Origin of the sequence: Streptomyces sp. BE303, from assembly GCF_036290945.1 — a bacterium.
Taxonomy (GTDB): Bacteria; Actinomycetota; Actinomycetes; order Streptomycetales; family Streptomycetaceae; genus Kitasatospora.
In genome coordinates, this window is the sequence record NZ_JAQYWZ010000637.1 from 1 (window position 1) to 56,528 (window position 56,528).

Below are 56,528 nucleotides of genomic sequence, written 5' to 3' on the forward strand. Positions count from 1 at the left end.
CCACCCGGAGGTGGCCCCGAAGGGCGACCGCCGCAAGGCCGTCCAGGACCTGCTGGACGTGGTGGGCCTGAACCCGGAGTACATCAACCGGTACCCGCACCAGTTCTCCGGCGGCCAGCGCCAGCGCATCGGCATCGCCCGGGGGCTGGCGCTCAAGCCGGAGCTCATCATCTGCGACGAGCCGGTCTCCGCGCTGGACGTCTCGGTGCAGGCGCAGGTGATCAACCTGCTGGAGCAGCTCCAGAGCGAGTTCGAGCTCTCGTACATGTTCATCGCGCACGACCTCTCGATCGTCCGGCACATCTCCGACCGGGTCGGCGTGATGTACCTCGGCAAGATGGTCGAGATCGGGACGGAGGAGCAGATCTACTCCCACCCGACGCACCCGTACACCCAGGCGCTGCTCTCCGCCGTCCCGGTGCCCGATCCGACCGGGCGCGAGTCCCGCGAGCGGATCCTGCTCAGCGGGGACATCCCCTCACCGGCCAACCCGCCGTCGGGCTGCCGGTTCCGCACCCGCTGCTGGAAGGCGGAGGAGCGCTGCTCCACCGAGATCCCGCTGCTGGCGGTGCCGTCGACCCTGGAGGGGCCGGCCGCGCACGAGTCGGCCTGCCACTTCGCGGAGGTGCGGGACGTGATCGGCGCGGGCTGAGCACGGCCGCCGAAGGGCCCCGGAGTCGCGCGGACTCCGGGGCCCCGTGCGTGCGGGACGCGCCACCGGAGGGCGCGCCCGGGCGTCACTTCTGGAAGCCGACGTTCTCCCAGACGATGTCCGAGAGGCCCTGGGCGCCGATGTTGGCCAGGTCGACGCGGGCGCCGTACAGCTGCGGGCGCTGGTAGAGGGGCAGCACGCCGGCCACCTTCCACAGCTCCGCGTCGGCCTGGTTGATCGCCTCGAAGGCGACGGCCGCGTCGCCCGCGGCGGCGGCCCGGTCGAGCGCGCCGTCGACCGCCTGGCTGCCGGCCTGGGAGTGGTTGGTGCCGCCGTTCTGGACGAAGTTGGCCCGGTTGCCGCTGGCCGGGAACGGCGTGCCGAGCAGCGAGTAGGCGGCGATGTCGAAGTCCCGCCGGTTGACGTACTTGTCGAAGAACTCGTTGGCGTTGGCGGTGACGGTGGTGACCTTGACCCCGACGTCCTTGAGCATCCGGGTGGTGACCGCGGCCTCGTTCTGGGCCTGGGTGACGCCGGCCGGGATGACCATCCGCAGGTTGAGCTCCTTGCCCTCCTTCCTGCGGACGTCGCCGTCCAGCTTCCACCCGGCGGCGTCGAGCTTGCGGACCGCCTCGGCCGGGTCGTACCGGCTGAGGCCGAGCGAGTTGTCCCGGTAGGCGTTCTGGTTGGCCACCAGCAGGTGGTTGTTGAGGACGACGGTGGGCCAGTCGAGGCCGGCGAGGTCGGTCCGGGCGATGGTGTCACGGTTGATCGCCTGGAACAGGGCCTGGCGGACCGACGGGTCGGAGAGGGCGGGACTCCTGCTGTTCAGCGTGAACTGGCGGAAGTCGGGCCCGCCGGCGCGCCGGACGGCGGCGCCCCGGATGCCCCGGATCAGCTGGTAGCCGGCCACGTCCGGGCCGTTGCTGAAGAAGTCGATCTCGCCCTTGGCGAAGGCGGCGGCCATGGTGTTGGGGAGCATGGCGTGGAAGACGATCCGGTCCAGCAGCGGCTTCTCGCCCCACCAGGCGGGGTCGGCGACCACGGTGACGGTCTGGGCCGCCCGGTCCAGCTTCTCCACCTTGAACGGGCCCGCGGTGACCGGGATCGCGTCCAGGTAGGCGGTGTTGAACAGGTCGGGCGTGCCGGTCCGGCTGGCCGGGAGGAGCGGTGCGTTGGCGGCGCCGTTGAACATCGACTGCCACTCGGAGAACGGCCGCTCGAAGGTCATCACGGCCTGGTACTCGTCCTTGCCCCGCTCGACGGCGGAGACCAGCTCGAATCCGGTGCTGCTGGCGGACTTGTAGGCCTGGTCCCGGCCGTTCAGCGCCCGCCAGTTGGCCTCGATGTCGCGCCAGGTGATCGGCGTGCCGTCGGACCAGCGGGCCTTGGGATTGAGCGTCCAGACGACGACCTGGCGGCCGTCCCGCTGCTCGGCGTGCGCGTCCTGGAGGTAGGCCGGGTTGGGAGTCTGGGTGCCGGCCGCGTCGGAGCGGAAGAAGGTCGGCAGCAGGGGCTTGGTGACCGTGATGGTGGAGGACTCGCTGCCGTCGGTCTGGATCGGCGACCACTGGGTGGAGTACTGGGCCACCGCGACGTGCAGGGTGCCGCCCTGGCGGAGTTCGGCGCGTTCGTGCGGGTTGATGTCGACGGCGGTGAGCTTGGGGGTCTCGACCGAGCTCGGTACGGCCAGGGCGCCGCCGGAGCCGGAGCTGCACGAACAGAGCGTCAGCGAGAGCGAGACGGCGGTGAGGCCGGCGAGCAGGGCCGTGCGGTGGGGCAGGGGGCGGCCCATGGTGGTTCTCCCGGGGCGGATGCGGCGGACGGTACGGCGTCACATCTTGCTGACCCGGGAGCGGAGTTGGGGGGGGGGGGGGCGGGGCGCCGGGGGGGGGCCCGGGGGGGGGGCGGGGGGGGGGGGGGGCCGGCGCCCGCGCGCCCGGGGGGGGGGGGGGCGGGGGCCCGCCGCCACACACTCGGGGGCGCGGGGGGGGGGGGGGGGGGGGGGGGCGCGCCACACTTTGGGCCCGCGGGGGGGGGGTGGGGGGGGGGGGGCGCCCCGGCCGGGGCCCCCCCCCCCCCACAACTCCGCGGTCAGACGGTGAACTTGACCGTGCGGTCCCGCTCGCCGGTCTTGTCCAGCACCGAGGTGACCGCGTCGGCGACGTCCTGCGGGGTGATCTGGACCAGCTGGCCGTTCTTCTTCATCTTGACCTTGTCGAAGGCCCCGGCCAGCTGGCCGTTGAGCGCGTCGAGGTCCCACTTGGGCACGATCTTGCCGTTGGCGTCCGGCACCAGGGTGAGGGTCTTGGCGGCGATCTTCGGGGTGAAGTCCCACTTCTTGGCGCCGGCCTGGATGCGGACGATGCCGTTCACCGCGGACTTGCCGAGGGTGTCGGCGGCGCCCTGCAGGGCCTGCGGGGAGTTCTTCGGCTGGGCGGCCGTCACGGACAGCGCGACCGGCTGGTCGGTCCGGCCGGCGGCGCGGTCGCGGTAGGCCGCGTCGACCAGCTCCACGGCGGAGGCGGAGTCCACGGCCTGGCCGGCCTTGCCCGGGACCACCACGACCTCGCCGTTGTCGCCGAACTTGACGTAGCCCTCCTGCAGGCCCTGGCCGGAGCCGGTGGCCAGGGCGTCCAGGGCGGCCTTGAGCTTGGCCCGGTCCACCTTGACCTCCGGCGGGACGGCCTTCTCGTCGCCCTTGAGCGACTTGAGGACGTCGGCCGGGTTGTAGGAGTGCTGGGTGAGCTTGTCGACGGTGGCGGTGGTGTCGAAGCTCAGCCCGGCGGCGGTCGGGTCGAGGTCCAGCGTCTGCTCGCCGACCTTCAGCTTGACCGGCTGCTGGCCGGCCTTGCCGACGGTCTCGTCGAGCTGGCGGATGGCCTGGTCGCGGTTGCTCCCGCCGATGTCGGTGCCGAGCACGACGGTGCCCTTGGGGATGTCGGACTGGTTCATCATCAGACCGGTGCCGTACGCGGCGGCGCCGAGGAAGAGCACGCCGATGACGGCGTAGGTGCCGAGCTTGACCAGCTTCTTGGCGGCGCTGGGCTTGCGCTTGGCGGTGCCGGAGGCGGGCTTGGGGGCGGCCGGCTGCGGGGCGGGTGCCGGGGTGGGCACGGGGGCCGGGCCGGGGGCGGGTACGCCGGTGCCCGGGCCGTCGTACTGCGGCAGGCCGGGGGCGGCGCGGAACGGGTCGGCGGGTGCGGCGTCGAAGGCTCCACCGGGGCCACCGGGGCCACCGCCGGCACCCGGGCCGCCCGGCTCGCCCTGGCGGAGGGGTGCGCCGGGGAAGAGGCCGGCGGGCGGCGGTGTGCCGTTCGGCCCGGCGGCCGGCGGGCGCTGGGCGGCGAACGGGTCGGCGCCGGCCGGGGCGGAGGCGAACAGGCCGGGCTGCGGGGCGCCGTTGGGGGCGCCGGCGCCACCGGGCACGCCGGGTATGGCGGCGGGCGGGGCGTCGTCGCGGATCGGTGCGAAGCCGTCGACCGAGGTGTCCTCGGGTCCGCCGGGCAGCGGGCGGCCGGGGCCCTGGGGGGCCCGGCCGGGTGCACCGGCGCCGGGGGCGAACGGGTCGGCGGCGGGGCCCGGGGCGAACGGGTCGGCCGGGGCGTCCGCGTAGACGCCGGCCTCCTCGGCGGGGAGTTCCGGGCCGGTGCCGTAGGGCGAGGCGGGTGCGCCGGTCGGGCGAGGCGCGGGGGCCTGCGCCTGGGCGGGCACCGGGCGGCCGTTCGGGCGGCCGGCGTCGGGGCGGCTGCCGTTCGGCCGGGTGCCGTTGCGCCGGGGTCCGGCGTCGGGAGCGGCCTGGGCCGGCTGGGCGGCGGTGGCCTGGGCACCCGGGGCGCCGACCGGGGCCGAGGCCGCGACGGGAGCCGGGGCGTCGGCGGCCTTCTTCTGCCGCGGCCGGAACCACGCGCCGGTCGACTCGGACTCGGAGGTGGCCGGCGGGATCTGCCACTCCGGGGGCAGGTTCGGCGGGGTGGCCGCGCGCGCGCCGCCGCCGTCCATCACACCGAGCACCGGTGAGGAGGGCGCGGCGGAACGGTGCCGGGGCCCGGCCGGTTCGGCCGGGGCGGGCGCCGGGGCGTCCTCGCCGGGGCCGTCCTCGTTCTTGACCGCGCTGCGGACCACCACCGGCGGGATCGGGCGCGAGCCGGGGATGTTGATCCGGACGCGGGTGGTGACGGTGGTCTCGGTCTTCGGGGACTCGTCGTCGCCCTCCGGAGCCGAGCCCCCGGCGGTGCCGGCACCCGTGCGGTCGCCGCCGGGGAAGCCCGGTGTGCCGTAGGGCGGGGTGCCCGACGGGTAGGCGTCCGGGCCCGTGCGCCGAGGCGTCGGGTGGGCGTTCTCAGATTCGCGGCTGCTCAATGCTGCTCTGCTCCGGGTTCGCGGGCCGGGCCGTGCGGCGCGACCGCGGTCGTCGGCGCCGGACCTGGCGGGCGGCGTCGGGTACGGCGTTCTGCGGCACCACCATACTGGGAAGAACTGAGCGGTGAACCGGTTCGGTTAGAACCCGATACGTCCGGTTCTTCCGGTATGAGAGTACGACCGGGTGGTCCTGACTGCTCGTCGTACCGGCCACCGTACGCGGTTCGGCGGGTCGATCAGCGCGGCGGACCGGGTACTCCGGGAAACCAGCTGGTCCGGGTCGGCAGGGTGGCGCAGATCACGCCCAGAATCGATCCGACGAACAGCCAGGCGAGCGACGTGGCATTGGTCCAGAGGACGTTGTCGCCCTCCGGCCGGGGCACCATCAGCAGCAGCAGGGCGAGGAACCAGCCGGCCGCCGGCGCGGCCGCGCCGAGCCGGGTCCCGGTGACCCGCAGGCCGGCGTAGAAGGTCGCGGCGGTGGCGGCGAGTGCGAGCAGGACTCCCACGGGTGGCCACAAGGCCTGCACAAACGCTCCGCACACCGATACCGCGATGCCCAGCAGGAAGAACAGGACATAAGCCGCGATCCGTGCGATGCGGGGTGGCTGGGACTCGTTCAGCCGTTCGTCCCGGGTGCCGAGGACGGTCGCCGGGATCGAGCGGCGCTGCGGCCGGGCGTCGGCGGGCGCGGTCATCGGGCATCCTCCTGGGAGATCTGGTCCGCGGCCGTGCCGAGGCCCGCGAAGAGGTCGTCCTCCGGCAACCGGGGACCGGCCTGGCCGCGCACCAACTGGTAGTACTCGGTGGCGATCAGCGGCTGACCGAGGTCGTTGGAGAGCGCGAAGAAGTCGCCCGCCACGGTGATCTGGGTGGCGTGCGCCGCCATCGCGGCGGCCTTGCGGTCGGCGTACGCGGCGCCGTCCAGCACGGTGGTGACCGCCTCGTCGGCGACCACCCCCGGAACGTCCCCCGGCTTCGCCACGCCCGGGAACGGCGACCCGGCCGCGGTCGCGGCGAGACCCCGCTCGATCACCGACCGGGGCATCCGGTTCCAGTACACCTTGGCGATCCGCCAGGCCGGCCCCAGTTCGGGCCGGTACGCCCCGTCGGCGGCCAGCTCGTGGGCGCGCATCGCGACCCGGTGCGTCTGGATGTGGTCCGGGTGCCCGTAGCCGCCGTCCTCGTCGTAGGTGACCAGGACCTGCGGACGCACCTCGCGGACGACCGCGACCAGCCGGCCGGCGGCCTCGTCCACGTCGGCCCGCCAGAAGCAGTCCGGCGCGTCGTTGTCGGGCACGCCCGACATCCCGGAGTCGCGGTAGCGCCCCGGGCCGCCCAGGAAGCGGAAGTCGGTGACCCCGAGCGCGCGCATCGCCTCGGACAGCTCGCCGATCCGGTGCGCGCCGAGGGTGTCCTCCCGATCGGCCGTCAGGTGGGCCAGCTCCGGGGGGATCACCTCACCGCCCTCGCCGAGGGTGCAGGTCACCAGGGTGACGCGGGCGCCCTCGGCGACGTACCTGGCCATCGTGGCGCCGTTGCCGATCGACTCGTCGTCGGGATGGGCGTGCACCAGGAGCAGGCTGCGGCCGGTAGTGGCGGTCATGGGAGCAGCCTAACGACCGGCCGCACGGGGTCAGAGCTTCAGGCCGTTGATCATCCCGGCGAGGTTGCTGGTGACCTGACTGATCGAGGGGGCGATGGAACTGGAGGCCAGGTAGAAGCCGAGCAGCGCGCAGACGACGGCGTGCGCGAGCTTCAGGCCGGAGCGGCGGATCAGCACCACCACGATGACCAGCATCAGTAGGGCTGCGGAGACGGACAAAGCCATGGCGGCTCACACCCCTTCTCGGGTGCGCCGCCCCCGGCGGAGGGCGGCGGTCGGGACCGTGCGGGACTTGCGGTCGGGCGGCCGGGGCCGGGACGAGGCCTGACGATCACCCGTTGGACCAGTCATACCCGATGGGTGAGCGGATCATTACGTTCGGTGAGTCCGCGCACCCCGGGGCACGGGGGCACCACCGGGGCGCATGGGCCGGTCGGAGGGGGTGCGGGCCCCTTCCGGGCGTACTTGCGCCGGATGCTCCGAACGAGTGATCACCACCGGCCGGAGGGTGGCACCTCCAGGTCGTAGGGTCAGGTGCCATGACCACCCACACCCCAGCGGACACCTTCCCGAGGCAGTACGCGCGCACCCTGCGCTACACCGTCGGCGCGCCCCGGTCGTTCTCCGTCGCACCCGACGGCTCCCGGGTCGTCTTCCTTCGCTCGCGGTCCGGCAGCGACCGCGCCAACCTGCTCTGGACCCTCGACACGGCCACGGGGGAGGAGCGGGTCGCCGCCGACCCGGTCGCCCTGCTCGGCGGCGGCGAGGAGGACCTCTCCCCGGCCGAGAAGGCCCGCCGTGAGCGCAGCCGGGAGGGCTCGGCCGGCGTCGTCGGCTACGGCCTGGACGGCAGCGGCCGGATCGCCGCCTTCGCGCTCTCCGGCCGCCTCTTCACCGCCGACCTGGTCGACGGCACCACGGCCGAGCTGCCCGCCGAGGGACCGCTGCTCGACCCGCGGCCCTCCCCGGACGGCCTCCACGTCGCGTACGCGAACACCGCCGGCGAGCTGCGGCTCACCCGTACCGACGGGACGGCCGACCGGGCCCTCGTCCGGCCCGACGGACCCAACGTGACCTGGGGTCAGGCCGAGTTCATCGCCCAGGAGGAGATGCACCGGGACCGCGGCTACTGGTGGTCCCCGGACGGCGACCGGCTGTTGGTCGAGCGCGCCGACGACACCCCGGTGCGCCGCTGGTGGATCGCGGACCCGGCGAACCCGGACCGCGAGCCCGCCGAGGTCGCGTACCCGGCCGCCGGCACCGCCGACGCCGAGGTCGGCCTCTGGGTGCTCGACCTGGACGGCGCCCGCACCGAGGTGCTCTGGGACCGCGGGGCCTTCCCGTACCTGGCCCGGGTGCACTGGTCGCAGGGCGGCGTCCCGCTGCTGCTCGTCCAGGCCCGCGACCAGCGCAGCCAGCGGATCCTCGGGGTGGACGTCGAGACCGGCGCGACCGAGCTGCTGCACGAGGAGCGGGACGACGCCTGGCTGGAGCTGTTCCCCGGCGTGCCCGCCTGGACGCCGGACGGCAAGCTGGTCCGCATCTCCGACGAGTCGGGCGCCCGGACGCTGGTGGTCGGCGACCTGAACGTCACCGGCGCCGACCTGCACCTGCGGTCGGTGCTCGCCGTCACCGCCGACGAGGTCTTCTTCACCGCCTCCGGCGGCGCGGGCGAGAGCGACCCCGAGCCGGGCTGGATCGCCGCAGGCCGGATCAGCCACGACGGCAAGCGGCTCTCCTGGGAGGCCGCCAACGGCCGGCCGTTCACCTCCGTCACCACCGCCGTGCACGCGGCCGGCATCACCGTGCGGGCCACCGCGGAGCCGGACCTGCCCGGCACGCTGGTGCAGGTCGCCCGGGACCTGCCGGAGGGCCTGGTGGTGGACGACATCGCCACCATCGCCTCCTACGCCGAGGCCCCGGTGATCACCGCCCGCCCGGTCTTCCGCTTCGCGGGCGAGCGCCGCATCCCCGCGGCCGTCTTCCTGCCCACCGGCTACGACCGCGAGCGGGACGGCCTGCTGCCGGTCCTGATGGACCCGTACGGCGGCCCGCACGGCCAGCGCGTCGTCCAGGCGCACAACCCGCACCTCAACTCGCAGTGGTTCGCCGACCAGGGCTTCGCGGTGGTCGTCGCCGACGGGCGCGGCACCCCCGGGCGCACGCCGGCCTGGGAGAAGTCGATCGCCTTCGACTTCGCCGGCGCCACCCTGGACGACCAGGCCGACGCGCTGCGGGCGCTCGCCGGGGAGTTCCCGCTGGACCTCGACCGGGTCGCCATCCGCGGCTGGTCGTACGGCGGCTACCTCGCCGCGCTCGCCGTGCTGCGCCGTCCGGACGTCTTCCACGCGGCCGTCGCGGGCGCCCCGGTCACCGACTGGGAGCTGTACGACACCCACTACACCGAGCGCTACCTCGGCCACCCCGCCGAGCGGCCGGAGGTGTACGCGGCCAACTCGCTGAGCGGCTACGCGGCGGGCCTGGAGCGGCCGCTGATGATCATTCACGGTCTGGCCGACGACAACGTGGTGGCCGCGCACACCCTGCGGCTCTCCTCGGCGCTGCTGGCGGCCGGCCGGCCGCACGTGGTGCTGCCGCTGTCGGGGGTCACCCACATGACGCCGCAGGAGGAGGTGGCGGAGAACCTGCTGCTGCTCCAGGTCGACTTCGTGAAGAAGTCGCTCGGAATCTAGACCCGGCGACTGGACGGTCCGGGACGGTCGGGGGCGGGCGGTGTGAGGGGGAGCGGGGCCGGAACAGGGCGCCGGGCCCGCGGACGAGCGGTGCCGGGAGCCCATGCCGCTCCCCCTTGGCCGAGGGCGCCCGCGCGGGGCGATCCGTCCGGCCTCCGGGGAGGACGGTAGCCCCCGCCTCCGACAACCGCCCCGGTGAACGCCCCGGACCGGCTCCGGTCTGCGGCTCCGGTGGCCGCTCCGCCCGGTACGGGGACCGGCCCCCGGTCGGCACCCCGTCCGCGGGCGGTTGCCCCGGGCGGTTGCTGCGGGCGGAGGAACTCTCCGTGCCGAAGGATCGGCCGGGCCGCTGTCGGGCGCGGGCGGCGGGCACCATGACGGGCATGTCGAAGCCTGCCGTGTCGGTGCTCGCCGCCCTGCTCGTGGCCCTGGTCCCCTGCGCCGCGCTCACCCCGGCCGGAGGTCCGGACCGGGGGGCGTGCACCGTCGGCTTCTTCGCCGGGGATCCGCTCGTGACCGCACGGCCGGTCGCCCCGGTGGCCGACGTCCCCGGCTGTCCGGCCGCCGTCGAGCGCGGGCTGTAGCGCGCGTCCGACGATTCCCGCCGGGCGGCTCAGTTCAGCCGGTGCCGCGCGGCCCGGGCGTCCCGGCGGACCTTGGCGGCGGTGTCGGGATCGAAGGCGTCCAGGATCTCGGCGTACTCGTCCATCTCCCCGGCCCCGCCCAGGAAGTCGCCGGTGCGGACCAGCAGCTCCGCCCGTTCCAGGCGGAGCTGGGCGGGGTGGCGGGGGAGGAGCAGGGCGAGTTCGGTGGCCCAGAGCTGGGTGCGAGCGTGTTCGGGGCGGTCGGCGGCCCAGGCCCGGATGTTGCCGAGCACCCGCAGCACGATGTCCAACGGTGCCGCGGGGGTGAGCAGTTCGGCGGTGAACTCGTGTCCGGTGGCGCGGACGAGCTCCGCCGCGTCCGGCAGGTCGAGCAGCCGTCCGCCGTGGAACGGGTCGGCCAGCACGTAGTCGTCGCCGCCGGCGGGGCCGCCGACCGCGACGATGAAGTGGCCGGGCAGGGCGATCCCGTGCACGGCGAGTCCGGCCCGCCGGCCGACGGCCATCCAGACCAGCGCGAGCATGATCGGCAGACCGCGCCGGCGCCGCAGCACGTCGGGCAGCAGCGAGGACTCCAGCCGCCGGTAGTCGGACTTCCGTCCGTGGAACCGCTCCCGGCCGCCGAGGACGGCGGCCAGCAGGGCGGCGGTCTCCTCGGGCCCGGCCGGGAACCGTTCGGCGACGGCGAGCCGGACCGAGGCCGCGTGCCGTTCGAGCGCGGCCTCACAGGCGGCGAGCAGGGCCGCGAGGGCGGGCGGGCCCGGCAGGTCGTCCGGGTCGTCCGGGTCGGGGGTGCGGGTGTGCTCGGCGGCCGCGAGCAGGCAGAGCAGCACCGGATCGGGGTGCTCGGCCCGGGCCTCGGTCCGGAAGCGTGTTCTGCTCTGCTCGGTCACGGTGGCTGCGGCGGCTTTCTGGGGACGGGCGGACAATCAGGCGGTTCCACGCGTGGGCGCTACCCCTGGGGGAGCCGCGCGTAGTGGTAAGTGTGACTGGTCGTGAAGCCGAGTCCGTCATACAGCGCGACGGCGCCGTCGTTCTCCGCCTCGACCTGGAGGAACGCGCCGGTGGCGCCCTCCTCGGCGGCGCGGGAGGCGAGCACCGCCATCAGCGCGGTGGCCAGCCCGGCCCGTCGCGCGCGGGCATCGACCTCGACCGCGCCGAAGCAGGCCCACGGGCCGTCGACGACGCACCGTCCGATCGCCAGCGGGGGCCGGCCCTGCGCCCCGGGCACGGTCGCGAACCAGACCGACGGCCCGCCGTGGATCACCCGCAGGGCGGCCTCCTCGACCGCCGGGTCGTCGGAGGCCCGGCGGTACAGCGACAGCCACTGCGGCCCGGCCGTCCGGGAGAGCCGCACCCGGCCGACCGCCGCCGGGGCGCCCGCCCGGGCGAGTCCGGCCAGTGGTGCGACCCGCACCAGGGTCGGCGAGTACACCGCGCCGAGCCGGTCCAGCGCGGCCCGCAGCGGTTCCGGGGAGCCGGGCGTGCTGACCTCCACCCAGGCCGGCAGCCCGCGCGCCGCGTACCAGGCGCGGGCGGCCGCGAGCGCCTCGTCGAGCGGGAGCCCGGGGTCGCCGAGCGCCTGGACGGAGTTGGCCCGCCGGGTGAATCCGGCCGAGGCGCGCAGCGTCCACGCACCGAGCGGTTCCCGGTCGACGGCCGGCCAGCCGCGGGCGGCGATCCGCTGGAGTTCGACCGGGGAGGCGGCCGGCAGCGGCGCGCGCCTGGCCGGGAAGAGCGGTACGACCTTGCCCGCGACGAGCAGCCGCTCGTCGAAGGAGACCGGTCCGCCGGTGCGCGGGACGACGGTCAGTCCCCGGTCGTCCCAGGAGGCGAGCACGCCGATCACGTCGCGGAACTCGGGCCTGCCGTCCACGAGGCCCGAGAGACGTCGGGCGGAGACCCGCAGGCCAACGTCCGCACGGCCTATCCGGACTTCCGGACGGTCCTGAACCGGCCCTTCGGCGGCCATCTGGGCACCTCCTGTGCATTTGCGGTCTCCGACCCGCGATACTAGGGGCGGGCATCGACGACGCCGCGCTCACCCGCGCACGCGAGAAAACAGAATGGGCCGCCGTGCCCTTCCGAGGAGGAACGACAGCGTGACCTACGTCATCGCGCAGCCTTGTGTCGACGTCAAGGACAAGGCGTGCATCGAAGAGTGCCCGGTTGACTGCATCTACGAGGGCGAGCGATCGCTCTACATCCACCCGGATGAGTGTGTCGACTGTGGCGCTTGTGAGCCGGTCTGCCCGGTCGAGGCGATCTTCTACGAGGACGACACGCCGGAGGAGTGGAAGGACTACTACAAGGCGAACGTCGAGTTCTTCGACGATCTCGGTTCGCCCGGTGGTGCGTCGAAGCTCGGTCTGATCGAGCGCGACCACCCGTTCATCGCCGCTCTGCCGCCGCAGAACGCCGAGCACTGACCGATCGGTGGCATCTGAGCTGTGACTACCAAGAACAGCACGCACGCGCCGTTCCCGGGCCACCCGGGAGCGGCGCGCCGCGTTTCGGACCTCCTGCCGGCCTTCCCCTGGGACAAGCTGGAGCCGTACAAGAAGACCGCTCTCGCGCACCCCGGAGGGCTCTGCGACTTCTCGGTCGGGACCCCCGTCGACCCGGTGCCCGAGGTGGTCCAGAAGGCGCTCGCCGCCGCGACCGACACCCCCGGCTATCCGACCGTCTGGGGCCCGGTGGAGCTGCGCGGGGCGATCGCCGACTGGCTGCACCGCCGGGTCGGCGCCGAGATCGGCCCGCAGGCCGTGCTGCCGACCGTCGGCTCCAAGGAGCTCGTGGCCTGGCTGCCGACCCAGCTCGGCCTCGGCCCCGGCGACCAGGTCGCCTACCCGCGGCTGGCCTACCCGACGTACGAGGTGGGCGCCCGGCTCTGCGGCGCCGATCCGGTGGAGTACGACTCGGTGGACGAGCTGGACGGTTCGCGGGTCCGCCTGATCTGGGTCAACTCGCCCTCCAACCCGACCGGCCGGGTGCTCGGCAAGGACGAGCTCCGCCGCACGGTCGCGTGGGCGAGGGAGCACCGGGCGCTGCTGGTCAGCGACGAGTGCTACCTGGAGCTGGGCTGGGAGGCCGACCCGGTCTCCGTCCTGCACCCGGACGTCTGCGGGACCGACGGTGACGGGAGGCAGCACGAGGGCCTGCTGGCCGTCCACTCCCTCTCCAAGCGCTCCAACCTGGCCGGCTACCGCGCCTCCTTCGTGGCGGGCGACCCGGTGGTGGTCAAGGAACTGCTGGAGGTGCGCAAGCACGGCGGCATGATCGTGCCGGCCCCGGTCCAGGCCGCGACGGCCGCGGCGCTCGCGGACGACGCGCACGTGGCGGAGCAGCGCGAGCGGTACGCGGCCCGGCGCTCGGCGCTGCGGTCCGCGCTGGAGGCGTACGGGTTCCGGGTCGAGCACTCGGAGGCGAGCCTCTACCTGTGGGTGACCCAGGACCGGCCGTGCTGGGAGACGGTGGCCGAACTGGCCTCCCTGGGCATCCTGGTGGCGCCCGGCGACTTCTACGGGCCGGCCGGCGGACGGTTCGTCCGGGTCGCCTTCACGGCGACCGACGAGCGGGTCGCGGCGGCCGTGGAGCGGTTGCACGCCGGGCCCGCGGCGTAGCGGAACGGCCCGGGGGAGCGGCGTCGTACGCGGCTCCCCCGGGCCGCACGAGGGGCCGGCGTGCAGGACGCCGGCCCCTCGGCATGCGGCGGGCGGGTCTCAGCCGATCGGCAGGCCGCCGAGGGCGCCGCCGTTGACGCCGCCCAGCAGGCTGCCGAGCGGGCCGGTCAGACCGGTCAGGCCGTTCAGCGGGCTGTTCGGGCCGAGGTCGGCGCCGCCCAGGCGGTTGGCCGAACCGTGCTCGGCCAGGCCGAGCACGTCGGCGCCCGGCAGGTCGGCCGCCAGGCCGCCGGGGAGGGCGCGGGTGACGGCGCCGAGCGGCAGCGCGTCGGTCACGGTGCCGGTGCTGGGAACGGCGCTGGTGAGGCCGGAGGCACCGGGGACGGCCTGGGTGAGGGCGCCGGCCTGGGAGAGCCCGCCGACCGGGTTGGCGCCGGCGCCGGCGCTGCGCTGCGTGGCGCCGTGGCCGGTGACGGCCTCGCCGAGCTTGCCGGCCAGGGCCTTGGCGACCTTCGGGGTGACGCCGGAGAGCTGGCCGGTGGTGGCGGCGGTCTGGTCGAGCGGTGCCGTCAGCGAGCTGGCCTTCTCGTTGGCCTCGGGGAGCTGCTGCGCGACGATGTTGCCGGTGGCGTCGGCGGTGGCGGGCACGCCCGCGGCGACGGTGGCGGCGCCGGTGTTCCCGGCCGCCTTGCCCAGCTCGTGGGTGGTGTGCTGGAGGGTGGAACCCGTGTCGGTGTTGGTCAGCTGGCCCAGCGGCGCGGCCAGGTCGCTCTTGGGCAGGAGGGCGTCGGCGGCGGACGCGGAGCCGGCCGCGACCAGCGGGGTCGCGCCGGCCGCCACGAGCAGTGCGGCCTGGGCGATCCGTCGCGTGAGGGGGTGAGACATGGGGCTCCTCGAAGGGGGTCTGGTGTCCGTCTCGTCCGCCGGGCGGACGACGTTGTTACCGCTTGAGAAGCCAGAAGGTTTCGGTCGGTGCAAGGAAAGCGTCGAGCCGACCATCGGATGGTACGACCGCCGTCGGGGTGGGCCCGGGTGCCCGGCCGGGGGTGTGCGGGTACGGCGGGGCAAGGGGAGTGACGGTTCTGCGCCAGGCCGGCCCGCCGGTACCGGCCGTCCACCTGCGTTGACGCGAATCACTCGTACGGCGGCAACCCGGACACCAGTGCGTCAGCGGCCCGGACCGGGCGGTTCCCGCCCCCGGAAACACCACTGCGCCGGGCCGTCCGGGTGACCGGTCGGCCCGGCGCAGCGGGCTGCTCAGCTCTTCGCGGCCGTGGCCAGCGAGACCAGCACCAGCGTGGTCGAGGTCCCGGTCGGCTGCGGCTTCCAGCCGTCCTCCGACTTCGCCTTCCGCCAGATCCTCCCGTCGTACGCGACGGTCTCGATGCCCAGCTTCTGGGCCTGGGTCACCGCCCAGTGCGCCACCGCCCAGCCGCTCTGGCGCTCGGCGTCCGGCCCGGCGTCGGTGGAGGCGGTCGGGTCCGGGGTCAGCGAGACGGCGTTCTCGGCGCCCTTGACCGTGGACGAGTAGCCGCCGGCCGGGGTCACCGTGCGGCCGAACTCGCGGCGGACCCGGTCGCTCAGCACCTGGGTCCGGTCCGGCGGGGCGGCGGCCGGGGCGGTGGCGCCGGGGGCGGTGGCCGTCGGTGCCTCCTCGGCCTCGTCGGGCGCCGCGAAGTCGTGCACCACGCAGTTCAGCGAGGCCGCCTCGCGGCCCGTCAGCGCGGAGGCCAGCAGGGTGGCCTTGGTCTCGTGCTTGGCGTAGGCCTGCGGGTAGCCGCTCTTCTGCACCTGCTGGGCCGCGTCGGTCAGCGGCAGCCGGGTGTAGCCGGGGACCTTCACCAGGCCGTCGAGGAACTTGTTGGTCGCGTAGACCGGGTCCATGATCTGCTGCACGGTGCCCCAGCCCTGGGAGGGCCGCTGCTGGAACAGGCCGACCGAGTCCCGGTCGCCGCCGGTCAGGTTGCGGATCTTGGATTCCTGCATCGCGGTGGCCAGCGAGATGGTCACCGCCCGGTCCGGCAGGGCGCGGGAGTGCGCGACGGCGGCGATGGTCGCCGCGTTGGCCGCCTGCGGGATCTCCAGCTCGCCCTCGCCGGCCGGGGTCTTCACCGAGCAGCCCTCGGGGGTCAGCAGCTTCTGGTCGCGGAGCCAGAACAGCCCGACCGCCACCACGGCCAGCACCAGCAGGCCGATCAGCACCGCCCGCAGTCCGCGACGCCGCCGGGGCACCGTGCCGTCGTCCCGGCCGCCGCTCCTTCTCCTGGCCACCGCCGCCCCTCTCACCGAAACCGTGCTGTCCGGACCGGGGTTCCGGGCCGGGCATCCGAACCGACACCGTACCCACTCGGACGGGTGTGCGGTGACCGTCGGTTGCGGGTGACGGTGTCACAGCCCCGCTACGGCGGGGCCGCGCCGTGACCCGCCACCGGACTAGGCTGGGTGACCATGAGCAGCCCGAAGACGTCCCTGGACCTCACCCTCGACGGCGGCGCGCTGACCGCCCAGCTGGTGGACTTCCCCTCCGTCAGCGGCGACGAGCAGGCGCTCGCCGACGCCGTGGAGGCCGCCCTGCGCGCCTACCCGCACCTGACCGTCGACCGGTACGGCAACAACGTGGTGGCCCGCACCGACCTCGGCCGGGCCGAACGCGTGCTGCTCGCCGGGCACCTGGACACGGTGCCGATCGCCGACAACCTGCCCTCCTACGTCGAGGGCGACCTCCTCTACGGCTGCGGCACCTCCGACATGAAGTCCGGCGTGGCCGTCCAGCTCAGGCTCGCCGCCACCCTGCCGGAGCCCAACCGCGACCTCACCTTCGTGTTCTACGACTGCGAGGAGGTGGAGGCCCACCGCAACGGCCTCGGGCACCTCGTCCAGGCCCACCCCGACTGGCTGGCCGCCGACTTCGCCGTGCTGATGGAGCCCAGCCAGGCCACCGTCGAGGGCGGCTGCCAGGGCACCCTGCGCGCACAGGTCCGGCTCACCGGCGTGCGTGCCCACTCGGCCCGCAGCTGGCTCGGCGACAACGCCATCCACCACGCCGCCGAGGTGCTCGGCCGGCTCGCCGCGTACGAGCCGCGCCGGGTCGAGATCGACGGGCTGGAGTACCGCGAGGGCCTCAACGCGGTGCGGATCGACGGCGGGGTGGCCGGGAACGTCATCCCCGACGAGTGCGTGGTGACCGTCAACTTCCGGTTCGCCCCGGACCGCGACGAGGCCGCGGCCGAGAAGCACGTGCGCGAGGTCCTCGACGGCTACGAGGTCACGGTCACCGACTTCGCCCCGGGCGCGCTGCCCGGCCTCGCGCAGCCGGCCGCCCGGGCGTTCGTGGCCGCGACCGGCGGCACGGCCCGCGCCAAGTTCGGCTGGACCGACGTCGCCCGGTTCAGCGCGCTCGGCGTCCCGGCGGTCAACTACGGCCCGGGCGACCCGAACCAGGCCCACAAGCGGGACGAGCACTGCTCGCTCACCGCCATCGCCGAGACCGAGGAGCGGCTGCGCGCCTGGCTGACCGACTGAGGCGACAAGCGCATCAACGGCTGAACGCCACCTTCCGGTTGCCCAACCGACCTTTCACCGTTGCCTGAAAACCGGGATCGGCGGGCGTAGGGTTTCGTCATGACAGGCACTGGAGACGAAAAGCACTACGGACACGGTCCTGAGCAGGTGGGCGAGCCGCACCCGAAGAAGGCGTGGCCCGAGAAGCAGAAGGGCCCGGTGCTGGTGCGCCGGGACCAGGTCGGCGAGAGCACGACGGACCAGCGCCTGCTGGACACCACCGGCCCGACCGACTGGCTGCACACCGACCCCTGGCGGGTCCTGCGGATCACCTCGGAGTTCGTCGAGGGCTTCGGCGCGCTGGCCGAACTCCCGCCCGCGATCAGCGTCTTCGGCTCCGCCCGGACCCCGGTCGACTCGACCGAGTACGCGGCGGGCGTGGCGATCGGACGGGCGCTGGCCGAGGCCGGCTACGCGGTGATCACCGGGGGCGGCCCCGGGGCGATGGAGGCGGCCAACCGGGGCGCCTCGGACGCCGGCGGGCTCAGCGTCGGGCTCGGCATCGAGCTGCCCTTCGAGCAGGGGCTCAACGAGTTCGTCGACCTCGGGCTGAACTTCCGCTACTTCTTCGTCCGAAAGACGATGTTCGTGAAGTACGCGCAGGGGTTCGTCGTCCTGCCCGGCGGCCTCGGCACGCTGGACGAGCTGTTCGAGGCGCTCACCCTGGTGCAGACGAAGAAGGTCACCCGCTTCCCGGTGATCCTCTTCGGCAGCGAGTACTGGGGCGGGCTGGCCGACTGGCTGAAGAACACCCTGGTCGCGCAGGGCAAGGCCGCCCCGCACGACCTGGAGCTCTTCCACATCACCGACGACATCGACGAGGTCCTGAAGATCCTCGCCGACGCCCGCCGGCCGGTGAACGAGATCTAGGCCCTGCCCGGCGCGCCTCTCAGGCCAACCCCCGGCGGGCGACCGCCGGGGGGCGGCTGCCGCGGATCGAGGCGACCATGTCCAGCACCTGCCGGGTCTCCGCCACCTGGTGCACCCGGTACACCCGGGCGCCCAGCCAGGCGGAGACCGCGGTGGTCGCCAGCGTGCCGAGCAGCCGCCGGTCCACCGGCAGGTCCAGGGTCTCGCCGACGAAGTCCTTGTTGGAGAGCGAGACCAGCACGGGGAACCCGGTCGCCGTCATCTCCGGCAGCCGCCGGGTCGCCTCCAGCGAGTGCCGGGTGTTCTTGCCGAAGTCGTGCCCCGGGTCGATGACCACCGCGTCCCGCCGCACGCCGAGCCCCACCGCCCGCTCGGCCAGCCCGACGGTCACCCGCAGGATGTCCGCCATCACGTCCGGGTACCCGGTCCGGTGCGGTCGGGTCCGCGGCTCGGCGCCGCCCGCGTGGGTGCAGACCAGCCCGGCGTCGTACCGGGCGGCCACCTCGGCCAGCCGCGGGTCCACCCCGCCCCAGGCGTCGTTCAGCAGGTCCGCGCCGACCTCGCAGACCGCCTCGCCGACCTCGTGCCGCCAGGTGTCGACGCTGATCACGGCCTCCGGGTGGCGCTTGCGCAGCTCCGCCACGAACGGCACGGTGCGCCTCAGCTCCTCCTCGACGGTGACCTCGTCGCCCGGCCCGGCCTTCACCCCGCCGATGTCCAGGATCGCGGCGCCCTCGGCCATCGCGCGGTCGGCGGCGGCGAACGCCGCCTCGTCGGCGAAGGTGGCGCCCTTGTCGAAGAACGAGTCAGGAGTCCGGTTGACGATCGCCATGATCACCAGCTCGTCGTCGCCGAATTCCCGTGGTCCCAGGCGCAGTGCCACCGATGTCTCCTCCACAGCTGCTGCGAGTGCGATGATGGCCCCCGGCCCATCGGGACCATGATCCCACTCCTGTCGGGGCCGGCCGGAAAATCGGGAGGACCGCTCGTGTTCTGGGTGATCGTGGTGGCGATGGCCGTGGTGGTCGGCGGCGCCGCGCTGGTGGCGCTGGGCGGGGGCGGCTCGCTGCCGGAGGCGGTGCACGACCGGATCGCCGCCGGGCTGCCGCAGGACCGCCCGCTCGGTCAGGAGGACGTCGAGGCGATCCGCCTGCCGATGGCCGTCCGCGGCTACCGGATGGACGAGGTGGACGACGTGCTCGACCGGCTGGGCGTCGAACTCGCCTACCGCGACGCGCGGATCGTCGAGCTGGAGGCGCTCGCCGCCGTGCGCGGCGCGGTGGAGGCCGCCGACCGCCCCGGCACGGGCGCCGAGCCGCTGCCCGGCCTGGAGGACTTCGCCAAGGTCGTCGAGCCCGCCGTCGTCCTCACCAAGGCTCCCGCCGGCCCGGAGGACGCGGAGCCGGCGGACGGCCGGTGAGCGCCGACGCGGACGTCGCGGCCGGTGCCCCGACGGACGCCCCGACCGGTGGCGCCGTCGTCGGCCCGGACGGCCTGCGCCGCTGCGCCTGGGGCGACTCGGCGGACGACTACCGCACCTACCACGACACCGAGTGGGGCCGCCCGGTCCACGGCGACGACGCCCTGTTCGAGCGGGTCTGCCTGGAGGCCTTCCAGTCCGGGCTCTCCTGGATCACCATCCTGCGCCGCCGCGAGGGCTTCCGGTCCGCCTTCGCGGGCTTCGAGATCGCGAGGGTCGCGGAGTTCGGCGAGGCCGACGTCGAGCGGCTGCTCGGCGACACCGGGATCATCCGCAACCGGGCCAAGATCGAGGCGTCGATCGCCAACGCCAGGGTCGCCCGCGACCTGGACGGCGGGCTGGACGCGCTGATCTGGCAGTTCGCCGCAGACCCGGACCGGCCGGCCCCCCGCTCGACGGGCGAGGTACCGGCCGTCACGCCCGAGTCGACGGCACTGGCCAAGGCGCTGAAGAAGGAGGGCTTCCGGTTCGTCGGCCCGACCACCGCCTACGCCCTGATGCAGGCCTGCGGGCTGGTCGACGACCACCTCGCCGACTGCCACGTCCGGTCCGTCCTCGACGGGACGCGGCCCGGGGCGTAGCGCGCGGTCGCCGGCGGACCTGCCGGCGGGCGGGCGGTCCGGCGGGCCGTGCGCCGGTCAGCGCCCCAGGTACTGCGGCTTCTCCTTGGCGATGAAGGCGCGGACCGCGATCCGGTGGTCCTCGCTGTCGCCGGCCAGCGTCTGCAGCTCGTCCTCCTTGTCGAGCAGCTCGCTCAGCGTGTGCGCGGCGCCGTACGCCAGAGACTCCTTGATCGCGCCGTACGCCACGGTCGGGCCATCGGCCAGCTCCTTGGCGAACACCCGTGCGGTGGCGGCCAGTTCGGCGGCCGGAACCACCTTGGTGGCCAGCCCCAGCTCCATCGCCTCGGCGGCCTTCACGGTGCGCGGCAGCATCAGCAGCTCGGTCGCCCGGGCGTGTCCGACCAGCCGCGGCAGCGTCCAGGACGCGCCCGAGTCGGCGGTCAGGGCGATACCGGCGAAGGCGGTGTTGAAGCCGGCTGTCTCCGAGACGATCCGAAAGTCGCAGGCGAAGGCCAGCGAGGCGCCCGCGCCGGCCGCCACCCCGCCCACCGCCGCCACGGTCGGCTTGCGCATCCCGGCCAGCGCCCGCAGCAGCGGGTTGTAGTGCTCGGCGACGGTCTTCAGCGCGCCCTCGCCGGTCTCCTCGGCCTGCCGGAGCCGGCCCAGGTGCTCCTTGAGGTCCTGGCCGACGCAGAACGCCCGGTCGCCCGCGCCGGTGAGCAGGACGGCCCGCACCGCCGGATCCTCGGCGGCGGCCGTCACGGTGTCACGCAGAGCCACCTTGGTGGGTACGTCCAGCGCGTTCATCGCCTCCGGGCGGTTGATGGTGATGACGGCCAGGCCGCCGTCCAGCTCGTACAGCACGGAATCGGACATGGGGCGAGGGCTCCCTTGCTCGTCGCGCGGTGATCGCACGGTGGTCGTGGGCTGCCAGGATGCCGGAGTGCGGGGCCGGCTGGGGAGTGTGAGGTATCGCACCTTCCGGCGGCGGACTGATCACCGCCGCGCCGGGGCTTATGGCGGGAAATGCGCCGGTTGGGGGCGGTCCGGCCGAGGTTGCACCGAGAGTGATGTTGGTCATCAGGCCGTGGCATGCGGGATAATGGCTTCCGATCAATGCGTTCGATACCGGCGGTGGACGGACTGCCGGTGCGTAGCTGAGCGTTGCAGGAAGGGGAACGAGCATGGCGGCCATGAAGCCGCGGACGGGTGACGGCCCGCTCGAAGTCACCAAAGAGGGGCGGGGCATCATCATGCGCGTTCCGCTCGAAGGCGGCGGACGCCTCGTGGTGGAGCTCACGCCTGACGAGGCCGACGCCCTCGGTGAGGCCCTGAAGAAGGCCTGCGGCTGACCGCAGCAGGTGCTCGCCATCTCCTGGAGATGTGCCACCGGCCCGGGTCCGACGATCACGTCGGCCCGGGCTCGGCCGTTCCCGGGCCGCTACGGGCCCTGGGAGCCCGCCGCGCGGCCCCCGGGCCCCCCGGGTCGGCCCTCAGCGTTTGACGGCGCAGAGCAGCCCGTCCGAGACCGGCAGCAGCGCCGGCAGCAGCTTCTCGCTCTCCCGGACGTCGCGCACCAGGTCGCGGACCGACCGGGTCTGCGGGTCCTGCTGCTCCGGCTCGGCCAGCCGGCCCTCCTGGAAGACGCCCTCGAAGCAGACCATCCCGCCCGGCCGCAGCAGCCGCAGCGACTCCGCCAGGTACTCCTGTGACTCCGCCGGGTCGCCGTCGCAGAACACCAGGTCGTACTGGCCGTCGGCGAGCCGCGGCAGCACCTCCAGGGCCCGGCCCGGTATGAACCGCGAGCGGTTGGCCGCGAAACCGGCGGCCTGGTACGCCTCCCTGGCCAGCTGCTGGCGGACCGGTTCGGAGTCGACGGTGGTGAGCACGCCGTCCGGCCGCATCCCGCGCAGCAGGTAGACCCCGGAGACGCCCGTCCCGGTGCCGATCTCGGCCACCGCCTTGGCGTCCAGCGCGGCCGCGAGCAGCCGGAGGCAGGCGCCTCCGCTGGGTCCGATCGCCCTGATTCCGGTCCGCGCGGACTGTGCCCGGGCGTAGGTCAGCACCGCGTCCTCGCCGACGTAGGTGTCCGCGAGAGCCGCATGCGCGGGCCCGAACTCGCTGATGGCTGCCTCTTTCGGAGCCCCGGGTGGCGGCCCGGCGCCTAGCGGATGTCGATATTTCCTGCCACAGATTACTGGCCGGGCGGGAACCGCGTACGGCGGCGGGCCGTTGGTGAGGCAGGGACCGGGGGAACAGGAGGTTCCCGGGCCTGTTCTCCGGCTTGACGGCCGCGGGCACTTTTATCCGGGCTTGACGGGTGAGGTGGATATGGTGGTGGCCCTGCTGGGCAGAAGAGCCGACCGAGGAGGTGTGGCCGAGGGCGACGTCCCTGTGCGGCGGCACTCCCGCGGCACCGCGTCGGCCCGTACGCCGAAGCCCGTGATGAACCAGCCTGCGCACTCCACTCCGGACCAGCCGGCCGCCGCGCCCCAGACGCCGGCCGCCGGTACCGCCGAGGCCCCCGCCCTCGCGACCTTCGCCGAGGGCCCCGACGCGCAGACCTGGACTCCGCCCAGCTGGGAGGAGATCGTCGAGGCCCACAGTGCCCGTGTCTACCGCCTCGCCTACCGGCTGACCGGTAACCAGCACGACGCCGAGGACCTCACCCAGGAAGTCTTCGTCCGGGTGTTCCGTTCGCTGTCCACGTACACCCCCGGCACGTTCGAGGGCTGGCTGCACCGGATCACCACCAACCTGTTCCTGGACATGGTCCGCCGACGCCAGCGCATCCGCTTCGACGCGCTCGGTGACGACGCGGCCGAGCGGCTGGCCTCGCGCGAGCCCAGCCCGGCCCAGCACTTCAGCGACACCCACTTCGACGCCGACGTCCAGCAGGCGCTGGACACCCTGGCGCCCGAGTTCCGGGCCGCCGTGGTGCTCTGCGACATCGAGGGACTCTCCTACGAGGAGATCGCCGCGACGCTCGGCGTGAAGCTCGGTACCGTCCGCAGCCGCATCCACCGCGGCCGCTCGCACCTGCGTGCCGCGCTCAAGCACCGCGCACCCGGTGCCGCCCCCGGCCGTGAGCGCCGCGGCGGCGGTGCCGACGAGCCGGTGCCGGTCGGCGCCGTCGCCGGTGAGGCCGCGGTCGCGCCGGGCGGTCGCGGACGGAGGCGGTCGTGAGCGCAACCGGCCGGTCAGGACCGGGCCACTCCGACGTGCCCGGCCGGGCCGCGGCCCGCCGGGGCGGCTGGGCCGCCCTGGGGCGGCGCGGCCACGACGGGACCGACCCCTCCGGGGAACCGCAGCCGGAACGCGGCCAGGCCGGAGCGCCGGGCGAGCCCGCGCTGCGCGCCGTCGCGGTCCGCCCGGGCGAGCCGGCCGTCGAGGAGCACCATCTCGGTGAGCGGCTCTCCTCCTTCGTCGACGGCGAACTCGGCCACGACTCGCGCGACCGCGTCCAGGCCCATCTGGCGACCTGTCCGCAGTGCCTCGCCGAGGCCGACGAGGGCCGCGCCGTCAAGCACCTCCTCACCCGCACCGGTACGCCCGGCCCGTCGTCGGCGCTGATGGCCCGGCTGATGGCCGTCGGCGCGCTCCCGGAGGACGAGCGGTCGCCGGTCGACCGCCCGGGCCGGGACGACGACGACCTGCCCGGCGGCGGGCTGCCGGCCGCCGGGACGCTCGGCGGCAGCCGGCTGAACGGCGGTTCGTTCGGCCGCGGGGCCGGCGCCTCCTTCGGAGCGGGCGCGCTGGGCGCCGACGCGCCGCTGCCCGGGGTCGACCCGCGGGCGTTCGGTCGCGGCGGTGCGGTCCTGCGCCCGCTGATGGGCCGGCGGACCGCCCGCCCGACGGCCCCGGTCGGGCCGCAGCCACTGGCCGCGGCTGCCCCGGTGGTCCGGCAGGTCCCGCCGCGCGGGCGCCGCTTCGTCTTCGCCGCCGCCGGCGCCTTCTCGGTCGCCGCGGTGACGCTCGGCGGGGTCGGCGGCTTCGCCGGCCCGGGCGACGAGCAGCACGGCACCACGATCAGCCCGGCCGGCGGCAACGGCCGCGGCGGCGGGCTGGTCCCCATGAACGCGCAGGTACCGGTGGACTTCCCGGTCCGCCCGGTGGCGGTCACCCGGGGCGCGACCCCGCCGCACGAGGTGCCGGAGCGCACCCCGAGCTCCGGGATGGCCGGGCTGCACCACGAGAACAGATAGGCGGCGGTGGCCCCTGCGGTCACGGTCATCGGCGGGTCTTCACCACGGCTTCATCACACCGGGGTCATGAACCCGCCGATGGCCATTACCCTGTGAGGGACGTTGTCCGATCGCGAGCTTAGGGAGCTTTGGTGTTCAGTGACGTGGGCACACTGGAGGTCCTGACCCTGGCCATCATGGCCATCGTGATCTTCGGTCCGGACAAGCTGCCGAAGCTGATCCAGGACACCATGGGCTTCATCCGGAAGATCCGTTCCTTCGCCGACACGGCGAAGGAGGACATCCGCAGCGAGCTCGGTCCCGAGTTCAAGGACTTCGAGTTCGAGGACCTCAACCCGAAGACCTTCGTCCGCAAGCAGCTCATGGGCGGCGAAGAGGACCCGCTGGGCCTCAAGGACATGCGGGACAGCCTCGACATCCGCTCGGTGCTGGACGACAAGCCCGCCGCCGCCGTGAACGGCCACGGCCGGTCCGGATCCGTCTCGATGGACAAGTCCTCGGTCACGGCCCCGGTGGCCGCCGCCGCCGGCTCCCCGCTGCAGCCCGGCGAGCGCCCCCCGTTCGACCCGGACGCCACCTGAGCGGTGCTTCGCCCGCTCGCCTCCGGGGCGTTCCGGCCCGGCGCCGACGGTCGGTGCCCCCTCGTTCCCGCGTCGTTCCCGCGCTTCGGCGCCGGCCCCGCGCTCACCCTTCCGGCGCCCGTCCGACGACACCACCGCCCCGCCCGCCCGCACGGCTGAGCGGGGCGGCGACGTGGGCGCCGCTATTGTGCTGATTGTTCCCGCTGTGCCGTCTGTCACTTTCCGGTCCGTTCCGGACCGAAGACGGTCGGTGGGGACGCCGCGGTACGCCACGATGGGAGCGCGCCACGGCAGGGATACGTGTGTTTGAGGAGGCCCGGGGATGGACGCGACGAGTCAGGCGGTGGGGACGGCCACGGCCGGCGGACCGGTGGTCGGCGGACAGGCGGGCCCGGCGGACCCGCTGATGCCGTACCTGTCCGCGGACTTCCCGTGGTACGGCCTGGACGACGGCTGGAGCGGCCGCCGCTACCTGCAGCCCGGCGGGCCCGGCGCCGCCGGCGGTCCGCGCGCGGGGGCGGCCCGGGGCTCCGTCGACTACGGCAGCCTGGGCCACGGCGAGGAGCCGGCCCGCCAGTACGAGCCGCGGGACGTCCGGAAGTTCGCCGTCGTCGTGACGGTGGCCCGCCGGGACAGCCGCCGCAGCGCCGACAACACCGGGACCCTGGAGGCGACGTCCGCCTCCTCGGCCGCCTGGCTGGCCGGCTCCGGCCTGCTCGCGGCCACCTGGCCGGGGCAACTGGACCGCTCGCGGCGCCAGGACTGGCTGGAGCAGCAGTCCGCGCTCGCCTGGGACCTCGCCGACGACCTGGCCGGCCCCGGCTGGTCCACCCTCAGCCTTCCGGTCAACGGGCTGCCGCAGCCGTTCCGCTACCGCGAGTCCGAGTACGGGTGGGTGCTGGCGGGCGAGGCCCCCGGCGTCCTGCTCGGCGCCTACGGCCGGGGCGTCAGCGCCTACGGCGCCGGCTTCGCCACCGTCCCCGACCTGACCGCCTACGCCCGCCCGTAGGCGCGCCCGCGACGAAGCCGCACGGAAGGGGCCCGCCGGTCTCCCGGCGGGCCCCTTCACGCCCTCACGGCCGCACCACCGACGTGGCGGCGCGTCAGAACTTGTTCTTCGGGGTGAGGCCGAGGGAGAGGCCGGAGAGACCGCGCTGGCGGCCGCCGAGCTTGCCGGCGACGGCGCGGAGGGCGGCAGCGGCCGGGGAGTCGGGGGCGGCCAGGACGACCGGGCGACCGTCGTCGCCGCCCTCGCGCAGCCGGACGTCGATCGGGATCGAGCCGAGCACCGGGACGGTGGCGCCGACGGTGCGGGTGAGCGCGTCCGCGACGATCTGGCCGCCGCCGGTGCCGAACACGTCGATCATCTCGTCACAGTGCGGGCACGGCATGCCGGACATGTTCTCGATCACGCCGACGATCTTCTGGTGGGTCTGCACCGCGATGGTGCCGGCCCGCTCGGCCACCTCGGCGGCGGCCATCTGCGGGGTGGTGACGATCAGGATCTCCGCGTTGGGGACCAGCTGGGCCACCGAGATCGCGATGTCGCCGGTGCCGGGCGGCAGGTCCAGCAGCAGGACGTCCAGGTCGCCCCAGTACACGTCGGCCAGGAACTGCTGGAGTGCGCGGTGCAGCATCGGACCGCGCCAGACCACCGGGGTGTTGCCCGGGGTGAACATGCCGATCGAGATGACCTTCACGCCGTGCGCCTGCGGCGGCATGATCATGTCCTGGACCTGGGTCGGCCGGCCCTCGACGCCCAGCATGCGCGGCACGCTGTGGCCGTAGATGTCGGCGTCCACGACGGCGACCTTCAGGCCGTCCTCGGCCATCGCGGCCGCGAGGTTGACCGTCACCGAGGACTTGCCGACGCCGCCCTTGCCGGAGGCGACCGCGTAGACCCGGGTCAGCGTGCCGGGCTTGGCGAACGGGATCTCCCGCTCGGGGGCGCCGCCGCGCAGCAGCTGCGAGAGCTCCTTGCGCTGCTCGTCGCTCATGACGTCGAGCTCGACCTCGACCCCGGTCACCCCGGGGACCCGGCCGACCGCCTCGCGGACGCGGGCGGTGATGGTGTCGCGCATCGGACAGCCGGAGACCGTCAGGTAGACCGCGACGCGCACGGCGCCGCCCTCGTCGATCCCGACCGATTTCACCATGCCGATCTCGGTGATCGGGCGGTTGATCTCCGGGTCGTTGACGGTCGCAAGCGCCTGGCGTACGGACTCCTCCGTGACGCCGGCCGCGACCTCTGTCTCGTTGGCCATGCCTTGATGGTACGGCGCCGGGAAGGGTGCTTAACCGGTCGGTAGCGTGCCGCAGGTCACAGCACGTCCGAGGTCTCCCGGCGCTCGTCGATCTCCTTGAGCAGCGCCTGGAGTTCGGAGCGGAGGAAGTCGCGGGTGGCGACCTCTCCGAGGCCCTGGCGGAGCGCGGCCACCTCGCGGGTGAGGTACTCGGTGTCGGCGATGTTGCGGTCGCTGCGGGCGCGGTCCTGCTCCATGTTGACGCGGTCCCGGTCGGCCTGGCGGTTCTGTGCCAGCAGGATCAGCGGCGCCGCGTACGAGGCCTGGAGCGAGAGCATCAGGGTGAGGAAGATGAACGGGTAGTCGTCGAAGTGCACCTGGTCCGGCAGCACGGTGTTCCAGCCCACCCACACGATCACGACGATGGTCATCCAGACGATGAACCGCCCGGTGCCGAGGAAGCGCGCGATCCGCTCGGAGAGCTTGCCGAAGGCCTCCGGGTCGTACGTCGGCAGGGTGATCAGGCCGGGGCGGGTGGTGCGCGGCTGGTCGAGCCGGGCGCGGCCGCCTCCGGACGGGGGTTCGGTGCGCTGGACGCGGCCGCGTTCGCGGGCGCGCACCTCGCGCAGCTGGCGCAGCTCGCCCTGCAGGCGCTGGCGGGGGGAGTCGTCCCGTCGGCCCTTGCGGTCAGCGTCCACCGGTCACCTCTCTCTCGTCGGCCGGCCCGTGCGGGGCGGCCTCGCGCCAGTCCTCGGGCAGCAGGTGGTCGAGCACGTCGTCGACGGTCACCGCGCCGACCAGGTGGTCGGCCTCGTCGACCACGGGGGCGGCGACCATGTTGTACGTCGCCAGGTAGCTGGTGACCAGCGTCAGCGGGGTGTCCGGCGGCAGCGGGTCCAGGTCGTCGTCCACCAGCGAGCCGACCAGGGTGTACGGGGGTTCGCGCAGCAGCCGCTGGAAGTGCACGGTGCCCAGGTACTTGCCGGTCGGCGTCTCGTTGGGCGGGCGGCAGACGAAGACCTGCGCGGCCAGCGCGGGCTTGTTGTCGGAGACCCGCACCCGGGCCAGCGCCTCGGCCACCGTGGCGTTCGGCTCCAGCACGATCGGCTCGGTGGTCATCAGGCCGCCGGCGGTGTTCTCCTCGTAGGTGAGCAGGCGGCGGACGGGCTCGGCCTCCTCCGGTTCCATCAGCTGGAGCAGCCGCTCGGCCTCGTCGCCGGGCAGTTCGGAGAGCAGGTCGGCGGCGTCGTCCGGGTCCATCGCCTCCAGGACGTCGGCGGCCCGTTCGTCCTTGAGCTTGCCGATGATCTCGACCTGGTCGTCCTCGGGCAGCTCCTCCAGGACGTCGGCGAGCCGTTCGTCGTCGAGTGCGGCGGCGACCTCGGCGCGGCGCTTGGCGGAGAGGTGGTGCATGACGTTGGCGAGGTCGGCGGCGCGCAGCTGGTCGAAGGTCGCGAGCAGGTTGGCGGCGCCCTGGTTCTCCTCGGCGAGGGCGAAGCCGGTGACGTCCTTCCAGTCCAGGGTGAGCGTCTCGCCCTTGGACTTGCGCAGCCGACCGGGCCGGCCGACCTGGACGAAGACCTTGCTGATCTCCCACTCGCGCAGCCGGGTCTGCACCATCGCGACGTCCAGGACGGTGACGTCCTGGTCGGACTTGCTCCAGGTGACGATGCGGTCCAGCAGTTCGCCGAGGACGAGCGTCTCGGACGTGCGCTGTTCGAAGCGGCGCATGTTGATCACGCCGGTGGTCAGCACCTGGCCGGATTCCAGGCTGGTCACCCGGGTCATCGGGAGGAAGATCCGGCGGCGGCCGATCACTTCGACCACGAGTCCGAGCACCCGGGGCGGTCGGCCACCGAGGCGGAGCGTGACCACGACGTCCCGGACCCGGCCGACCTGGTCGCCGTTCGGGTCGAAGACGGCGATGCCGGAGAGGTGGGAGATGAAGACCCGGCTGCCTGCCCCTGCCATGGACTCCCTCGCTCGCTCGACGCTCCGGTCGGGCGCGCGGGCACGCCCCGTGGCCAAGGCTACGCGGGGACCCGCGACCGGGCTCGGTGGAAACCCGGGCGAACCGGGCACGGGCGCGCCGCCGGGGACGCCGGGGCCGCCGGAGGGTGGCTGCGGGCCGGGGGTGCGCCGGGGGCCGGGGGGCTCGCCGCGGCGGGGAGGCTCAGCCCTTGCGGCGCTTGAACAGCAGCTTCGGCAGGCCGGCGGGGATCGGCTGCCGGGTGGTGGCCGGGGTGGGCATCGGGGCGGTGGCGTGCGAGGCGTCCGGCATCGCACCCGGCTGCTCGGTGAGCACGCCGTCGGCCGAGCCGGCCGGCTCCAGCCGGAGCACCCGGCACTCGCGGGCCCACCGGTCGGTGACGGTGTCGGTGTCGGGGGCGTTCAGCCGCTTGCCCTTGAGCTCCTCGACGGCGCCCAGCCAGGCCTCGCTCCCCGGGGCCAGCTCGACCACGCGGGCCGGCCAGCCGGTCAGCCGGCCGCCCTTGTCCTTGCTGCGGACGGTCACCACCGCGCCCGCCCCGCCGGTCAGTCCGTGCAGCGGCTGTTCGGCGCCGTCGCCGACCACCACCACCGCGCCGTCGTGCCAGGCGTGCCAGACGGCCCGGCCGTGCTCCTGACCGTCCGCCCGGACCCAGAGCAGCCCCGACTTCTTCGCGGCCTCCTCCAGCAGGGCCCGGTCGAGGAAGTCGTCGGCGGTCGCGGCTGCGGCAGGCGTACGGTCCATGGCGCACAGCGTACGGCCTGAGCCGTCCGGGCGATGTCTCGCGGTTCGGGCGACAGTTCCGTCGGTGCGGCACGGGCCTTACGGTAGGAGTCGCCCGCCCGCAGCCCGCCCTGCAGTCCTTCCTGAACCGCACCCCTCACTCCGAAGCAGAGGAGCGTCGTGCCCGCCGTCCGGCCAGAGTCTGCCCCCGCCACCGTCGCCGCCGTCACCGCCCCCACCGGTACCGTCGCGGCCCCCGCGCAGCCGCTCCCCAGGTTCGACCTGCTGCTGCTCGCGGTCTCGGTCGCGGGCATCTCGCTCTCCGCACCGCTGATCAGCGCCACCGCCGCGCCGGCCCTGGCGATCGCCTTCTGGCGCAACGTCATGTCGGTCGGCGTGCTCGGCCCGTACGCGCTGCTGCGCCACCGGGCGGAGCTGCGCGGGATCTCCCGGCGGGCGCTGCTGCTGGCCGCGGCGGCCGGCGCCCTGCTCGCCGTCCACTTCGCGCTCTGGATGCCCAGCCTGCGGATGACCTCGGTCGCGTCGGCGACCGCCCTGGTCACCACCACCCCGCTCTGGACCATCCTGCTGATGCGGCTGCTCGGGGTGCGGGCGCCGCGGATGGTCTGGCTCGGCATGGCGGTGGCCTTCGCCGGGGTCCTGGTGCTCACCGGTGTCGACCTCTCGCTCTCGCCGCGCGCCCTGGCCGGGGACGCGCTGGCGCTCGGCGCGGGCCTGGCCGCCGCCGGGTACGTGCTGCTCGGCGCCGAGGTCCGCCGGACCGTCAGCACCACCGCGTACACGCTGGTCTGCTACGCCACCACCGGCGCGGTCCTGCTGGCGGTCTGCCTGGTGGCCGGGACGCCGCTGTCCGGCTGGTCGGCCGGGGCCTGGTGGCAGATCGTGCTGCTGATGGTCACCGCCCAGCTGCTGGGCCACTCGCTCAGCAACCGGGTCGTGCGCACCCTCGGGCCCTCGGTCACCTCCACCTCGGTCCTGCTGGAGACCCCGGGCGCCGCGCTGATCGCGGCGCTCTGGCTCGGCCAGTGGCCCCCGGTCGCCGCGTACCCGGCGGTGGTGCTGATCCTGCTGGGCCTGGTGCTGGTCGCGCGCGCCGGTCGTCGGTAGCCGACAGCCGCCCGGTGGCCGCCCGGTGGCCGGTCACCGGTGCCCGCCCCGGACCCGCTGCGGGCCCCGCCCGGGCCCTACAGCCAGCCGTTGCGACGGAAGCCGCGGTACATCCCGACGCAGATCAGCACCACGCTGCCGAGCACCATCGGATAGCCGTACCGGTGGTGCAGTTCCGGCATGTAGTCGAAGTTCATGCCGTACACGCCGGTGATCATGGTCGGCACGGCGAAGATCGCCGCCCAGGCGGTGATCTTGCGCATGTCCTCGTTCTGCGCCACCGAGACCTGCGCCAGGTTGGCCTGGAGCAGCGAGTTCAGCAGTTCGTCGAAGCCGTGCACCTGCTCGGTGACCCGGGCGAGGTGGTCGGCGACGTCCCGGAAGTACTTCTGGATCTCCGGGTCGACCAGCCGCTGCAGCGGCTCCGACAGCTGCTGCATGGGCCGCAGCAGCGGCGCCACCGCCCGCTTGAACTCCAGGACCTCGCGCTTGAGCTGGTAGACCCGGCCCACGTCGGTGCCCCGGCCGCCCCGGTTGGAGAAGACGTCGAACTCGATCTCGTCCACGTCGGTCTGTAGCCGGTCGGCGACCAGCAGGTAGTTGTCCACCACCTGGTCGGCGATCGCGTGCAGCACCGCCGACGGGCCCTTGCCGAGCAGCCCGGAGCCGTCCGCGTCGGCCTCCAGCCGGTGCCGCAGCTCCTTGAGCGAGCTGTGCCCGCCGTGCCGGACGGTGATCACGAAGTCCCGCCCGGCGAACACCATCAGCTCGCCGGTCTCGACCACCTCGCTGGTCGGCGTGAGCTGGTCGTGGTCGACGTACCGGATCGTCTTGAAGACGGCGAACAGCACGTCGTCGTACCGCTCGACCTTCGGCCGCTGGTGGGCGTGCACCGCGTCCTCGACCGCCAGCGGGTGCAGTCCGAACCGCTGGGCGATCCCCTCGAACTCGGCCTCGGTCGGCTCGTGCAGCCCGATCCAGCTGAACGAGCCCGCGCCGTCCGGGAGTTGCTTCGAGGCCTTGACCAGTCGGGCCGCCTCGCGCGGGCTGCAGCTCTCGCCCAGCCGCTTGCCGTCCTGGTAGACCGCGCAGTCCACCACCGCGGACGGGGTCTGGCCCGGGTGGATCGTGTCGAACAGGCCCGACGCGGAACGGCGGCGGTTGGTGCGGACGGCTGCGCGCAGGCTGTTGATCATCGACATGGCAGGCTCCCTGGGGCAGGAGCCGCCGCACGGCGGCGCGGTGACGGATGGCCGTGGTGCGACGGCGGAGGAACACCGATGGAATCCGGCGCCTGTGGTCGGTCCTCGGCCTTGCTGGGGCGCGCGAGACGGAACGACCGGACGTCGGTGGGGTGCTCTCCCGGCCGGACCGGAGACCGCCGTGACGTTCGCACGGAGGGCTGGTCCAGCTGCTGCCGAGGTTTCTCAGGCCCGCTGTTTCAGCCCGCGTGGCGAGGGGTACGGGGAAGGCGTCCGGGCCGGGTAGAGCTGCCGGTACTGCATGGTCGGCTGGTATCCACCGCAACCACCTCCTTCGCGCCGCTGCCCCGGAGGAGCAAGGATCCCCGGTAGCCAGTCGCTCACACTAACATCTGACCGGCCGTCGCCGCTCCGGTGTTCGCATGACGGCCGTGCCGACGGCGCGCGGCGCGCGGGTTACGCTCACCGGCATGGCGCACGACTTCCCGCTCTTCGGCGACCCGTCCTCGGACTCCGGTGACTCCTCCCCGGCCCCCGGCGGCACCGGCCTCTCCCGTGACGCGGTGCTGGCCGCCGTCGAGGCCCGGCTGCTCACCACCTTCGGCGAACCGAGCGGCCGCGCCGCCGTCACCTTCCTCGGTGCCGACCGGATCGAGGTGCTGCGCTTCGGCCCCGACACCGAGGGGCTGGTCCGCTACGCCACGCTCGGGATGGCCGCCGCGCCGATGACCGACCCGACCGCCGCGGTCGCCGACCCGGTCCGCGGTCCGCGCGCCGAGCTGGTCCTGACGGTTCGTGGGGGGCGTGACAGTGTGCTCCGCACGCTGGCCACCTTCGCGGCGACGCCGCAGGTCGAGGGGCTGGTCCCGGCCCCCGGCGGGTCGCTGGACCTCGGTGCCCCGCTCTGGGACGGCGCGCCGTTCACCTCGGTGCTGGCCGCCGAGCCCGGCGGTCTGGTCGAGGACCTGGCGCTGGACGAGCCGGCCGACCCGGTCCGCTTCCTGCCGCTGCTGCCGATGACCCCCAACGAGGCCGGCTGGAAGCGGGTGCACGGCGCGGCGTCGCTGCAGGAGCGCTGGCTCCAGCACGGCACCGACCTGCGCGACCCGGACCGCCGCGGCGTCCGGCTGGACTGACGGTCCGCCACGGGGCGTGCGGCGGGCGCCCGCACCGCGTCGGACCCGCCTCGCGCCGGCGCGAGGACCGGCGGGCGATCAGCCGCCGATCGGCTTCGCGCCGGTGGCCTGCCCGACCAGCGCCTCGTAGACGGCGGGATCGGTGGTGTGCGCGCCGAGCCGGACCGTCTTGCGGGTGCCGTGGTAGTCGCTGGACCCGGTGGTCAGCAGTCCCAGCTCGGCCGCCAGCCCGCGCAGCCGGAGCCGGGCCGGCTCGTCGTGGTCGATGTGGTCGACCTCCAGCCCGGCCAGCCCGGCCGCCGCGAGGTCGGCGATCACCTGGTCGGAGACGGTCCGTCCGCGCTTCACCGCTCCCGGGTGGGCGAACACCGGCACCCCGCCGGCCGCCCGGACCAGCCGGACCGCCGTCACGGGGTCCGTCTCGTGCTTGGGGACGTCCGCCCGCCCGCCGTTGGCCAGCCACTCCGCGGTGAACGCGTCCGAGACCTCCGCGACCACGCCCGCCTCGACCAGGGCGCTGGCGATGTGCGGCCGGCCCACCGAGCCGGCTCCCGCGATCCGCTGCACCTGCTCCCAGCTGATGTCCGCGCCCAGTGCGCGGCAGCGCTCGACGATCGCCTCGCCGCGCCGGAACCGGTCGGTGCGCACCAGTTCGCGCTCGGCCGCGAAGGCCGGCTCGGCGGGGTCGAACAGGTAGGCCAGCAGGTGCATCGAGATGCCGTCCACCACGCAGGAGAGCTCCGCGCCGGGGACGAGCCGCAACCGGGTGCCGGCGGGAAGCGCGTGCACCGCGTCGGCCGCCTCGGTGTGGCCCGCCACCGTGTCGTGGTCGGTCAGGGCGACCACGTCCAGCCCGGCCGCCACCGCAGCCGCGACCAGCTCGGCCGGGCTGTCCGTACCGTCGGACGCGTTGCTGTGGGCGTGCAGGTCGATGCGCACGGGCGGTGCTCCCTGGGTCGTCGGCGGAGGTGCGGCCCAGGATAGTGCGCCCGGGTGTCGGGGGATCAGCCCAGCAGACGGGGGGAGAGCGCCCCGCAGGGCAGCAGGTCGAGCTCCGCGCCGGCCTCCCGCAGGTCGGTCAGCACCAGCTCGTCGTACATGACCAGGGCCGACTGTTCGGGCCAGGCCACCGCCCAGAGCCAGAGGCCGCGGGCCTCGCCGGCGAAGACCGCGCGGTCGGCCGGTGCGTCCGGGACGTGGAACATCGGGGTGGGCCGGCCGGCGGCCAGCAGCTTGGCGTCCGCCGGCTTGTAGAGGCCGACCGAGTCGCCCGGGTCCGGCCCGGGGAGCCCCGCGTACCGGGCGCCGAGCCCGACGCCCAGCTCCTCCGCGATCAGGACCAGTTCGCCGAACCCCCCGAGCGGCGCCGGGCCGGCGCAGGCCACGGCGGTGGCGCGGGCGCCCGAGATGTCGTCGCCGACGTGCGCGATGCCGGTGTACAGCCAGCCGACCGGGAGCGGCCAGGGCAGCCAGACGGGGACCTGCGAACGGGCGACGGCGACACCGAGCGCCTCGACGCTCGGGGGCAGCACCGGCTGCATCGGATGCACGGCGCCGTGCCGGTCGCACTGCCAGGTGTCTGAGAACAGACCGGGAGCGCGGACCCGACCGGCGCACCTCGGGCAGCTTGGCTCGCCCCTCATAGCCGACAACGCTCCTCCCTCCGGACCGCCGCGTCAAGGACGATCACCCGTACGGAGGGCGGTCCGGCGGCACCGGTCGGTGGCGGACGGCCGGCCGGCGCGGGGTGGGCGCGGTGCGGCGGATCCCGTTGGGGAACTGTCCAGCCGGGGGCGGCGGCAAACGTCCGCGGCGCGCTCCGGGGTGCGGCGCCGGGCGGTCCCGGACGCACTGACGCCCCGTCTCCGCTGGTGCGGTGGCGGGGCGTCAGTCCGGTTTCGGAACGTCGGGGTCGGACGATCCCGGCTCGTCGGCGGCGGGCGAGGCCTCCCGGTCGGAGGCGCCGCAGCGGCCGGTCAGGCGGCGGGGCACGGGCGGATGAGCAGGCGTTCGCCGGTACGGGCGGCGGCCTGGACGAGCTCGCGGACGGTTTCGGCGTCGGCGATCAGGCGGTCGGTGGCGGTGCCGCGGGCGTCGTCCAGTCGGAGGATCTCGAAGCGCATGGGCGTTTCCTTTCCCGGCCCCGTCGAGCGGGGCGTTCGTGGCTGAGTCGGTATCAGCCCTTTCAGGGTCTGTCGGGTCGAACGGTCGACCGACCGTTGCGGCAAAGAGGGCTCCCCCCTGCGTGCCAAGGGTGTCTTTCCCTCGAATCCACTCTGCGGTGGCGCTGCTACCGGGCCGTTGCCCGTCCGTAAAGTCCTGGTTTCGGAGGATCGACATCGACAGCACGCCGACGTCAGTGTCAACGATGTTTCCAGGACCGAATCAAATATTACCGCAACTAACGAATTTTGTCGCATGTCTTTTACCAGAGGCCCGGAGCGGGCGCACGGCGGGGCCCGGTTCGCCGCGTCGGCGCTCCGGCGGCGGCCCGGCGCCGGACCGGCCGGTCAGCCCCAGAAAGCGGTCAGGGCGGCGGCCGTGGCGGCAGGCTGATCGGCGTTGGGGGAGTGGCCGGCGTCCTCGACCACGACCCGGCGGGCACCCAGCCGGGCGGCCATCGCGGTCTGCTCCGGCACCGGCCAGGCGTAGTCCCGCACTCCCGAGAGCACCAGGGCGGGCAGCCCGGCGGCGACCGTCGCGGCCAGCTCGTCCACCCGGTCCGGTGCCGCGACCAGGTGGCCGCCGGTGGTGATCAGCGCCTGCGGCACGTTGGCGAGCCAGCGGCGGTGCAGGAACGCGGCGACCTCGGCGCCCGGGCGGCGGGCCCGGTCGCCGCCCTCCTCCAGTTGCTGCATCACCTGCCAGATCTCTTCGAGGGTCATCGTCGGCAGCACGTCGACCAGCAGCCGGGTCCGGTCCGCCTCGGCCGGGTCGATCGGGCCCGGCCCGGTGGACATCAGCGTCAGCGAGGACCACGGCAGCGATCCGGAGCCGCCCGGGCGGGCCACCGCCTCGGCCTCGGCGGCCAGGACGGCCTCGCGGACCACCTGGCCGCCGAGGGAGTGGCCGAGCAGGTGCAACCGGCCGCCGGCGCCGTTCCCGTCGGCCGCGACGGCCTCGGCCCGCAGCGCGGCGGAGAGCGCCCGCACGTCGGCGCCCAGCGCGGCCACCGCGTAGGCGGCCGGGTCGTCCGGTCCCCCGGTCTCGTACTGCCCTCGCTGGTCGATTGCCGTCACCCGGTAGCCCGCCGCCGCCAGCGGCTCCAGCAGGGCGATGAAGTCCTCCTTGCTGCCGGTGAACCCGGGCACCAGCAACGCGGACCCGCGCACCGCCCCCGCCGGCTCCGCCCGCAGCGCGGCGAACCCGCCGCGGGTCGTCGCCACCCGCAGGGCGCGCGCGCAGGACGGGAGCGTGAGGAACGGCGGCGTACTCATGGGGACGGACCTCCTGGGGCCTGGCGCGGCGGGGTGAACCGGCGGACGGCCCCGAGCCTAGGGTCTGCCGTCGAGCCCCCGGCCCACCCGGTTGCGCCGGTGGCGGCCGGGCGGCGGCGGGCAGACCCGCGGATCGGTGTGCGGACGCCGAAGGGGGCGGCCGGAACATTCCGGCCGCCCCCTTCAACCAGGGTGGATCAGCTCTCCGGAGCCACCTCGGGGGCGGCCGCCGGGCGGCGGGTGCGGGAACGCCGGCGCGGGGCCGGAACGTCGGCGGCGGCCTCGGCGGCCTCCACCACCGGAGCGGCCTCGGCGGGCGCCGCGACCTTCTTGGCCCGGGTGCGGGTGCGCTTCGGCTTCTCCTCGGCGACCGCCTCGGCGACCGCGACCGCGACCGCGACCGGAGCCGGGGCCGCGACCGGGGCCGCGGCTTCGGCGACGGCGGCCGGAGCCTCCGCCACGGCGGTGGCGTCCTCGCCGGACGCCGCACCGCGCGAGCGGCGACGGCGGCGGCGCGGGGCCGCGGACTCGCCCTCGGCGCCCTCGACGGCCGGAGCCTCCGGGCCGGCCGTCGCGACGGCCTCGGTGACGGTGCCCTCGACGGCCTCGTCGACCGAGGAGCCGCGACGGGTGCGGCGGCGCTCGCGGGTCTTGCGGGCCTGCTTCTCCTCGGCGACCGGGGTCTCGACGACGTCGGCCCGGCCGGGGCCGGCCGCCCGTCCGCCGCGGCCCCGGGCGCCACCGGCCGAACGCGAACCGCGCCCGCCGGTCTCGCCGAGGTCCTCGACCTCCTCCGCGCCGAGCCCGGCCCGGGTCCGCTCCGAACGCGGCAGCACACCGGTGGTGCCCTTCGCGATCTTCAGCAGCTCGAACAGGTGCGGCGAGGTGGAGTAGGTCTCCTCCGGCTCGTTGAACGAGAGTTCGAGCGCCTTGTTGATCAGCTGCCAGCGCGGGATGTCGTCCCAGTCGACCAGCGTGACCGCGGTGCCCGAGGCGCCGGCCCGGCCGGTGCGGCCGATCCGGTGCAGGTAGGTCTTCTCGTCCTCGGGGCACTGGTAGTTGATGACGTGCGTGACGCCCTCGACGTCGATGCCGCGGGCCGCGACGTCGGTGCAGACCAGCACGTCGACCTTGCCGTTGCGGAACGCCCGCAGGGCCTGCTCGCGCGCGCCCTGGCCGAGGTCGCCGTGGACGGCGCCGGAGGCGAAGCCGCGCTGGGTCAGCTGGTCGGCCACGTCGGCGGCGGTCCGCTTGGTGCGGCAGAAGATCATCGCCAGCCCGCGGCCGTCGGCCTGGAGGATGCGCGAGACCATCTCGACCTTGTCCAGCGAGTGGGCGCGGAAGATGTGCTGCTCGGTGTTGGCGACGGTGCTGCCGGTGTCGTCCGGAGCGGCGGCGCGGATGTGGGTCGGCTGGCTCATGTACCGGCGGGCGAGGCTGATCACCTGGCCCGGCATGGTCGCGGAGAACAGCAGGGTCTGCCGCTTCGCCGGCAGCATGGTGATGATCTTCTCGACGTCCGGCAGGAAGCCGAGGTCGAGCATCTCGTCGGCCTCGTCCAGGACCAGCGAGCGGACCTTCGACAGGTCCAGCTTCTTCTGGCCGGCCAGGTCGAGCAGGCGCCCCGGGGTGCCGACGACGATGTCGATCCCCTTCTTCAGCGCCTCGACCTGCGGCTCGTAGGCCCGGCCGCCGTAGACGGCGAGCACGCGGACGTTGCGGACCTTGCCGGCGGTCTGCAGGTCGTTGGTGACCTGGGTGCAGAGCTCGCGGGTCGGGACGACGATCAGCGCCTGCGGGGAGTCGCAGAGCTGGTCCTCGCCGGCGCGGCCGGCGTCGATGTCGGCCCGCACGACGACGCGCTCGATCAGCGGGAGACCGAAACCGAGCGTCTTGCCGGTGCCGGTCTTGGCCTGGCCGATGACGTCGTGGCCGGTCAGCGCGACCGGCAGGGTCATCTCCTGGATGGGGAACGGGTGGACGATGCCGACGGATTCGAGCGCCTCGGCGGTCTCCGGGAGGATCCCCAGGTCCCGGAACGTGGTCTTCGTGGGTTCAGCGGTGGTGGACAGGGTGCTGCCTCTTCCGTGTGGAGGGGCCGAGAGCGAGCGGCGGGCGGGCAGCCGCGCGGCTGCGTACGGGCCTGGACGGCCCAGAAAACAGCTGCGCGGACGCACAATCGCGCCGGTCCCTGCGGCCGGCCGGTGCGCGCGGCCCGACAGGGGCGCGTCGCCGGCGGCGTCGGGGAGGATTCCCGTGAGGGACCTGCGCGGGACCTGCGCCGGGATGGCGCGGTCTCGGCGGCCCTCGCTCGGCCACTGGTGCGGTGCCAAGGCTTGAAGTCCAAGCCCTGGTCGGAGCCGATCGGCTCTCCGACCGGGCATCCGCGTACGTTGAGGTCCCGGCTTCCGGTACGGACACGTCCTGACGGACTGCGCCTGCTTCGGAGCGGGCTTGCCCGGCACACCGAGACGGCGGTGACACCGTGCGAGCACGACGGGCCTCCGTACCACCATACAGTCACCCGACGACTCGAACACGTGACGCGGGCGACATCGCAGGTCGGGGCGGGCGGAGGCGGACGGGCCGGTGCCCCCTGCGCGGCCGGGCGGCGCGTGCGGGCCGCGCGTGTGCGGGGAGCGACCCGGGACGGACCGGGACTAAGGTGACGGGTCATGGAGAACCGTGGTGGGACGCAGGACGTGGCGGACGGCTCGATCGGGGACTGGGCGACCTGCTCGGCCGACCCCGGCTACCGGGCGGCCGTGCTGGACCTGCTCGGCGCCCTCGCGTACGGCGAGCTGAGCGCCTTCGAGCGGCTCGCCGAGGACGCCAAGCTGGCGCCCGACCTGGCCGACAAGGCGGCGCTGGCCCGGATGGCCTCCGCCGAGTTCCAGCACTACCAGCGACTGCACGACCGGCTCGCCGAGGTCGGCGCCGACCCGCAGGAGGCGATGCGGCCGTTCGTCGAGCCGCTGGAGCTGTTCCACCGGATGACCGCGCCCTCGGACTGGCTGGAGGGCCTCGTCAAGGCCTACGTCGGCGACGCGATCGCCACCGACTTCTACCGCGAGGTGGCCGCCCGGCTGGACGACGACACCCGCGACCTGGTCCTCGGCGTCATGTCGGACACCGGCCACGCCCAGTTCGCGGTCGACAAGGTCCGGCAGGCCATCAAGGCCGACCCGCGGGCCGGCGGCCGGCTGGCGCTCTGGGGCCGGCGGCTGATGGGCGAGGCGCTCAGCCAGGCCCAGCGGGTGGTCGCCGAGCGGGACGCGCTCTCCAACCTGCTGGTCGGCGGCGTCCGGGTGCAGGGCTTCGACCTCGTCGAGGTCGGCAAGATGTTCAACCGGATCACCGAGGCGCACACCCGGCGGATGGCCGCGCTCGGCCTCGCCTCGTAACGCCCGGGGGGCCTTCGGCCCAGGTCAGGCGGGTCGGTGCCGCCGGTGCGAACCCGCCCGGTGCGGGCGGTGCCGGCGGGCCGGCTGGCGGCCTGCGGCGAGGTCGGGACGGGCCAGCACCGAGGTGATCAGCGCCGAGGTGACCGCCGAGACCGCGATGCAGGCCGCCGGGTACTCGCCGTCGAGCGTGAAGTGCGCGATCGCCCCGGCCAGCAGCGCGGAGACCAGCGCCGTCCCCATCGTCAGCCCCCACCCGGAGGGGAAGTACGCGGGCAGCGACAGCAGGGCGGTGGCGCCGACCACCAGGCCGACGAGGGCGAAGGCGAACGTCTCGACCAGCAAGGGTGCCTCCCCGGGGCTCGGTGCGCGGCACGTGGCCGGCCGCACTTCTCGCCGTACCCCGCTCCCCCCGGTCGTACACGCCGAGGCGAGCCGGCCGCGCCCGCCACGTCCCCCCGCCCCGGCCGTGAACGCGACGGTGCCCCGCCCCCTCGGACGAGGGAGCGGGGCACCGAAGGACAGCTCAGAGCGTGCCGAAACCGACCTTGCGGGCGGCCTGCTCGCCGATCTCCACGTACGCCAGGCGCTCGGCCGGGACGATGACGCGGCGGCCGTGCTCGTCGGTCAGCGTGAAGAGCTTCGAGGTGCCCTCCAGCGCCTTGGCGATCGCGCTCTCGACCTCATCGGCCGTCTGCGAGCTCTCGATGACGATCTCGCGCGGCGCGTTCTGCACGCCGATCTTGACCTCCACGGCTTCCGTCCCTCCGGGGTTGCAGCCATCCACGCGCGGGCACCGGACCGCCTGGGACAAGCGTTCGCGGCGACCGCGCCGTACGGCTTCACCATAGAGCACCGGATCGGTACCGAGGCGAAGGTCCGGTGATCACTGCTCGGGGGCAGCGGCCTCCGGGGAATCGAGGTTGGGGTGCATCGGGAAGCCCTTCAGCCCGCGCCAGGCCAGGCTGGCGACCAGCCGGACCGCCTCGTCGCGCGGGATCTCCAGGCCCTGGGAGAGCCAGTACCGCGCGGTGATCTGGGCCAGGCCGCAGACCCCGGCCGCGAGCAGCTTGGACTCCGACTCCGGCAGGTCGGTGTCCTCCTGGATCACCTTGCTGACCAGCGTCGCACTGGCCTCCGCCGCCCGCTCGACCCGCTCGCGCACGGCCGGCTCGTTGGTCAGGTCCGACTCGAAGACCAGCCGGAAGGCACCGGACTCGCTGGAGACGTAGTTGAAGTACGCCTCCATCGTCGCGGCCACCCGCAGCTTGTTGTCGGTGGTCGTCTCCAGCGCCTCGCGGGTCGAGTCGACCAGGGCGTCGCAGTGCTTGTCCAGCAGCGCCAGGTAGAGGTCCAGCTTCCCGGGGAAGTGCTGGTACAGCACCGGCTTGCTCACCCCGGCGCGGTCGGCGATGTCGTCCATGGCGGCCGCGTGGTAACCCTGCGCGACGAACACCTCCTGGGCGGCACCGAGCAGTTGTTCACGGCGGGCGCTTCGCGGCAGGCGGGCACCGCGCGGGCGCTCCTGCGCCTCCTGGATGGCCGTCACGGCGCTCCTCATTTCACGGGTCGTACGGGGTTGGCAAGATGACCGATTCTACTTTCGGGTAACCGCCCTCGCGCTTGGCAGGCGTGAGAAAAGCGGCCAGCCCCCTTGTCAGGAGCCCACAATACGGCGCTGACCACGGCCACCGGCAGTGGTGTGACAGGGGCAGGAACGACCGGACCGGGAGCGGACCGGGAACGGTCCGTGGGCAGGCCGCGACGGCGCCGGCTCACTACCATCGTCCACCATGAGCAGCCCTGAGCAGCAGATACGCCCGGAGACGGCCGCCCCGACGCCGTTCCGCACGGTCGAGGTCCCCGGCGCGGTCGTCGCGGTGCACCGCCACGACGCCGCCCCGACGGCCCCCGGCGGGCGGGCGCCGGCGCTCTTCGTGCACGGCCTCGGCGGCTCCGCCGCCAACTGGACGGGGCTCATGGGCCGGCTCTCCGACCTCGTCGACGGCGAGGCCGTGGACCTCCCCGGCTTCGGCGAATCCGCCCCGCCCCGCGACGGCGACCTCTCCCTGTCCGGCCACGTCCGCGCGGTCATCGGCTACCTGGAGGCGTCCGGCCGCGGCCCGGTCCACCTCTTCGGCAACTCGCTCGGCGGCGCGGTCTCCGTCCGGCTCGCGGCCCTGCGCCCGGACCTCGTCCGCAGCCTCACCCTGATCTCGCCGGCCCTGCCCGAACTGCCCCCGCAGCGCACCGCCTGGCCGACCGCCCTGCTCGCCGTGCCCGGCCTCCCCGCGCTGCTGCGCCGGCGGCCGTCCGACGGGCGGGGACCCGAGGCGGTCACCGAGGGCGTGCTCGGGCTGGTCTACGGCGACCCCGACGCCCTGTCCCCGGAGGTCCGGGCCGAGGCGGTGGCCCAGTACCGGCGGCGGCTGGAGCTGCCGTACGCGACGCGGGCGCTGGTCGGCTCGGTGCGGGGCATCGCCTCCGCCTACACCGAGCGGGGCGACCAGGCGCTGTGGCGGCAGGCCGCGCAGGTGAAGGTGCCCGTGCTGCTGGTGTACGGGCTGCGCGACAAGCTGGTCTCGTACCGCTCGGCGCGCCGGGCCTGCGCGGTCTTCGCGGACCAGCGGCTGCTGGTGCTGCCGGACTCCGGGCACGTCGCGATGATGGAGCACCCCGGCGTCGTCGCCCGGGCCGTGCGGGAGCTGCTGGAGCGGGCCGCCTGACGGGGCGGGTCGAACGGGTCGAGGGCCGAACGGATCGAACCGGCCGAAGGGGCGGCGCGGGCCGAACGGATCGAACGGATCGAACGGAACACGACCGATACCCCTTGATCGGCAGCCGTTAACGCCCCGATCGGGAAGTGGTCACTCCGGTTCACTCGTTCAGGTGGCAACCAGGCATGTGACCGATGGATTGCCGTAAGCCGGTCCTACCTTTCTGCTGTCGGACCGAACAGGTGTGGGGGAGTCGCGGCCGCCGGAGAACCCGGAGGGCGGCCGCGCGAGGGTGACCGGGGGCCGGGGGACGGCCGCCGGTACCGGGCCGCGGTGTCTCCGGCGGGCCGACTCCTCCGCCCCGGGCCGCCCGCGTCGGACGCGGGCCGGCCGGGCGCCGGCCAAGCCGCTCAGCAATCCGTCGATCCGCTCTGCCCCGGAGGTCTCCCGTGCGCGTTGCTCTGCTCACCGAGGGTGTGCGTCCGCGCGCCGGCAGTGGCGCCGGCGGGTGGTGCGACCGGCTGGTGGAGGGTCTGCGCGAGCACGACTTCGAGTGGTACGTGGCGGCCGGGACCGCCGGTCCGGGAGCCGGTGAGGACCCGCACGGCCGGTGGAGCGGCGTGCACGAGCAGGCCCTCCGGGGGCGCCGCCGGACCGGCCGCGCGCCCGGCGCGCTCCGCGGACGCCAGTACGCCCGCGCCTACGAGCAGCTCGTCCGGGCCCTGCTGAGGCCGGACGAGCGGTCCTCCTTCGGTGCCGGCCTGTACCGGCTGGCGGGGCTCGCCCGCGAGGACGGCGGGTTGCCGGCCTTCCTGGTCTCCGCCCGGGCCCGGGGCGTCCTGGAGCGGGTCTGGCGTTCGCCCGGCGCCGACACCTCCGCCGGGCAGCCGCTGGTCCGCGACGTCCTGGTCGCCGCCGACCTGCTCGAACAGTGCCTGCGACCGCTCGCCGCCCCCTGGTACGGCGCCGGGCCGGGCGGGATCGGCGCCGCCGACCTCTGCCACGTGGTCGGCGGCGGCCCGGCCGCCCTGCCGGCGCTGGTGGCCAAGCAGCTGCACGGGGTGCCGTTCGTGGTCACCGAGCACGGCCTGCACCTGCGCGAGCAGTACCTCGGGTACCGGGAGGCGCCGTACCTCCGGCCGGTCCGGGCGCTCCTGCTCGCCTTCTTCCGGGCGCTCGCCGAGGAGACCTACCGGCAGGCCGCGGTGCTCACCCCCGGCAGTGCCCACGACCGGCGCTGGCAGCTGCGCTGCGGGGCCGACCCGGAGCGGACCCGGGTGGTGTACGAGGGCACCCCGGCCGTGGACCGGCCCGCCGCGGGCCCGGAGCCGGAGCGGCCCACCCTGGTCTGGGCCGGGGCCCTGGAACCCGGCCGGGGCCCCGAACTGGCCCTGCAAGCCTTCGCCCTGGCCCGGGCCGACCTTCCGCAGGCGCGGCTGGTCGTGCACGGTGAGGAGGCCGTCCCCGGCTACCGGGCGCACTGCGAGGCCGTCGCCGCACGGCTCGGGGTGGCCGAGGCGGTCGAGTTCGCCGGCCGGCCCCGGTCCGCCGCCCGGGCCTGGGCGGACGGCTCCGTGGTCCTCTTCTCGGCGCTCTCCCAGCGGGGCCCCCGGTTGCTGGCCGACGCGATGCTGAGCGGGCGGGCCGTGGTCTCGACCGATGTCGGCGTGGCCCGCGAGGTGGTGGGGCCGACCGGGCTGCTGGTCCCGCCGCGCGACCCGCGCGCGCTGGCCGGTGCCTGCCTGGCCCTGCTGCGGGACGGGGAGCGCCGGGCCCGACTCGGCCTGGCCGGCCGGTTACGGGCGCAGGAACGCTTCGCCGTCGAGCCGGTGGTCGGGGCCTTCCGGGAGATCTACCTGGAGCTGGTCTCCCAGTGGCCGGCCTACCCGGCCGCCGACGGGGCGCCCGGTGCTCCGGGCGGTCCCCGGCCCCGGCCGTTCGCCCGGCCCGCCGAGTACTGGCTCACCGGCCGGGGTGGCGGCGCCGGGGCGGGTGGTGGCGCGGTGGTGGTGGGAGCGGCGGGCGACCGTGCGGGCACCGGGCCGGCGGGCGGAGGGTCCGCCGATCTCGGGGCGAGGGATGTCGGGGCGACGGATCTCGGGGCCGCGGATGTCGGGGCGACGGATCTCGGGGCGGCGGATCTCGGGTCCGCAGGTGCGGGAAGCCGGGCGGCCGGGCCCGGGACCGAGGGGACCCCGGCGGCCGAGGGCGCCGGTGAGGCGTCCGGCCGGCCCGGTGCGCTCGCGGAGGCGGTCTGATGACGGCCGGTGCAGGAGCGTCCGTGGGGGTGGACGGGGGAGCCCGCCCGGGGGGTGCGGCCGGTCCCGCCGCGCACCCGGTGGGCGTCCGGATCCCCGGCGCCTCCGGGGATCCGGTCCGGGAGGTGATGGTGGAGCACCGGGAGCTCTGCGAGCGCGCCGTCGATCCGCTGGAGATCGCCGCCGGGCTGGAGGAGGCCGGACTCGGCCCGGCGGACGCCGCCCGGTGCCGGCACGCGGACCTGTTCGCGCTCGCCGAGGAGCTGTACGCCCGGGTGCCGCGCCGCGCGCCCCCGTCGGTCGAGGCCGTACCCGGGGAGAGCCGGCAGCGGCGTTGGGTCGTGGCGCTCCGGACGGCGGTGCTGGCGGCGCTTCCGTGCGCGGCCGCCGCCGGGCTCGGTGGCGGCCGGCCCGTCCTGCTGGCTGCGGCCGTCCCGCTGGCGCTCGTCCCGGCCGCTTCCGGCGCGCCCGGTGCGGACGGGCCGGCCAGGGCCCCCGGGTGGTCCGTGGCGATCCCGTTCGCGGGCCGGTCCGGTCCGGCCGGTGCCGAGGGCCCCGCCGACCCGGGCCACCCCGGGGACCGCGACGACTCCCGTGGCGTCGGTGGCGGGGAGCGGCCGGTCGACGGGCCCGAGGAGAAGGCCGGTCCGGTCGTCCCGGGTGCCGCGCGGGTGGTCCACGGCCGGCTGTGGTGGTGGCAGGCGGTGCACGGCGCAGGGGTGGCCGGGCTGTTGCTGGCGCCGCCGGCGCTGACGGCCGGTGGCCCGGGGGACCGACGGGTGACGACGGCGCTGGTGCTCGCGGCCGCGCTGTCGGCCGGGTCGGCCGAGTGGTCCGCGCGCTGGTTCCGCCGCGTCGGGCGGGGCCACCTGGGGACGGCGGTGACGCTGGCCGAGTTCCGGGCCCGGATGCGGCCGGTGCTCCCGGCGGCGCTGGCCCTGCACCTGGCGGTGCTGTCCGTGCTGACCTTCGCGGCGCTCGCGGTGCTGACCGCGGTGGCGCCGCGTCCGGGGCCTGGGCACGGCGGCCTGCTGCACCTGGTGGCCGAGCGGGCCGACCCGGGGCAGTGGGCGGGCCAGGGGGTGCTGGGTCTGCTGCTGGTGCTGCCCGCCCTGCTGGCGCGCTGCGGCCGGACCGGGGTCGCGGCGCTCGGCGCACTGGCCGGGGCGGTGGCGACGGCGGCTCCGCTCCCACCGATGGCCGGTCCGGCCGGCGGCGCCGTCGCGCTGGCCCTGCTGGTGTACGCGTGGGCGGTGCTGGGCCGTCCCGATGCGCACCGCTGACCGCCGGGCCGGACCGGGCCCGGCCGGTGTGCGGCCGGTTCCGCCACCCGCCCGGCGCGCCCGTCCCTCCCGTCCCTCCCGCTCCTCCTGTTCCGCCGTTCCGTTCGACATCCCGTTGTTCACTAGGACCGCCAGGCCGTACCCGGTCTGGCTTCGTGGAAGGAAGCCCCCCGATGAGGGTGCTGCTGCTGGGCGCCGACGGCTTCATCGGCCGTCGGGTCACCGATCGTCTGCTCGTGGATCCGGAGTTGCAGGTGACGGTGCTCGGCCGGCGTGACTCCGCCGACATCCGCTTCGACCTGACCACCGGCAGCCCGGGTGCGCTGGCCCGGTTCCTGGACGCGGTCGTGCCGCAGGTGGTGATCAACTGCGCGGGTGCCACCTACGGCAGTTCGCGCACGCTGATCCGGGCCAACACGCTGGCCGTGGCCACCGTCTGCGAGGCGATCCGGCGCAGCCGGGAGCCCGCCCGGCTGGTGCACGTCGGCTCGGCGGCCGAGTACGGGCCGGTGCCGGGAGGGGTGCCGGTCTCGGAGGGCGCCGAGCCGCGCCCGGTCGGCCCGTACGGGGTTTCGAAGCTGGCCGGGACGGAGCTGGTGCTGGCCTCCGGGCTGGACGCGGCGGTGCTGCGGGTGTTCGACGTGGTCGGGCCGGGGTCGCCGACCGCCTCGCTGTTCGGGCGGCTCGCCGAGGGGCTGCGGCGCGCGCTGGAGCGGGAGGAGAACCAGGTGCGGATGCCCGACCTGTCCGGATACCGGGATTTCGTGGACGTCCGGGACGTCGCGCGGGCGATCCAGGCGGCGGCGGTGTCGGCCGCCACGGGGGTGATCAACATCGGCAGCGGGCACGCCGTCCGGGCCCGGGAGGCGGCCCAGCTGCTGGTCCGGGCGTCCGGCTTCGAGGGGGCGATCGTGGAGGAGAACCGGCAGGTCCTGCTGCCCGCGCAGGCCGGTGGGGCGGTGGACCACCTGCCCGGGCACGGCTCCGGTCACCACCTGCCGGGCCACCGCCCGGCGGAGTCCCGGTCGGCCGAGGGGAGGGTGCCGTCGGGGGAGCCGGTGCCGTGGCGGCAGGCGGACGTCCGGACGGCGCGGGACCGTCTCGGCTGGCGGACACAGGTGCCGCTGGAGGAGTCGTTGGGGGACGTCTGGCTGGAGACGGCCTGCCGGGTCTGATCCGTCCGGGTCCGCCGCCGGTCCCGTCCGGGAGGGCCGGGGGAGCCGGGGGGAGGCCGACGGCGCGCCGCCGTCGGCACCTCGCGGCCCGGGCGGGCCGGTTTTCGGCCGCGGGGGCCGCGCGGCCGGCGGTCCCACCATCCGACGCGGGCCGTCTCGCCCATCGGACGAGCTGTCTCGGAATACAGGGGCGGCATGACACTGTTGGCGTAGCAGAGCCACCTCGGTGGCGGAGCAACAAGCCACAAGAGGTTGGCCCCGGCCACCTGAGATGACGACCATCGGAGTCCCCGTGTCGCTGCCACCCCTGGTCGAGCCGGCCGACGAGCTCACCGTTGACGAAGTCCGCAGGTACTCCCGCCACCTGATCATCCCCGACGTGGGCATGGCCGGGCAGAAGCGCCTGAAGAACGCCAAGGTGCTGTGCGTCGGCGCCGGCGGTCTGGGCTCGCCCGCGCTGATGTATCTGGCCGCCGCCGGTGTCGGCACGCTCGGAATCGTCGAGTTCGACGTGGTCGACGAGTCGAACCTGCAGCGTCAGATCATCCACGGCCAGTCGGACATCGGCCGTTCCAAGGGCGAGTCGGCACGGGACTCGGTCAAGGAGATCAACCCCTACATCGACGTGATCCTCCACGAGGAGCGCCTCGACAACTCCAACGTGCTGGAGATCTTCTCCGGCTACGACCTGATCGTCGACGGCACCGACAACTTCGCCACCCGCTACCTGGTGAACGACGCCGCGGTGCTGCTCGGCAAGCCGTACGTGTGGGGTTCGATCTACCGCTTCGACGGCCAGGCGAGCGTGTTCTGGGCCGAGCACGGCCCCTGCTACCGCTGCCTCTACCCGGAGGCCCCGCCGCCGGGCATGGTTCCGTCCTGCGCCGAGGGCGGCGTGCTGGGCGTGCTCTGCGCGTCGATCGGCTCGATCCAGGTCACCGAGGCCATCAAGCTGCTGGCCGGGGTCGGCGACCCGCTGGTCGGCCGTCTGATGATCTACGACGCCCTGGAGATGAACTACCGCCAGGTGAAGGTCCGCAAGGACCCGGGCTGCGCGGTCTGCGGGGAGAACCCGACCGTCACCGAGCTGATCGACTACGAGGCCTTCTGCGGCGTCGTGTCGGAGGAGGCCCAGGAGGCCGCCGCCGGTTCGACGATCACCTCGAAGCAGCTCAAGCAGTGGCAGGACGACCAGGAGGACATCTACCTGATCGACGTCCGCGAGCCCGGCGAGTACGAGATCGTCAGCATCCCCGGTGCCGTGCTGATCCCGAAGAACGAGTTCCTGATGGGCAACGCGCTGGAGCAGCTGCCGCAGGACCGGAAGATCGTGCTGCACTGCAAGTCGGGCGTCCGCTCGGCCGAGGTGCTGGCCGTGGTGAAGTCGGCCGGCTTCGCCAACGCCGTCCACCTGGGCGGCGGCGTGCTGGGCTGGGTGAACCAGATCGAGCCGCACAAGCCGGTGTACTGACCGAGACCGTGGAAGGGCCCGCTCCGGCGGGCCCTTTCGCGTACCCGGGCCCGCGCCCGGTCGCCCGGGTCCCGCCGGCTGCGCGGGCCACCCGGTTCGCGCCGGTCGGCCGGGTTACAGCGCGCCCTTGCGCTGGAGCACGTTGTAGGAGATCCAGCCGGGGAGCACCGGCAGCCAGAAGGTGAGCGCCCGGTAGAGGAAGACCGCCGGGGTGGCGACGGTCGGCGGCACGTCGGCCACCGTGAGCGCACCGATCAGCGCGAACTCGACCGGGCCGATGCCGCCGGGGGTCGGGATGGCGGAGCCCGCCGCGTTGGCGGTCAGGAAGACCACGGCCACCGCGGAGAAGGAGATCGAGCCGCCGAAGGCCTGTACCGAGGCGTCCAGACAGGCGGTGAAGGAGAGCGTCAGCAGCAGGATGCCGCCGAAGCCGCTGACCAGCTTGCTGGGCGTCTGCATCAGGTCGAGCATCCGCGGGACCACGCCGAAGAACAGCGAGCGCAGCCGGTTCAGCACGAACCGCCTCAGCGGCGCGACCGCCGCGACCACCAGGGCCAGCACGGCGGCGGTCAGCACGCCGATGATCACCGCGCGGGAGGCCGAGAGGTCGCCGTTGGTCTGGCTGCCGGTGATCAGACCGAAGCTGAAGAGCAGCAGCAGGTGCCCGGCCAGGCCGGCCAGCTGGGAGGCGCCGACCGACGCGACCGCCTGGCCGGAGCGGATGCCCGCCTTCTGCAGGTAGCGGGTGTTCAGCGCGATGCCGCCGATCGCCGCCGGGGCGACCAGCTTGACGAAGGACCCGGCGAGCTGGGCGGCCACCGTGCGGCGGAACGGCAGCTTCTCCGGGACGAAGCCGGTCAGGCTCATCGACGCGGCGATGTACGAGAAGGCCGCCGCGGCGAGGGCCACCGCCGCCCAGGCCCAGTCCATCTGGGAGAGCTTGAGCTGCGCCGGCTTGATGGTGGTCAGCGCGAGGTACGCGGCGAAGGTGAGCGCGATCACCATGATCAGGGTCTTCGGCTTGAGCCGCTCCAGCTTGGCCGGCTCCATCGGCGCCTCGGGGGCGATCTGCAGGATCTGGCCGCGGATCCGGCTGAGCAGGTCCTCGCCGGCCAGCGCGATGTCCTCCTCGGCCTGCTGCTGGGTGCGCGCCCCGGCGGCGACCTGCTCCAGCGCCCTGGCCTGGGCGGCGGCCTTCCGTTCCTTGCTGAGCCGCTTCAGGTCGACGCGGGTGGAGCGGCTCATGCCGACCGGCTGGAGCAGCGGCAGCGCCTGGGCGACCCGGTCGGCGCCGAGCACCGCGTTGGCGGTGGCGACCGTCCGCTCCGGGCCGATCCGCAGCGCGAACGTGGTGAGCAGCTGGGCGACGTCGATGCGCAGCGTCAGGTCGGTGGCGGCGATGTCCCCACCGGAGAGGTTGACCAGGCAGGCCGTCTTCTCGTCGGTCACCAGCATCGACTCGCCGGTGAGCCGGCGGTGGGCGATCCGGCGCTCGTGCAGGGCGGCGACCGACTCCCACAGCGAGGCCATCACCCGGTCGGTGATCTCGTCGTCGGAGAGGTCGTCCAGGGTGCGGCCCTCGACGTTCTCGTAGACCAGGATCGCGGCGTCCGGGCCGAGCTCGGAGGTGGCGACCAGCTGCGGGGCCCGGGCACCCGAGGCGGCGGCCGCGTACGCGATCAGCGCCTCCTGCTCCAGCGCCTGGCGCAGCGACTGGGGGCTGCGCCGGACGGCGACCGAACGCAGCCGCAGCCGTCGCCAGGCCCGGTAGAAGAAGCCGGAGGCCTGCTGTTCGCGGTCGACGATGTGGACGTCCAGCGGCGGGCCGCTCTGCTGGGCCACGAGGTAGCGGCGGGTGCCGCCGGGGGCGTCCGGGGCGCGGTGGGCGCTGGCCGGGGTGAAGCCGACCTTGCGCAGACCGATCATCAGGTGCTGGCCGGTGGGCCGGATGTTCGGCGAGCCGATCGCGTACAGGGTGCCGTAGGCGACGGACCAGCCGATCAGCACGGTGAGCAGCAGGGAGAGCGGGGTGGTGTAGCCGCCGAGCAGTTCGGTGATGCCGCTGAAGATCACCACGACCCAGAGGGCGACCCGCCAGCGCGGGCGGCTCGACATGCCGACGGCCGTCATGTAGGCGATCACCGGGGCGAGGTAGCCGTGCACCGGGTCGGTCAGGGTGCCGTTGGAGTCCAGCGGGAGGCGGGTGAGGGCGTCCCTGATGTGGTCGGAGGCACCCTCGGCGACCCACCAGTCGATGCCCAGGGAGACGCCGTAGGCGAGCACCGAGGCGAGGACGCCGTCGGCGACCCGCAGGCCGTCGCGTTTGATCAGCCGTTCGACCGCGAAGGCGAGCGGGACGGCCAGGACGGCGACGCTGGAGACCAGGCCGGTGATGGTGGCGAGGACCGGGGAGAAGCGGGGGGCGTTGGAGGCGATGTCCAGTTCGATGCCGGTGGTGGTCGAGGTCGCCACACCGGCGAGCACGAAGACCGCGACCAGGCCGAGCACGCCGGCCAGGAAGCGGATCAGGTCGGAGGGGCGGTGGGCGCGGGCGGCGAGCAGGGGCTCGTCGACGTCCAGGTGCGGCGGGTCGTCCAGCGGGTCGGGTCCGCCCGGGCCGAGACCGCCGGTCCCGGTCGAGGCGGGTTCCGATCCGGCTCCGAGCCCGGCTCCTGCGTCGGGCGCGGGCGAGGACTCCGGCGCGGGCAGCTGGGCCGGGAGGCCGGCGGCCGTCCCGGCCCCCGTCTCCGTTCCCGGTTCCGTCCCGGGGCCGGTCGGCCGGGGGGTCTTGATCGTCCGGTCCTTGATCAGGGAGACTGCCGGCGACGGCTCGGTGGCGGACCCGCCGCCGGGACCTGCGGGCACGGCTGGGGAGGACTCGTCGGAGCCCTCGTCCACACTCACGTCGGCCGTCCCGGTCATCTGGTCTTGTCCTCGTATCACCACTCACCGCCCCGAAGATGGTGGCATGCCGCGGCGTCCCGCGCTGGACAGGGGCCGGATCGGGCGCGGCGGATCGTTCGTACGGGCCCCCGGGTCCGGCGGGATGCGGAAGAATGCCGCAGGTGACGGACGCCCACGACGACGGTGAGCGCGGAGAGCTGCCACCCTTCGCCGAACTGGTGCTCGACCTGGCCGAGCGGATTCCACCCGGCAGGGTGATGACCTACGGGGACATCGCCGAGTACCTCGGTCAGGGCGGCCCGCGCCAGGTCGGCCGGGTGCTCGCCCTGTACGGCGGCGCCGTGCCCTGGTGGCGGGTGATCCGCGCCGACGGCCGCTTCCTGCCCGGCCACGAGCACCGCGCGCTCGCCCGCTACGCCGAGGAGGGCACCCCGCTGCGCGCGCTCGCCGACCCGCCCCGGGTCGACCTCGGGCGGGCCCGCTGGGACGGCGAACCGGCCGGGGAGTGACCGCACGCCGGGTCCGGCCCAGTAGCGCGGAGGCGGTCCCGTTCCCCGCCGGCCATGTGGGACGAAACCCGTGCGCGGACGGGAATGACGGGGCAGGATCGTAGGCTCGATACGGCGGGCCCCTCGGCGGGCCCGCCCGCCGTTGCCCGAAGTACGACCCCCAGGACGTCCGTGAGCTCCCCCTATCGACTGGTGCGCAGCCCCCTCGTGCCGCCCGCCCCGCCCGTGCTGGACGACTACCAGCGCGCCGTGGCCGAGCACACGGGTGGCCCGCTGCTGGTGCTCGCAGGACCGGGGACGGGCAAGACCACGACCCTGGTGGAGGCCGTCGCCCGGCGCATCGAGCGCGGCACCGACCCCGACCGGATCCTCGTGCTCACCTTCAGCCGCAGGGCGGCGATGGAGCTGCGCGACCGGATGGCCGGCCGGCTCGGCGTCACCACGGCCGGTGCCGGGGCCGCCGCCCCGCAGGCCACCACCTTCCACTCCTTCTGTTACGCCCTGCTCCGCGCCCACCAGGACCCGGCGGACTACGCCGAGCCGGTGCGCCTGCTCTCCGGCCCGGAACAGGACGTCATGGTCCGCGAGCTGCTCGCCGGCGGCGCCGAGGACTCCCGGCTCGGCAGGTCGCGGATCGGCTGGCCGCTCGACCTGCGCGCCTGCCTCACCACCCGCGGTTTCGCCGACGAGGTCCGCGCCGTCCTCGCCCGCAGCCGCGAGCTGGGGCTCGGCGAGGCCGAGCTGGCCCGGTTCGCCGAGGGCGTCCGGCGCCCCGACTGGGCCGCCGCCGCCCACTTCCTCGCCGAGTACCTCGACGTCCTCGACCTGCGCGGTGTCCTCGACTACGCCGAGCTCGTCCACCGCGCCGTGCTGCTCGCCGAACGCCCCGAGGTCGAGGAGCGGCTGCGGGACCGCTACGACGCCGTCTTCGTCGACGAGTACCAGGACACCGACCCCGCCCAGGTCCGGCTGCTGCGCCGGCTGGCCGGCGGCGGGCGGGAACTGGTCGCCGTCGGCGACCCCGACCAGTCCATCTACGCGTTCCGCGGCGCCGACATCAACGGCATCCTGGAGTTCCCGCAGACCTTCCGGCACGCCGACGGCCGCCCCGCCGACGTCAAGGTGCTCCGGGTGTCCCGCCGCTCCGGTGCCGTCCTGCTCTCCGCCGCCCGCGAACTCACCCGCCGGATGCCGATGGGCCGGCTGCCCGCCGACAAGCTCGCCCAGCACCGCACCCTGCTGCCCGCCCGCGAGGGCGGCCGGGTCGAGGTCTACACCTACCCCACCCCCGGTACCGAGCTGGACTCCGTCGCCGACCTGCTGCGCCGCGCCCACCTGGAGGACGGCGTGCCGTGGGGCGAGATGGCGGTCCTGGTGCGGGCCGGTGCCCGCTCCATCCCCGGCGTCCGGCGGGCACTCGGCGCGGCCGGCGTCCCGTTGGAGATCGACGGCGACGACCTGCCGCTGCGCGAGGAGCCGGCCGTCGCCCAGCTGCTGCTCGCCCTGCGGGTCTGCGCCGAGCAGGCCGTCCGGGACCGGCACGACCCCGGGGCACCCGATCCGCTGACCACCGACCTCGCGCACACCCTGCTCACGGGGCCGCTCGGCGGCCTCGACGGCGCCGACCTGCGCCGGCTCGGCCGTGTCCTGCGCGAGGAGGAGCGGGCCGCGCTGCGTGCCGAGGCGCGGCGCGTCGAGACCGCCGCCGAGAACGTCGCCGGGGCCGGGGCCGGGACGGGCGCCGAGCCGGGGGCCGTCGGGCTCGGCCCGTCCGCGTCCGCGTCCGCCGCCGTGAGCCGTCCCGCGGCCGTGCCGCGCCCGGCCGGCGAGCTGATCCGCGAGGCCCTCGCCGAACCCGAGCAGCTCGTCGTCCTCGACGCCCCCTACGCCCGCCGCGCCCACGACCTCGGCACCCTGCTGCGCAAGGTCCGCGAACGCCTGGCCGGCGGCTGCACCGCCGAGGAGGCCCTCTGGGAGCTGTGGGACGGCTCCCGCCGCTGGCGTGAACGCCTGGAGCGGGCCGCCCTGCGCGGCGGCGGCGCCGGCCGCAACGCCGACCGCGACCTCGACGCCCTCTGCGCCCTCTTCGAGACCGCGGCCCGCGCCGAGGAACAGGTCACCGGCCACCGCGGCGCCCTCGACCTGCTCGCCGAGCTGGAGGCGCAGGACATCGCCGCCGACACCCTCACCGTGCGGGCCGTCCGCCCCGAGGCGGTCCGGCTGATGACCGCCCACCGCTCCAAGGGCCTGGAGTGGCGGCTGGTCGTCGTCGCCGGCGTCCAGGACGGCCTCTGGCCCGACCTGCGCCGCCGCGGCTCGCTGCTGGAGGCCGACCGGATCGGCCGTGACGGCCTCGCCGAGCCGCTCACCCCGGCCGCCCTGCTCGCCGAGGAGCGCCGGCTCTTCTACGTCGCCGTCACCCGGGCCAAGGAGCGGCTGGTCGTCACCGCCGTCAAGGCGCCCGCCGACGACGGCGACCAGCCCTCCCGGTTCCTGCGCGAGCTCTACCGCGAGGACGTCGACCCCCGGACCGGCCGGGTCGTCCGCCGTACCCCTCCGGTGACCGTCGAGGACGTCACCCACCGCCCGCGCCGTCCGCTCTCCGTCGCCGCGCTGGTCGCCGAACTGCGCGCGGTCACCGTCGACCCCGCCCGCTCGCCCGAGCTGCGCCGGGCCGCCGCCGAACGGCTCGCCACCCTCGCCCTCGCCACCGACGAGGAGGACCGGCCGCTCGTCCCCGCCGCCCGGCCCGACGCGTGGTGGGGCCTGGACGACGCCACCGCCGCCCCCGACCCGCTGCGCGACGCCGACCTGCCGATCCGGCTCTCCGGCAGCGGCCTGGAGCAGCTGGAGAACTGCTCGCTCCAGTGGTTCCTCGACAAGGAGGTCAAGGCGCGCGGCTCCTCCTCCGCCGCGCAGGGCTTCGGCAACGTCGTGCACGCCCTCGCCGACGAGGTCGGCTCCGGACGCTCCCCCGCCGACCTGGCCGTCCTGATGGAGCGCCTGGACACCGTCTGGGACGCGCTGGCCTTCGACGCGCCGTGGAAGTCCCAGCAGGAGAAGACCGAGGCCCGCGCCGCCCTGGAACGCTTCCTCACCTGGCACGTGATGGGCCGGGGCCGAGACGTCGTCGCGACCGAGCACGGCTTCGACGTCACGCTCGACGCGGGCGGGGTCCGGGTGCGGATCCGCGGCTCGATGGACCGGGTCGAGAAGGACGAGGCCGGGCGCGCCTACGTGGTCGACTTCAAGACGGGCAAGGAGGCGCCCACCGACAAGTCGCTGCCCGACCACAAGCAGCTCGCCGTCTACCAGCTCGCCGTCCGGGCCGGTGCGCTCAACGAGCTGCCCGGCTTCGACGGCCGTGCCCCGGAGGCCGGCGGCGCCGAGCTGGTCCAGCTGCGCAAGCCCGACAAGGCCGTACCGGACGCGCCCAAGGTGCAGCGGCAGGAACCGCCCGAGGGCGAACCGTGGGTCGAGAACCTGCTCGCCGACGCGGCCGGGAGGATCCTCGCCGAACGGTTCGTCCCGCAGACCGGGGCGGGCTGCGACCGCTGTTCCTTCCGCCGCAGCTGCTCCGCCCAGCGCGACGGTGCCCAGATCGTGGAGTAGCCGGAACGAGGAGGAGCGCGGGCCGGCGCGGTGGCCCGGGCCTTCGGGCGTCCCCGGCCCGTGCGACGAAGGGCGGGCGGGGCCCGGTGCGGCAGTGAGGGTCGCCACAGCGGCCCTCCCGCACGGCCCGACCTGTCCGTACCCCCCGTTACCGTTACGAGGTGACCGCCGTGCTCAGCCACCCCGACCAGCTCAAGGAGCTGCTGGGCATCCCCTTCAACCGGGAACAGATGGCGGCCATCGGCGCCCCCCTCCAGCCGGCCGTCATCGTCGCCGGCGCCGGCTCCGGCAAGACCACCGTGATGGCCGCCCGCGTCGTCTGGCTGGTCGGCTCCGGCGCCGTCCGCCCCGAGGAGGTGCTCGGCCTCACCTTCACCAACAAGGCCGCCGGTGAGCTCGCCGAACGCGTCCGCACCGCCCTGCTGCGCCTCGGCGGGCCGGGGGTGTCCTCGGCCGACGGGTGGGAGCGGGCTCCGGACCCCGGCGAGGAACCGCTCGGCGAACCCGAGATCTCGACCTACCACGCCTTCGCCGGCCGCCT

At 74.7% G+C, this 56,528-nt stretch carries 51 protein-coding genes (1 of these 51 running past the window's edge); 25 read left to right on the forward strand and 26 right to left on the reverse strand.

Translation table 11 applies throughout. From position 1 onward, the window contains the following. The coding region (locus PUR56_RS14465) for an ABC transporter ATP-binding protein (protein ID WP_329949207.1) at positions 1 to 652 on the forward strand (652 nt) is incomplete at its 5' end. 85 nt (positions 653 to 737) lie between these two features. On the opposite strand, the gene PUR56_RS14470 is transcribed toward PUR56_RS14465, so the two are convergent. The 5 genes from PUR56_RS14470 to PUR56_RS14490 form a co-directional block, all read right to left on the reverse strand. Then, positions 738 to 2,447, reverse strand: coding sequence for an ABC transporter family substrate-binding protein (locus PUR56_RS14470; protein WP_329949208.1), 1,710 nt, complete (start codon positions 2,445 to 2,447; stop codon positions 738 to 740). Between the two features lie 299 nt (positions 2,448 to 2,746). Then, positions 2,747 to 5,014 carry a peptidoglycan binding domain-containing protein gene (locus PUR56_RS14475; protein ID WP_329949209.1) on the reverse strand — a complete coding sequence of 756 codons (2,268 nt, stop codon included), beginning with the start codon at positions 5,012 to 5,014 and terminating at the stop codon, positions 2,747 to 2,749. Between the two features lie 236 nt (positions 5,015 to 5,250). After that, positions 5,251 to 5,712: a DUF6113 family protein gene (locus tag PUR56_RS14480; protein WP_329949210.1), complete on the reverse strand. Its 462-nt coding sequence runs from the start codon at positions 5,710 to 5,712 to the stop codon at positions 5,251 to 5,253. Continuing rightward, positions 5,709 to 6,620 (reverse strand): N-acetyl-1-D-myo-inositol-2-amino-2-deoxy-alpha-D-glucopyranoside deacetylase, encoded by a 912-nt coding sequence (gene mshB / locus PUR56_RS14485; RefSeq protein ID WP_329949211.1) that lies wholly within the window; start codon positions 6,618 to 6,620, stop codon positions 5,709 to 5,711. The genes PUR56_RS14480 and mshB overlap by 4 nt, the downstream gene beginning before the upstream one ends. Before the next feature lie 30 nt (positions 6,621 to 6,650). After that, the gene (locus tag PUR56_RS14490; RefSeq protein ID WP_329949212.1) at positions 6,651 to 6,845 is read right to left on the reverse strand and encodes a DUF2304 family protein; all 195 of its coding nucleotides are present in this window, start codon (positions 6,843 to 6,845) and stop codon (positions 6,651 to 6,653) included. 314 nt (positions 6,846 to 7,159) lie between these two features. Here PUR56_RS14490 and PUR56_RS14495 point away from each other — a divergent pair, with 314 nt between their 5' ends. Both PUR56_RS14495 and PUR56_RS14500 read left to right on the forward strand, forming a co-directional pair. Continuing rightward, positions 7,160 to 9,313, forward strand: coding sequence for a S9 family peptidase (locus PUR56_RS14495; RefSeq protein WP_329949213.1), 2,154 nt, complete (start codon positions 7,160 to 7,162; stop codon positions 9,311 to 9,313). Between the two features lie 383 nt (positions 9,314 to 9,696). Continuing rightward, positions 9,697 to 9,897: a hypothetical protein gene (locus tag PUR56_RS14500; RefSeq protein ID WP_329949214.1), complete on the forward strand. Its 201-nt coding sequence runs from the start codon at positions 9,697 to 9,699 to the stop codon at positions 9,895 to 9,897. Positions 9,898 to 9,926: 29 nt separating this feature from the next. Here PUR56_RS14500 and PUR56_RS14505 read toward each other — a convergent pair whose 3' ends face one another. Both PUR56_RS14505 and PUR56_RS14510 read right to left on the reverse strand, forming a co-directional pair. After that, on the reverse strand, positions 9,927 to 10,844 hold the full coding sequence (locus PUR56_RS14505; RefSeq protein ID WP_329949215.1) for a transglutaminase-like domain-containing protein: 918 nt from the start codon (positions 10,842 to 10,844) through the stop codon (positions 9,927 to 9,929). Positions 10,845 to 10,867: 23 nt separating this feature from the next. Continuing rightward, positions 10,868 to 11,887 (reverse strand): GNAT family N-acetyltransferase, encoded by a 1,020-nt coding sequence (locus PUR56_RS14510; protein ID WP_443034497.1) that lies wholly within the window; start codon positions 11,885 to 11,887, stop codon positions 10,868 to 10,870. A 130-nt stretch (positions 11,888 to 12,017) separates the two neighbouring features. On the opposite strand from PUR56_RS14510, the gene fdxA reads away from it, so the two are divergent. Then, positions 12,018 to 12,344: a ferredoxin gene (gene fdxA, locus PUR56_RS14515; RefSeq protein WP_030459925.1), complete on the forward strand. Its 327-nt coding sequence runs from the start codon at positions 12,018 to 12,020 to the stop codon at positions 12,342 to 12,344. 21 nt (positions 12,345 to 12,365) lie between these two features. Continuing rightward, positions 12,366 to 13,538 carry a succinyldiaminopimelate transaminase gene (dapC, locus tag PUR56_RS14520; protein WP_329949217.1) on the forward strand — a complete coding sequence of 391 codons (1,173 nt, stop codon included), beginning with the start codon at positions 12,366 to 12,368 and terminating at the stop codon, positions 13,536 to 13,538. Between the two features lie 99 nt (positions 13,539 to 13,637). Here dapC and PUR56_RS43430 read toward each other — a convergent pair whose 3' ends face one another. After that, positions 13,638 to 14,423 (reverse strand): hypothetical protein, encoded by a 786-nt coding sequence (locus PUR56_RS43430; RefSeq protein WP_380356453.1) that lies wholly within the window; start codon positions 14,421 to 14,423, stop codon positions 13,638 to 13,640. Positions 14,424 to 14,795: 372 nt separating this feature from the next. After that, positions 14,796 to 15,809, reverse strand: coding sequence for a hypothetical protein (locus tag PUR56_RS14530; protein WP_329949218.1), 1,014 nt, complete (start codon positions 15,807 to 15,809; stop codon positions 14,796 to 14,798). A 177-nt stretch (positions 15,810 to 15,986) separates the two neighbouring features. Between PUR56_RS14530 and dapE the strand changes: the two genes are divergently transcribed. Next, positions 15,987 to 17,060, forward strand: coding sequence for a succinyl-diaminopimelate desuccinylase (gene dapE, locus PUR56_RS14535; protein ID WP_329883185.1), 1,074 nt, complete (start codon positions 15,987 to 15,989; stop codon positions 17,058 to 17,060). A gap of 99 nt (positions 17,061 to 17,159) precedes the next feature. After that, positions 17,160 to 17,969: a TIGR00730 family Rossman fold protein gene (locus PUR56_RS14540; protein WP_329883184.1), complete on the forward strand. Its 810-nt coding sequence runs from the start codon at positions 17,160 to 17,162 to the stop codon at positions 17,967 to 17,969. 19 nt (positions 17,970 to 17,988) lie between these two features. Here the strand turns inward: PUR56_RS14540 and folP are convergent, their stop codons facing one another. After that, positions 17,989 to 18,801 carry a dihydropteroate synthase gene (gene folP, locus PUR56_RS14545; protein ID WP_329883221.1) on the reverse strand — a complete coding sequence of 271 codons (813 nt, stop codon included), beginning with the start codon at positions 18,799 to 18,801 and terminating at the stop codon, positions 17,989 to 17,991. A 156-nt stretch (positions 18,802 to 18,957) separates the two neighbouring features. Here folP and PUR56_RS14550 point away from each other — a divergent pair, with 156 nt between their 5' ends. Next, complete coding sequence (locus PUR56_RS14550; protein WP_329883183.1) at positions 18,958 to 19,389, forward strand: DivIVA domain-containing protein; 432 nt, start codon at positions 18,958 to 18,960, stop codon at positions 19,387 to 19,389. Beyond that, entirely contained in the window at positions 19,386 to 20,030 is a 645-nt protein-coding gene (locus tag PUR56_RS14555; protein WP_329949219.1) for a DNA-3-methyladenine glycosylase I, read from the forward strand. The genes PUR56_RS14550 and PUR56_RS14555 overlap by 4 nt, the downstream gene beginning before the upstream one ends. Positions 20,031 to 20,087: 57 nt before the next feature. On the opposite strand, the gene PUR56_RS14560 is transcribed toward PUR56_RS14555, so the two are convergent. Then, positions 20,088 to 20,888, reverse strand: coding sequence for an enoyl-CoA hydratase-related protein (locus PUR56_RS14560; RefSeq protein WP_329883182.1), 801 nt, complete (start codon positions 20,886 to 20,888; stop codon positions 20,088 to 20,090). A 308-nt stretch (positions 20,889 to 21,196) separates the two neighbouring features. Here PUR56_RS14560 and PUR56_RS14565 point away from each other — a divergent pair, with 308 nt between their 5' ends. Beyond that, entirely contained in the window at positions 21,197 to 21,364 is a 168-nt protein-coding gene (locus PUR56_RS14565) for a DUF3117 domain-containing protein (protein ID WP_014137929.1), read from the forward strand. 141 nt (positions 21,365 to 21,505) lie between these two features. Here the strand turns inward: PUR56_RS14565 and PUR56_RS14570 are convergent, their stop codons facing one another. Continuing rightward, entirely contained in the window at positions 21,506 to 22,075 is a 570-nt protein-coding gene (locus tag PUR56_RS14570) for an O-methyltransferase (protein WP_380356471.1), read from the reverse strand. Between the two features lie 382 nt (positions 22,076 to 22,457). Between PUR56_RS14570 and sigE the strand changes: the two genes are divergently transcribed. The 4 genes from sigE to PUR56_RS14590 all read left to right on the forward strand — a co-directional run bounded on the left by sigE (position 22,458) and on the right by PUR56_RS14590 (position 25,807). Further along, positions 22,458 to 23,198, forward strand: coding sequence for an RNA polymerase sigma factor SigE (gene sigE, locus PUR56_RS14575; protein WP_380356468.1), 741 nt, complete (start codon positions 22,458 to 22,460; stop codon positions 23,196 to 23,198). Beyond that, a complete protein-coding gene (locus PUR56_RS14580) occupies positions 23,195 to 24,217 on the forward strand; it encodes a zf-HC2 domain-containing protein (protein ID WP_329949220.1) in 1,023 nt (340 codons plus the stop codon). Before sigE ends, PUR56_RS14580 begins: the two co-directional genes overlap by 4 nt. Before the next feature lie 131 nt (positions 24,218 to 24,348). Continuing rightward, a complete protein-coding gene (locus PUR56_RS14585) occupies positions 24,349 to 24,798 on the forward strand; it encodes a sec-independent translocase (RefSeq protein WP_329949221.1) in 450 nt (149 codons plus the stop codon). A 322-nt stretch (positions 24,799 to 25,120) separates the two neighbouring features. Further along, on the forward strand, positions 25,121 to 25,807 hold the full coding sequence (locus PUR56_RS14590; protein ID WP_329949222.1) for a hypothetical protein: 687 nt from the start codon (positions 25,121 to 25,123) through the stop codon (positions 25,805 to 25,807). Positions 25,808 to 25,901: 94 nt separating this feature from the next. Here PUR56_RS14590 and PUR56_RS14595 read toward each other — a convergent pair whose 3' ends face one another. From PUR56_RS14595 to PUR56_RS14610, 4 genes are all read right to left on the reverse strand, one after another. Beyond that, complete coding sequence (locus tag PUR56_RS14595; protein WP_329883178.1) at positions 25,902 to 27,062, reverse strand: Mrp/NBP35 family ATP-binding protein; 1,161 nt, start codon at positions 27,060 to 27,062, stop codon at positions 25,902 to 25,904. Between the two features lie 56 nt (positions 27,063 to 27,118). Further along, a complete protein-coding gene (locus PUR56_RS14600; RefSeq protein WP_380356432.1) occupies positions 27,119 to 27,739 on the reverse strand; it encodes a DUF1003 domain-containing protein in 621 nt (206 codons plus the stop codon). Continuing rightward, a complete protein-coding gene (locus PUR56_RS14605) occupies positions 27,729 to 29,012 on the reverse strand; it encodes a magnesium transporter MgtE N-terminal domain-containing protein (RefSeq protein ID WP_329883177.1) in 1,284 nt (427 codons plus the stop codon). The genes PUR56_RS14600 and PUR56_RS14605 overlap by 11 nt, the downstream gene beginning before the upstream one ends. Positions 29,013 to 29,214: 202 nt before the next feature. Further along, positions 29,215 to 29,775: a hypothetical protein gene (locus tag PUR56_RS14610; protein ID WP_329883176.1), complete on the reverse strand. Its 561-nt coding sequence runs from the start codon at positions 29,773 to 29,775 to the stop codon at positions 29,215 to 29,217. Between the two features lie 159 nt (positions 29,776 to 29,934). Here PUR56_RS14610 and PUR56_RS14615 point away from each other — a divergent pair, with 159 nt between their 5' ends. Then, the gene (locus PUR56_RS14615) at positions 29,935 to 30,882 is read left to right on the forward strand and encodes a DMT family transporter (protein WP_443034498.1); all 948 of its coding nucleotides are present in this window, start codon (positions 29,935 to 29,937) and stop codon (positions 30,880 to 30,882) included. Between the two features lie 77 nt (positions 30,883 to 30,959). Here PUR56_RS14615 and corA read toward each other — a convergent pair whose 3' ends face one another. After that, entirely contained in the window at positions 30,960 to 32,084 is a 1,125-nt protein-coding gene (gene corA / locus PUR56_RS14620; protein WP_329883175.1) for a magnesium/cobalt transporter CorA, read from the reverse strand. Between the two features lie 470 nt (positions 32,085 to 32,554). On the opposite strand from corA, the gene PUR56_RS14625 reads away from it, so the two are divergent. Then, positions 32,555 to 33,220 carry a suppressor of fused domain protein gene (locus PUR56_RS14625; RefSeq protein WP_329949223.1) on the forward strand — a complete coding sequence of 222 codons (666 nt, stop codon included), beginning with the start codon at positions 32,555 to 32,557 and terminating at the stop codon, positions 33,218 to 33,220. A 78-nt stretch (positions 33,221 to 33,298) separates the two neighbouring features. On the opposite strand, the gene PUR56_RS14630 is transcribed toward PUR56_RS14625, so the two are convergent. The 5 genes from PUR56_RS14630 to PUR56_RS14650 form a co-directional block, all read right to left on the reverse strand. Then, positions 33,299 to 34,159 (reverse strand): PHP domain-containing protein, encoded by an 861-nt coding sequence (locus tag PUR56_RS14630; RefSeq protein ID WP_329949224.1) that lies wholly within the window; start codon positions 34,157 to 34,159, stop codon positions 33,299 to 33,301. Positions 34,160 to 34,224: 65 nt separating this feature from the next. Beyond that, complete coding sequence (locus tag PUR56_RS14635) at positions 34,225 to 34,863, reverse strand: DUF6758 family protein (protein WP_329883172.1); 639 nt, start codon at positions 34,861 to 34,863, stop codon at positions 34,225 to 34,227. A 333-nt stretch (positions 34,864 to 35,196) separates the two neighbouring features. Then, positions 35,197 to 35,343: a hypothetical protein gene (locus tag PUR56_RS14640; protein ID WP_329883171.1), complete on the reverse strand. Its 147-nt coding sequence runs from the start codon at positions 35,341 to 35,343 to the stop codon at positions 35,197 to 35,199. 387 nt (positions 35,344 to 35,730) lie between these two features. Beyond that, positions 35,731 to 36,657, reverse strand: coding sequence for an alpha/beta fold hydrolase (locus PUR56_RS14645; RefSeq protein ID WP_329949225.1), 927 nt, complete (start codon positions 36,655 to 36,657; stop codon positions 35,731 to 35,733). Between the two features lie 197 nt (positions 36,658 to 36,854). Then, positions 36,855 to 38,615 carry a DEAD/DEAH box helicase gene (locus PUR56_RS14650; protein ID WP_443034502.1) on the reverse strand — a complete coding sequence of 587 codons (1,761 nt, stop codon included), beginning with the start codon at positions 38,613 to 38,615 and terminating at the stop codon, positions 36,855 to 36,857. A 717-nt stretch (positions 38,616 to 39,332) separates the two neighbouring features. Here PUR56_RS14650 and PUR56_RS14655 point away from each other — a divergent pair. Next, positions 39,333 to 40,061 carry a ferritin-like fold-containing protein gene (locus tag PUR56_RS14655; protein WP_329949226.1) on the forward strand — a complete coding sequence of 243 codons (729 nt, stop codon included), beginning with the start codon at positions 39,333 to 39,335 and terminating at the stop codon, positions 40,059 to 40,061. Between the two features lie 24 nt (positions 40,062 to 40,085). Here PUR56_RS14655 and PUR56_RS14660 read toward each other — a convergent pair whose 3' ends face one another. From PUR56_RS14660 to PUR56_RS14670, 3 genes are all read right to left on the reverse strand, one after another. Continuing rightward, positions 40,086 to 40,403: a hypothetical protein gene (locus PUR56_RS14660; RefSeq protein ID WP_329949227.1), complete on the reverse strand. Its 318-nt coding sequence runs from the start codon at positions 40,401 to 40,403 to the stop codon at positions 40,086 to 40,088. Between the two features lie 181 nt (positions 40,404 to 40,584). Beyond that, complete coding sequence (locus PUR56_RS14665) at positions 40,585 to 40,812, reverse strand: DUF3107 domain-containing protein (RefSeq protein WP_327680432.1); 228 nt, start codon at positions 40,810 to 40,812, stop codon at positions 40,585 to 40,587. Between the two features lie 132 nt (positions 40,813 to 40,944). Continuing rightward, the gene (locus PUR56_RS14670; protein ID WP_329949228.1) at positions 40,945 to 41,607 is read right to left on the reverse strand and encodes a TetR/AcrR family transcriptional regulator; all 663 of its coding nucleotides are present in this window, start codon (positions 41,605 to 41,607) and stop codon (positions 40,945 to 40,947) included. Positions 41,608 to 41,851: 244 nt separating this feature from the next. On the opposite strand from PUR56_RS14670, the gene PUR56_RS14675 reads away from it, so the two are divergent. The 5 genes from PUR56_RS14675 (at position 41,852) to moeZ (ending at position 48,962) form a co-directional block, all read left to right on the forward strand. Continuing rightward, positions 41,852 to 42,784 carry an alpha/beta fold hydrolase gene (locus PUR56_RS14675; RefSeq protein ID WP_329949229.1) on the forward strand — a complete coding sequence of 311 codons (933 nt, stop codon included), beginning with the start codon at positions 41,852 to 41,854 and terminating at the stop codon, positions 42,782 to 42,784. 440 nt (positions 42,785 to 43,224) lie between these two features. Further along, complete coding sequence (locus tag PUR56_RS14680; protein WP_329949230.1) at positions 43,225 to 45,033, forward strand: DUF3492 domain-containing protein; 1,809 nt, start codon at positions 43,225 to 43,227, stop codon at positions 45,031 to 45,033. A 23-nt stretch (positions 45,034 to 45,056) separates the two neighbouring features. Continuing rightward, complete coding sequence (locus PUR56_RS14685; RefSeq protein WP_329949231.1) at positions 45,057 to 46,316, forward strand: hypothetical protein; 1,260 nt, start codon at positions 45,057 to 45,059, stop codon at positions 46,314 to 46,316. A gap of 173 nt (positions 46,317 to 46,489) precedes the next feature. Next, a complete protein-coding gene (locus PUR56_RS14690; protein ID WP_329949232.1) occupies positions 46,490 to 47,491 on the forward strand; it encodes an NAD-dependent epimerase/dehydratase family protein in 1,002 nt (333 codons plus the stop codon). Between the two features lie 292 nt (positions 47,492 to 47,783). Then, positions 47,784 to 48,962 carry an adenylyltransferase/sulfurtransferase MoeZ gene (moeZ, locus tag PUR56_RS14695; protein WP_329883162.1) on the forward strand — a complete coding sequence of 393 codons (1,179 nt, stop codon included), beginning with the start codon at positions 47,784 to 47,786 and terminating at the stop codon, positions 48,960 to 48,962. Between the two features lie 114 nt (positions 48,963 to 49,076). Here moeZ and PUR56_RS14700 read toward each other — a convergent pair whose 3' ends face one another. Next, the gene (locus PUR56_RS14700; protein WP_329949233.1) at positions 49,077 to 51,884 is read right to left on the reverse strand and encodes a flippase-like domain-containing protein; all 2,808 of its coding nucleotides are present in this window, start codon (positions 51,882 to 51,884) and stop codon (positions 49,077 to 49,079) included. A gap of 134 nt (positions 51,885 to 52,018) precedes the next feature. On the opposite strand from PUR56_RS14700, the gene PUR56_RS14705 reads away from it, so the two are divergent. The 3 genes from PUR56_RS14705 to PUR56_RS14715 form a co-directional block, all read left to right on the forward strand. Then, complete coding sequence (locus PUR56_RS14705; RefSeq protein WP_443034499.1) at positions 52,019 to 52,375, forward strand: MGMT family protein; 357 nt, start codon at positions 52,019 to 52,021, stop codon at positions 52,373 to 52,375. Between the two features lie 84 nt (positions 52,376 to 52,459). Next, the gene (locus PUR56_RS14710) at positions 52,460 to 55,987 is read left to right on the forward strand and encodes an ATP-dependent helicase (RefSeq protein WP_443034500.1); all 3,528 of its coding nucleotides are present in this window, start codon (positions 52,460 to 52,462) and stop codon (positions 55,985 to 55,987) included. 161 nt (positions 55,988 to 56,148) lie between these two features. Next, a protein-coding gene (locus PUR56_RS14715; RefSeq protein WP_329949236.1) for an ATP-dependent DNA helicase crosses the window boundary here: on the forward strand, positions 56,149 to 56,528 show its 5' end (the start). It continues 2,866 nt past the right edge of the window; the window shows 380 of its 3,246 coding nt (coding positions 1-380); it begins with the start codon at positions 56,149 to 56,151; its stop codon lies off the right edge, out of view.

Bases quoted from the DNA above. Each gene is read 5' to 3' on its own strand.
- PUR56_RS14470 (WP_329949208.1), bottom strand. From the start codon at position 2,447: ATGGGCCGCCCCCTGCCCCACCGCACGGCCCTGCTCGCCGGCCTCACC.
- PUR56_RS14480 (WP_329949210.1), bottom strand. From the start codon at position 5,712: ATGACCGCGCCCGCCGACGCCCGGCCGCAGCGCCGCTCGATCCCGGCG.
- mshB (WP_329949211.1), bottom strand. From the start codon at position 6,620: ATGACCGCCACTACCGGCCGCAGCCTGCTCCTGGTGCACGCCCATCCC.
- PUR56_RS14490 (WP_329949212.1), bottom strand. From the start codon at position 6,845: ATGGCTTTGTCCGTCTCCGCAGCCCTACTGATGCTGGTCATCGTGGTG.
- PUR56_RS14495 (WP_329949213.1), top strand. From the start codon at position 7,160: ATGACCACCCACACCCCAGCGGACACCTTCCCGAGGCAGTACGCGCGC.
- PUR56_RS14500 (WP_329949214.1), top strand. From the start codon at position 9,697: ATGTCGAAGCCTGCCGTGTCGGTGCTCGCCGCCCTGCTCGTGGCCCTG.
- PUR56_RS14510 (WP_443034497.1), bottom strand. From the start codon at position 11,887: ATGGCCGCCGAAGGGCCGGTTCAGGACCGTCCGGAAGTCCGGATAGGC.
- PUR56_RS43430 (WP_380356453.1), bottom strand. From the start codon at position 14,423: ATGTCTCACCCCCTCACGCGACGGATCGCCCAGGCCGCACTGCTCGTG.
- dapE (WP_329883185.1), top strand. From the start codon at position 15,987: ATGAGCAGCCCGAAGACGTCCCTGGACCTCACCCTCGACGGCGGCGCG.
- PUR56_RS14540 (WP_329883184.1), top strand. From the start codon at position 17,160: ATGACAGGCACTGGAGACGAAAAGCACTACGGACACGGTCCTGAGCAG.
- folP (WP_329883221.1), bottom strand. From the start codon at position 18,801: ATGGCGATCGTCAACCGGACTCCTGACTCGTTCTTCGACAAGGGCGCC.
- PUR56_RS14560 (WP_329883182.1), bottom strand. From the start codon at position 20,888: ATGTCCGATTCCGTGCTGTACGAGCTGGACGGCGGCCTGGCCGTCATC.
- PUR56_RS14565 (WP_014137929.1), top strand. From the start codon at position 21,197: ATGGCGGCCATGAAGCCGCGGACGGGTGACGGCCCGCTCGAAGTCACC.
- sigE (WP_380356468.1), top strand. From the start codon at position 22,458: ATGAACCAGCCTGCGCACTCCACTCCGGACCAGCCGGCCGCCGCGCCC.
- PUR56_RS14590 (WP_329949222.1), top strand. From the start codon at position 25,121: ATGGACGCGACGAGTCAGGCGGTGGGGACGGCCACGGCCGGCGGACCG.
- PUR56_RS14595 (WP_329883178.1), bottom strand. From the start codon at position 27,062: ATGGCCAACGAGACAGAGGTCGCGGCCGGCGTCACGGAGGAGTCCGTA.
- PUR56_RS14605 (WP_329883177.1), bottom strand. From the start codon at position 29,012: ATGGCAGGGGCAGGCAGCCGGGTCTTCATCTCCCACCTCTCCGGCATC.
- PUR56_RS14610 (WP_329883176.1), bottom strand. From the start codon at position 29,775: ATGGACCGTACGCCTGCCGCAGCCGCGACCGCCGACGACTTCCTCGAC.
- corA (WP_329883175.1), bottom strand. From the start codon at position 32,084: ATGTCGATGATCAACAGCCTGCGCGCAGCCGTCCGCACCAACCGCCGC.
- PUR56_RS14625 (WP_329949223.1), top strand. From the start codon at position 32,555: ATGGCGCACGACTTCCCGCTCTTCGGCGACCCGTCCTCGGACTCCGGT.
- PUR56_RS14635 (WP_329883172.1), bottom strand. From the start codon at position 34,863: ATGAGGGGCGAGCCAAGCTGCCCGAGGTGCGCCGGTCGGGTCCGCGCT.
- PUR56_RS14640 (WP_329883171.1), bottom strand. From the start codon at position 35,343: ATGCGCTTCGAGATCCTCCGACTGGACGACGCCCGCGGCACCGCCACC.
- PUR56_RS14645 (WP_329949225.1), bottom strand. From the start codon at position 36,657: ATGAGTACGCCGCCGTTCCTCACGCTCCCGTCCTGCGCGCGCGCCCTG.
- PUR56_RS14650 (WP_443034502.1), bottom strand. From the start codon at position 38,615: ATGACCCTGCCGGTCGCGCTGACCGGCCACGACGTCATCGGCCAGGCC.
- PUR56_RS14655 (WP_329949226.1), top strand. From the start codon at position 39,333: ATGGAGAACCGTGGTGGGACGCAGGACGTGGCGGACGGCTCGATCGGG.
- PUR56_RS14675 (WP_329949229.1), top strand. From the start codon at position 41,852: ATGAGCAGCCCTGAGCAGCAGATACGCCCGGAGACGGCCGCCCCGACG.
- PUR56_RS14690 (WP_329949232.1), top strand. From the start codon at position 46,490: ATGAGGGTGCTGCTGCTGGGCGCCGACGGCTTCATCGGCCGTCGGGTC.
- PUR56_RS14700 (WP_329949233.1), bottom strand. From the start codon at position 51,884: ATGACCGGGACGGCCGACGTGAGTGTGGACGAGGGCTCCGACGAGTCC.
- PUR56_RS14705 (WP_443034499.1), top strand. From the start codon at position 52,019: ATGCCGCAGGTGACGGACGCCCACGACGACGGTGAGCGCGGAGAGCTG.
- PUR56_RS14710 (WP_443034500.1), top strand. From the start codon at position 52,460: ATGACGGGGCAGGATCGTAGGCTCGATACGGCGGGCCCCTCGGCGGGC.